General features: G+C 44.1%; 47 protein-coding genes and 2 pseudogenes (1 of these 49 only partly in view). 42 read left to right on the plus strand and 7 right to left on the minus strand.

Annotated features, from left to right (window positions below; translation table 11 throughout):
* The 19 genes from ABID29_RS01415 to ABID29_RS01505 form a co-directional block, all read left to right on the plus strand.
* Positions 1-296, plus strand: partial view of a BMC domain-containing protein gene (locus tag ABID29_RS01415; protein WP_354363881.1) — the 3' portion only. The gene continues 247 nt to the left of window position 1, outside the view; only the last 296 of its 543 coding nucleotides appear in the window; its start codon lies beyond the left edge, outside the window; it ends in the stop codon at positions 294-296.
* Between the two features lie 17 nt (positions 297-313).
* The gene (locus tag ABID29_RS01420) at positions 314-1,795 is read left to right on the plus strand and encodes an acetaldehyde dehydrogenase (acetylating) (protein WP_354363882.1); all 1,482 of its coding nucleotides are present in this window, start codon (positions 314-316) and stop codon (positions 1,793-1,795) included.
* A 44-nt stretch (positions 1,796-1,839) separates the two neighbouring features.
* Positions 1,840-2,115 (plus strand): BMC domain-containing protein, encoded by a 276-nt coding sequence (locus ABID29_RS01425; protein ID WP_354363883.1) that lies wholly within the window; start codon positions 1,840-1,842, stop codon positions 2,113-2,115.
* 57 nt (positions 2,116-2,172) lie between these two features.
* The gene (locus ABID29_RS01430) at positions 2,173-2,442 is read left to right on the plus strand and encodes a BMC domain-containing protein (protein WP_168548984.1); all 270 of its coding nucleotides are present in this window, start codon (positions 2,173-2,175) and stop codon (positions 2,440-2,442) included.
* Positions 2,443-2,528: 86 nt separating this feature from the next.
* On the plus strand, positions 2,529-3,179 hold the full coding sequence (locus tag ABID29_RS01435) for a hypothetical protein (protein ID WP_354363885.1): 651 nt from the start codon (positions 2,529-2,531) through the stop codon (positions 3,177-3,179).
* Positions 3,180-3,193: 14 nt separating this feature from the next.
* Positions 3,194-3,835 carry an ethanolamine utilization phosphate acetyltransferase EutD gene (eutD, locus tag ABID29_RS01440; RefSeq protein ID WP_168548986.1) on the plus strand — a complete coding sequence of 214 codons (642 nt, stop codon included), beginning with the start codon at positions 3,194-3,196 and terminating at the stop codon, positions 3,833-3,835.
* A gap of 16 nt (positions 3,836-3,851) precedes the next feature.
* Positions 3,852-4,481: an ethanolamine utilization protein gene (locus tag ABID29_RS01445; RefSeq protein WP_354363886.1), complete on the plus strand. Its 630-nt coding sequence runs from the start codon at positions 3,852-3,854 to the stop codon at positions 4,479-4,481.
* Positions 4,482-4,502: 21 nt separating this feature from the next.
* Complete coding sequence (locus ABID29_RS01450; protein WP_168548988.1) at positions 4,503-4,778, plus strand: EutN/CcmL family microcompartment protein; 276 nt, start codon at positions 4,503-4,505, stop codon at positions 4,776-4,778.
* A gap of 25 nt (positions 4,779-4,803) precedes the next feature.
* Complete coding sequence (locus tag ABID29_RS01455; RefSeq protein WP_354363888.1) at positions 4,804-5,901, plus strand: ethanolamine utilization protein EutH; 1,098 nt, start codon at positions 4,804-4,806, stop codon at positions 5,899-5,901.
* 19 nt (positions 5,902-5,920) lie between these two features.
* Entirely contained in the window at positions 5,921-6,373 is a 453-nt protein-coding gene (locus tag ABID29_RS01460; protein ID WP_354363889.1) for a cupin domain-containing protein, read from the plus strand.
* A gap of 244 nt (positions 6,374-6,617) precedes the next feature.
* A complete protein-coding gene (pduB, locus tag ABID29_RS01465) occupies positions 6,618-7,319 on the plus strand; it encodes a propanediol utilization microcompartment protein PduB (RefSeq protein WP_168548991.1) in 702 nt (233 codons plus the stop codon).
* Between the two features lie 17 nt (positions 7,320-7,336).
* Entirely contained in the window at positions 7,337-8,998 is a 1,662-nt protein-coding gene (locus tag ABID29_RS01470; RefSeq protein WP_354363891.1) for a propanediol/glycerol family dehydratase large subunit, read from the plus strand.
* Positions 8,999-9,010: 12 nt separating this feature from the next.
* The gene (locus ABID29_RS01475; RefSeq protein WP_354363893.1) at positions 9,011-9,673 is read left to right on the plus strand and encodes a propanediol/glycerol family dehydratase medium subunit; all 663 of its coding nucleotides are present in this window, start codon (positions 9,011-9,013) and stop codon (positions 9,671-9,673) included.
* 30 nt (positions 9,674-9,703) lie between these two features.
* Complete coding sequence (locus ABID29_RS01480; protein ID WP_354363894.1) at positions 9,704-10,210, plus strand: diol dehydratase small subunit; 507 nt, start codon at positions 9,704-9,706, stop codon at positions 10,208-10,210.
* A 27-nt stretch (positions 10,211-10,237) separates the two neighbouring features.
* Positions 10,238-12,091 carry a diol dehydratase reactivase subunit alpha gene (locus tag ABID29_RS01485; protein WP_354363896.1) on the plus strand — a complete coding sequence of 618 codons (1,854 nt, stop codon included), beginning with the start codon at positions 10,238-10,240 and terminating at the stop codon, positions 12,089-12,091.
* A complete protein-coding gene (locus ABID29_RS01490; RefSeq protein ID WP_354363897.1) occupies positions 12,069-12,455 on the plus strand; it encodes a glycerol dehydratase reactivase beta/small subunit family protein in 387 nt (128 codons plus the stop codon). The genes ABID29_RS01485 and ABID29_RS01490 overlap by 23 nt, the downstream gene beginning before the upstream one ends.
* Before the next feature lie 41 nt (positions 12,456-12,496).
* Positions 12,497-13,015 carry a GlcG/HbpS family heme-binding protein gene (locus tag ABID29_RS01495; RefSeq protein ID WP_354363899.1) on the plus strand — a complete coding sequence of 173 codons (519 nt, stop codon included), beginning with the start codon at positions 12,497-12,499 and terminating at the stop codon, positions 13,013-13,015.
* Between the two features lie 16 nt (positions 13,016-13,031).
* Positions 13,032-13,751 (plus strand): MIP/aquaporin family protein, encoded by a 720-nt coding sequence (locus ABID29_RS01500; protein WP_168548998.1) that lies wholly within the window; start codon positions 13,032-13,034, stop codon positions 13,749-13,751.
* 20 nt (positions 13,752-13,771) lie between these two features.
* Complete coding sequence (locus ABID29_RS01505) at positions 13,772-14,947, plus strand: acetate/propionate family kinase (RefSeq protein ID WP_354363901.1); 1,176 nt, start codon at positions 13,772-13,774, stop codon at positions 14,945-14,947.
* Positions 14,948-16,043: 1,096 nt separating this feature from the next.
* On the opposite strand, the gene ABID29_RS01510 is transcribed toward ABID29_RS01505, so the two are convergent.
* From ABID29_RS01510 to dhaS, 3 genes are all read right to left on the minus strand, one after another.
* Positions 16,044-16,871 (minus strand): exodeoxyribonuclease III, encoded by an 828-nt coding sequence (locus ABID29_RS01510; RefSeq protein ID WP_354363903.1) that lies wholly within the window; start codon positions 16,869-16,871, stop codon positions 16,044-16,046.
* Positions 16,872-17,413: 542 nt separating this feature from the next.
* Positions 17,414-18,388 (minus strand): DhaKLM operon coactivator DhaQ, encoded by a 975-nt coding sequence (gene dhaQ, locus ABID29_RS01515; protein WP_354363905.1) that lies wholly within the window; start codon positions 18,386-18,388, stop codon positions 17,414-17,416.
* A complete protein-coding gene (dhaS, locus tag ABID29_RS01520; protein ID WP_354363906.1) occupies positions 18,381-18,953 on the minus strand; it encodes a dihydroxyacetone kinase transcriptional activator DhaS in 573 nt (190 codons plus the stop codon). The genes dhaQ and dhaS overlap by 8 nt, the downstream gene beginning before the upstream one ends.
* A 176-nt stretch (positions 18,954-19,129) precedes the next feature.
* Here dhaS and dhaK point away from each other — a divergent pair, with 176 nt between their 5' ends.
* The 6 genes from dhaK (at position 19,130) to ABID29_RS01550 (ending at position 25,257) form a co-directional block, all read left to right on the plus strand.
* Complete coding sequence (gene dhaK / locus ABID29_RS01525; protein WP_354363908.1) at positions 19,130-20,122, plus strand: dihydroxyacetone kinase subunit DhaK; 993 nt, start codon at positions 19,130-19,132, stop codon at positions 20,120-20,122.
* A 4-nt stretch (positions 20,123-20,126) separates the two neighbouring features.
* Positions 20,127-20,711: a dihydroxyacetone kinase subunit DhaL gene (gene dhaL, locus ABID29_RS01530; protein WP_354363910.1), complete on the plus strand. Its 585-nt coding sequence runs from the start codon at positions 20,127-20,129 to the stop codon at positions 20,709-20,711.
* Positions 20,704-21,078 carry a dihydroxyacetone kinase phosphoryl donor subunit DhaM gene (gene dhaM, locus ABID29_RS01535; protein ID WP_354363911.1) on the plus strand — a complete coding sequence of 125 codons (375 nt, stop codon included), beginning with the start codon at positions 20,704-20,706 and terminating at the stop codon, positions 21,076-21,078. Before dhaL ends, dhaM begins: the two co-directional genes overlap by 8 nt.
* 24 nt (positions 21,079-21,102) lie before the next feature.
* On the plus strand, positions 21,103-22,608 hold the full coding sequence (glpK, locus tag ABID29_RS01540) for a glycerol kinase GlpK (protein ID WP_354363912.1): 1,506 nt from the start codon (positions 21,103-21,105) through the stop codon (positions 22,606-22,608).
* Positions 22,609-22,701: 93 nt separating this feature from the next.
* Positions 22,702-24,522, plus strand: coding sequence for a type 1 glycerol-3-phosphate oxidase (gene glpO / locus ABID29_RS01545; protein WP_354363913.1), 1,821 nt, complete (start codon positions 22,702-22,704; stop codon positions 24,520-24,522).
* Between the two features lie 21 nt (positions 24,523-24,543).
* Positions 24,544-25,257 carry an MIP/aquaporin family protein gene (locus ABID29_RS01550; RefSeq protein WP_246201242.1) on the plus strand — a complete coding sequence of 238 codons (714 nt, stop codon included), beginning with the start codon at positions 24,544-24,546 and terminating at the stop codon, positions 25,255-25,257.
* Between the two features lie 221 nt (positions 25,258-25,478).
* On the opposite strand, the gene ABID29_RS01555 is transcribed toward ABID29_RS01550, so the two are convergent.
* Positions 25,479-26,006: a TetR/AcrR family transcriptional regulator gene (locus ABID29_RS01555; RefSeq protein WP_354363914.1), complete on the minus strand. Its 528-nt coding sequence runs from the start codon at positions 26,004-26,006 to the stop codon at positions 25,479-25,481.
* A 186-nt stretch (positions 26,007-26,192) separates the two neighbouring features.
* Between ABID29_RS01555 and ABID29_RS01560 the strand changes: the two genes are divergently transcribed.
* From ABID29_RS01560 to ABID29_RS01595, 8 genes and pseudogenes are all read left to right on the plus strand, one after another.
* Positions 26,193-29,420, plus strand: a complete 3,228-nt coding sequence (locus ABID29_RS01560; RefSeq protein ID WP_354363915.1) for a mucin-binding protein — start codon at positions 26,193-26,195, stop codon at positions 29,418-29,420.
* Between the two features lie 667 nt (positions 29,421-30,087).
* A pseudogene (locus ABID29_RS01565) lies at positions 30,088-30,347 on the plus strand (IS3 family transposase); the annotation flags it as partial.
* A gap of 400 nt (positions 30,348-30,747) precedes the next feature.
* Positions 30,748-32,742, plus strand: a complete 1,995-nt coding sequence (gene metG / locus ABID29_RS01570) for a methionine--tRNA ligase (RefSeq protein ID WP_435533141.1) — start codon at positions 30,748-30,750, stop codon at positions 32,740-32,742.
* Between the two features lie 5 nt (positions 32,743-32,747).
* Complete coding sequence (locus tag ABID29_RS01575) at positions 32,748-33,320, plus strand: GDSL-type esterase/lipase family protein (RefSeq protein ID WP_354363917.1); 573 nt, start codon at positions 32,748-32,750, stop codon at positions 33,318-33,320.
* Between the two features lie 198 nt (positions 33,321-33,518).
* Positions 33,519-34,214, plus strand: a complete 696-nt coding sequence (locus ABID29_RS01580; RefSeq protein ID WP_354363918.1) for a response regulator transcription factor — start codon at positions 33,519-33,521, stop codon at positions 34,212-34,214.
* Positions 34,214-35,185: a sensor histidine kinase gene (locus tag ABID29_RS01585; RefSeq protein WP_354363919.1), complete on the plus strand. Its 972-nt coding sequence runs from the start codon at positions 34,214-34,216 to the stop codon at positions 35,183-35,185. Before ABID29_RS01580 ends, ABID29_RS01585 begins: the two co-directional genes overlap by 1 nt.
* A gap of 124 nt (positions 35,186-35,309) precedes the next feature.
* Positions 35,310-36,065 (plus strand): ABC transporter ATP-binding protein, encoded by a 756-nt coding sequence (locus tag ABID29_RS01590; protein ID WP_168549014.1) that lies wholly within the window; start codon positions 35,310-35,312, stop codon positions 36,063-36,065.
* 1 nt (position 36,066) lies between these two features.
* Complete coding sequence (locus tag ABID29_RS01595; protein ID WP_354363920.1) at positions 36,067-38,076, plus strand: FtsX-like permease family protein; 2,010 nt, start codon at positions 36,067-36,069, stop codon at positions 38,074-38,076.
* A gap of 305 nt (positions 38,077-38,381) precedes the next feature.
* Here the strand turns inward: ABID29_RS01595 and ABID29_RS01600 are convergent, their stop codons facing one another.
* The gene (locus ABID29_RS01600) at positions 38,382-39,857 is read right to left on the minus strand and encodes a TrkH family potassium uptake protein (protein WP_354363921.1); all 1,476 of its coding nucleotides are present in this window, start codon (positions 39,855-39,857) and stop codon (positions 38,382-38,384) included.
* Position 39,858: 1 nt separating this feature from the next.
* Positions 39,859-41,214 carry a Trk system potassium transporter TrkA gene (trkA, locus tag ABID29_RS01605; RefSeq protein ID WP_354363922.1) on the minus strand — a complete coding sequence of 452 codons (1,356 nt, stop codon included), beginning with the start codon at positions 41,212-41,214 and terminating at the stop codon, positions 39,859-39,861.
* A gap of 273 nt (positions 41,215-41,487) precedes the next feature.
* Here trkA and ABID29_RS01610 point away from each other — a divergent pair, with 273 nt between their 5' ends.
* From ABID29_RS01610 to ABID29_RS01635, 6 genes and pseudogenes are all read left to right on the plus strand, one after another.
* Positions 41,488-42,444: an ROK family glucokinase gene (locus ABID29_RS01610; protein ID WP_354363924.1), complete on the plus strand. Its 957-nt coding sequence runs from the start codon at positions 41,488-41,490 to the stop codon at positions 42,442-42,444.
* Between the two features lie 444 nt (positions 42,445-42,888).
* Positions 42,889-43,809 (plus strand): annotated as a pseudogene (locus tag ABID29_RS01615) (metal ABC transporter solute-binding protein, Zn/Mn family); the annotation flags it as partial.
* On the plus strand, positions 43,804-44,166 hold the full coding sequence (locus tag ABID29_RS01620; protein WP_354363946.1) for a pneumococcal-type histidine triad protein: 363 nt from the start codon (positions 43,804-43,806) through the stop codon (positions 44,164-44,166). The pseudogene ABID29_RS01615 and the gene ABID29_RS01620, both read left to right, overlap by 6 nt.
* A gap of 265 nt (positions 44,167-44,431) precedes the next feature.
* Positions 44,432-45,424 (plus strand): competence protein CoiA, encoded by a 993-nt coding sequence (locus ABID29_RS01625; RefSeq protein WP_354363925.1) that lies wholly within the window; start codon positions 44,432-44,434, stop codon positions 45,422-45,424.
* Positions 45,399-47,201 carry an oligoendopeptidase F gene (pepF, locus tag ABID29_RS01630; protein WP_354363927.1) on the plus strand — a complete coding sequence of 601 codons (1,803 nt, stop codon included), beginning with the start codon at positions 45,399-45,401 and terminating at the stop codon, positions 47,199-47,201. The genes ABID29_RS01625 and pepF overlap by 26 nt, the downstream gene beginning before the upstream one ends.
* A gap of 553 nt (positions 47,202-47,754) precedes the next feature.
* On the plus strand, positions 47,755-48,264 hold the full coding sequence (locus ABID29_RS01635) for a GNAT family N-acetyltransferase (protein WP_354363928.1): 510 nt from the start codon (positions 47,755-47,757) through the stop codon (positions 48,262-48,264).
* A gap of 42 nt (positions 48,265-48,306) precedes the next feature.
* On the opposite strand, the gene ABID29_RS01640 is transcribed toward ABID29_RS01635, so the two are convergent.
* Positions 48,307-48,939 carry an NAD(P)-dependent oxidoreductase gene (locus ABID29_RS01640; RefSeq protein WP_354363929.1) on the minus strand — a complete coding sequence of 211 codons (633 nt, stop codon included), beginning with the start codon at positions 48,937-48,939 and terminating at the stop codon, positions 48,307-48,309.
* 144 nt (positions 48,940-49,083) lie between these two features.
* On the opposite strand from ABID29_RS01640, the gene ABID29_RS01645 reads away from it, so the two are divergent.
* Genes ABID29_RS01645 through ABID29_RS01655 form a run of 3 tightly spaced genes read left to right on the plus strand, consistent with a single transcriptional unit; the run spans position 49,084 to position 50,770 of the window.
* Positions 49,084-49,410 (plus strand): winged helix-turn-helix transcriptional regulator, encoded by a 327-nt coding sequence (locus ABID29_RS01645; protein ID WP_354363931.1) that lies wholly within the window; start codon positions 49,084-49,086, stop codon positions 49,408-49,410.
* Between the two features lies 1 nt (position 49,411).
* Positions 49,412-50,038 (plus strand): HAD-IA family hydrolase, encoded by a 627-nt coding sequence (locus tag ABID29_RS01650; protein WP_354363932.1) that lies wholly within the window; start codon positions 49,412-49,414, stop codon positions 50,036-50,038.
* A gap of 18 nt (positions 50,039-50,056) precedes the next feature.
* Entirely contained in the window at positions 50,057-50,770 is a 714-nt protein-coding gene (locus ABID29_RS01655) for an O-methyltransferase (protein ID WP_354363933.1), read from the plus strand.
* Positions 50,771-50,831 lie beyond the last annotated feature (61 nt).

Below are 50,831 nucleotides of genomic sequence, written 5' to 3' on the forward strand. Positions count from 1 at the left end.
AAACAAAGGTTTTATTCTCTGGGGCTCGTGAAGAAAAGCAAGAATATCATGTGGAAGTTGCGGAAACAGCGGAGAGTCAAGAAATTCCAACTAAAATAGAAAAAAAATCTTCTGAAGAAAGATCACCAAAAGAAGCAACCTCGTTAACTATTAAATATAAAAAAGAAGAACTTGAAAAGATGAAGGTTGTTGATCTAAGGAGTATAGCTTACCGCGAAGAAACAGTTGGTCTCAGTAAAAAAGAAATAAAATTTGCAAACAAGCTTCGTTTAATTGAAGCTCTGACAAATCTATAAGAAAGGAGCCTTTTTAAATGTATTTAGAAGATAAAGATCTTGTATCTATACAAGATGTGCGTCATCTAGTTCGTAAGGCTAAGTTGGCACAAGCAGAGCTAGCAGAAATGAGTCAAGAGCAAATTGACACGATTGTTAAAGTTGTTGCTAAAGCTTGTTACGACGAACGTGAGCGCTTAGCGAAGATGGCTGTTGAAGAAACAGGATTCGGTCGCTGGGAAGATAAGGTCTTGAAAAATGCTCTGGCTTCCAAGGGGATCCTAGAGGAAATCAGAGATATGCGAACTGTTGGTATTCTTCGTGAGGACAGAGAAAAGAAAATTACAGAGGTTGCTGTTCCAGTAGGAGTTGTGGCGGGACTTATTCCGTCGACCAACCCGACCTCAACGGTTATTTACAAAGCTTTGATTTCACTAAAAGCCGGGAATAGTATCGTCTTTTCACCTCATCCAAATGCTTTAAAATGTATCGTCGAAACGGTTGAAATTATCAAAAAAGCTGCTAAAAGTGCTGGTTGTCCAGATGGTGCCATTAGTGTGATTACACGTCCATCCATTCAAGCAACTAATGAACTCATGAAACACCCAGACACAAACCTGATTTTGGCAACGGGTGGTACTGCCATGGTCAAAGCAGCCTACTCATCTGGTACACCTGCTATTGGTGTTGGTCCTGGTAATGGTCCTGCTTTTATTGAGAGAACAGCTGATTTACCCAAAGCTGTGCGTCAAATTTTGGATTCAAAAACTTTTGATAATGGTGTGATTTGCGCGTCAGAACAATCGGTTATTGTTGAAGAAGATATGAAAGCAGCTGTCATCGCTGAATTTAAGAAACAGGGGGCTTACTTTGTTTCACCAGAAGATGCTAAGAAATTGGGTGCTTTCATTATCTTACCAAGCGGTGCTATGAATCCTAAGATGGTTGGTAAAACTCCACAGGTGATTGGTGAGCTGGCAGGCATTTCTGTTCCGGCAGGAGCTCGTGTCCTTATTGCAGAGGAAACAGGAGTTGGTAAGCAACATCCTTATTCAATGGAAAAATTGGCACCTGTTCTCGGTTTTTACACTGTTAAAAATTGGGAAGAAGCATGCAAATTGAGCATGAAGATTCTTCATCATGAGGGTGTAGGTCACACGATGGTGCTTCATACGCAAAACGAAGAAGTTATTCGAGAGTTTGCCCTTAAAAAGCCGGTTTCTCGTCTATTAGTTAATACTCCAGCAGCTCTTGGTGGTGTAGGAGCTACAACGGGACTCTTTCCAGCCTTTACGTTGGGTTGTGGAGCTGTAGGTGGTAGTGCAACATCTGATAATGTTAGTCCACTCAATCTTTTCAATATACGCCGTGTTGCTTATGGAACAGGTGAACTGGCAGATTTGAAAAAGGCTGATTCAGTCGTTGCAGAAAAGGTAGAGAGTCCTATCGCTGAGAATATCGATGAAGAAAAACTTGTCAACCTTTTAGTTCAACGTGTCCTTGACAAGTTGTCTAAATAAATATATTCGTAACATTTTATTATATATATTAGGAGGAATTAAAAATGGCAAATGCAAACGCATTAGGAATGGTAGAAACACGTGGTTTGGTCGGTGCAATTGAAGCAGCTGACGCAATGGTGAAAGCAGCTAACGTCACTTTGATCGGCAAAGAGCAAGTCGGAGGTGGCTTGGTAACCGTTATGGTTCGTGGAGATGTCGGTGCTGTTAAGGCTGCGACTGATGCTGGTGCAGCCGCAGCAGAAAATGTAGGTGAGTTGATTTCTGTGCATGTTATCCCACGTCCGCATGCAGAAGTAGAAGTTGTCTTACCAAAATAAGGAATAGATAACCAGCTATATCGTAAAAACTATATATATAAATTGGAGGAATTTATTATGTCAAACGCATTAGGAATGGTAGAAACACGTGGTTTGGTCGGTGCAATTGAAGCAGCTGATGCAATGGTGAAAGCGGCTAACGTCACTTTGATTGGCAAAGAGCAAGTCGGAGGTGGCTTGGTAACGGTTATGGTTCGTGGAGATGTTGGTGCTGTTAAGGCAGCGACCGATGCTGGTGCAGCCGCAGCAGAAAATGTAGGTGAGTTGATTTCTGTGCATGTTATCCCACGTCCACATGCAGAAGTAGAAGTTGTCTTGCCAAAATAAGGAATAGATAACCGCTTCAGAAGGATTCTATTGCTAAAGAATAGCTAGAATCCTTAAGGCGGTTTGTGCTGGAAGGGAGTGAAGATATGTCAGTTCTTACAGAAGCTAAGATTAGAAAGATGTTCCGTGAAGCGAAGATCGTAGAGCACGGAACATTTGAAGTCGCAACTGATCAAAAACTGACCCCAGCAGCCAAAGGATTTCTGACGGATCACCATGTCAATATTGTATCTGTTTCGTCACCTATTTTAAGTGAGAAGCGTGCAGCAGAGCATAGAGTTTGTGAGGTTAAGACCCTGGAAGACTCTGTTGTTTATTCGCAGCTTTACCGCTTAATGAAGCTCTATCCAATCTTTCTTACATGCCAAAGGGAACTTTATTTTGCCTTTCAGGCAGAAAAATGTGATCAAGTAGGAAGTCTCTTGAAAGTTGTAGAACATATTGTTGAAGGTCGTATTTTAGAGGATATTTCCTTGTATGGAGACCAATTCTTGACACATACAGAGTTGCAAGATATTCGCATAAGCAAGCAACTTAATCAGCAGAGTGTTTTAATAGGCTATCAAGAGCCGGTATGGAAGTTGGTGTTGTATACAGCCTATACAGAAGTAGAATTGCTCCGTAGAGAGTTAGAATATCTAGAAAATGGAGCAAAAGATTGTTTTCTTAGTCAAGTTTGTCAGCTTTTAAAATCAATAGAAGTCCTACTTTGGTTGATTACCAGTGAAGAAAGTTAGGAAGGAGGTACGGAATGTCTCTTGAGCAATTAGTCGATAAAATTGTTGAAAAAGTGAAACAAGAAATGGAAAATTCAGCTAGCTTGAGCGTTGAAGTTGAGGCAAGTGGACGTCATGTCCATCTTAGTCAAAAAGATTTGGAATTCTTATTTGGACCTGGCTATCAATTGACGAAAGTTAAGGATTTATCACAGCCTGGTCAGTATGCTTGTTCAGAGCGCTTAACTGTAGTAGGTCCAAAAGGAATTTTTCGAAATGTAGTGATCCTTGGACCGGTACGTCCTAAGTCACAGGTGGAAGTTTCTTTGACAGACTGTCTTCAGCTGGGGATAAAAGCACCAATTCGTGAGAGCGGCGATATCACCGGGACGCCTGGAGTTATTCTCATCAATGGCAATCGATCTCTGTCTTTAGATGAGGGCTTAATTGTTGCGAAACGTCACATACACATGACCCCTGAGGATGCTGAAAAGGCAGGAGTCATTAACAAGGAGATTGTACAGGTAGCGGTAGAGGGAGAGCGTCCACTTGTCTTCGATGATGTTGTGGTACGTGTACACCCTAACTTTGCGACTTACATGCATATTGACTACGATGAAGCTAATGCCTGTGGATTTACAAAAGGGATGCGTGGTCGGATCCTGAAGAAATCGTAAGGAAAGGCAGGGAAAAATGCACGATATTGATAGACTGGTTCAGTTAATTACAGAACGTTTGCTAGAAAAGGGTACGACATTAGAACAAAAATCGACTCTTTATGTCATTGGCGAAAAAAATTTATTGACTGAATTGAAGCAAGCGGGATATGTTATTGTTGAAGATTATCGGGCTGCTGATAAAATAATCGTAGATAACTTATCATTGGATAGTCTTTTAAGGGTAGCAGCTCTTTGTCCTACGACTAATGAAGAAACAGCACTTTTGACAGGCCTTCTAGAAGGAAAGCCAGTATGGGTGTCTGCAAGTATTCTAAATATAGAACGCTACAAGCAAACCTCAAAGTCAAGTCTGTACCGAGATTTGCTGAAACAAAAAACAACTCTAGAGAAATATGGAGTTTCCTATTATGAAGAAGGAGAATTGGGGGCAAAATTATCTGCTACAGAAATAAAAGCGGAACAGCCTCTACCTGCTCGGTTTGAAAAAACTCCTTTAAAGTCAGTAAGCCGTTTGGTAACCGAATCAAGACTGAGGGAAATGGGATTGGCTGAGGGTGACTGTTTCCAATTAGAAAAAGGAATGATTATTACAGCCTTAGCTCAAGATTATTTGAAACGTCATAAAATTACAGTTGTGAAATAGACTAAAAAAGGAGACAGTACGATGTTTGTTGGGAAAGTAAGAGGTAGCCTTTGGGCCACTCGGAAAGATGAGAAACTAAATGGTTTAAAATTCTTAGTGATAGAACGTCAGCTCAATAAACATCAGGTTGATCCTGTCTTGGTTGTTGCTGCTGACTGTATTGGAGCCGGGGAAGGGGATTTGGTATTGGTTTCCACAGGGAGTTCAGCCCGTGTAAGCCTCTCAAAACCTGATATTCCTGTTGATATGGTTATAACAGCAATTATTGATAAAGTAGATTATCCAGATGAAAATTAATGGAGATGGAGGAAGTTAATGACTCATGAGTATCAATGAAATCATTATCTATATTATGGTTCTCTTCATGTTAATCGGTGCTGTGGATAAGAGCATCGGTGGCAAGTTGGGACTAGGTGAAAAATTTGAAGAAGGTATTATGGCTATGGGAGCCTTAGCCTTATCCATGGCAGGGATTATGGTGGTGGCACCTATTTTGGCCAATATCCTAAAACCAGTAATTGTGCCATTGTATGGCTTGGTTGGTGCAGACCCATCAATCTTTGCTACAACCTTTATTGCCAACGATATGGGTGGAGCACCTTTGGCCTTGAGCTTGGCAGAAAATCCAGAAGTCGGTAATTTTGCTGCTTATGTCTTAGGATCAATGATGGGACCAACCATCGTATTTACCATCCCAGTTGCTTTGGGAATCATTGAAAAAGAGGATCGTCCGCTATTGGCGCGTGGGATTCTTTATGGTTTGGTGACTGTTCCGATTGGTTGCTTGGTTGGCGGTATTTTAGTTCCGGGCCTTTCATTTGGCACCTTATTGGTTAACCTGATTCCAATTGTTATTGTGGCGGGTTTGATTTTCTTAGGGTTGATGCTAGCACCAGATAGTATGATTAAAGGCTTTGAGGTGTTTGGTCAAATCATCGTTGTGGTAGCTACTTTAGGTCTTGCTTTCGGTGCGGCTCAGTTGTTAACAGGTAATGAATTCCTCTTGAGCCTCTATCCAGAAGGTGCAGATTTGCTGATGGAAGCCTTTGGTGTTGTAGGGTCTATTGCAGTGACTCTGGCAGGTGCTTTTGGTCTGGTAGCCGTCTTTACTAAAGTTGCTAACAAACCATTGTCAGCTATTGGTAAGTCTCTTGGCATGAATGAAGTCGGAGCTGCTGGTTTGGTAGCCTCTCTAGCCAACAACATTGCCATGTTCCAAATGTTGAAAGACATGGATAAACGCGGTAAAATCATCAACGTTGCTTTTGCCGTTTCCGCTTCGTTTGTTATCGGAGACCACCTAGGCTTTACAGCGGGTCAGAACCCAGAAATGATTGTGCCGATGATGATTGGTAAGATTGTTGGTGGTGTGACTGCTGTGATTTTGGCCTTCGCCCTCACCAAAAAAGAAGCTGAATGATGCATGAGAGGAGTATGTAATGAGCCATATTGACCGTTCAGAGTTAGAAGCTCTGGTGAAGAAAATTCTCTTAGAGGAATTAGTAACTAAAGATACTGCTAAACGAGTGAGTAAGTCAGGGGTGACCTCAATTGCTCTCCCAACATTGGATGTGCGTGATCAGGATCGTTTGGATACCGGGAATGCAACAGATAAGGTCTATACAAGAGATTTGTTATCGTTAGAAGAAAGTCCTCGCCTTGGTTTAGGGCTGATGACCATGGAGGACACGACCTTCCCTTGGCATTTGGATTACGATGAGGTAGATTACGTGATTGATGGTCGCCTAGACATTGTTGTTGGTGATGAAGTGATGTCAGCTGGTCCAGGTGAGATACTTTTTATTCCTAAAGGCAGTGACATTAAGTTTTCTGTTAAGGGGAAAGCACGTTTTATCTATGTTACTTATCCAGCTGATTGGCAGAATCAGTAAGCCATCATCGTTTGCCATTTACAATAAATAAAAAAGCTATTCATAACTTATCGGAGTTATGAATACTTTTTAGAATACATTGTGAATAATGTAACATTTTTCCGAGAAAGAGATTTATGATTTTCATTATTTTATAACTGCTATTTAACCTCTCTAATTTATATAGAATTTATCTTTGGAGATACGAAAGCAAAATATTCATAAGTTATTGGTTTTTTAATATATAGGTAAAGGAGAATCTCTTATGTCTAAACATGCAAATATTACAGAATTTATCGGTTCCAATCTAACTGGAGAGACAATTGGTTTGGTCATTGCTAATGTCGACCAACAATTACTCGACGCCATGCAGTTAGAAAAAAGGTACCGTTCTCTGGGGGTTTTAGGAGCTCGTACGGGTGCAGGTCCACACATTATGGCAGCGGATGAAGCAGTAAAAGCTACGAATACAGAAATTGTTAAAATCGAATTGCCCCGTGATACTAAAGGTGGTGCAGGTCATGGTAGTTTGATTATTTTTGGGAGTGATGATGTATCTGATGTTAGACGGGCTGTCGAAGTAGCTTTGAAAGAAATTGATCGTACTTTTGGAGATGTTTATGCGAATGAAGCGGGTCATATTGAATTGCAATATACCGCACGCTCTAGTTATGCTTGTGAAGCAGCCTTTGGTGCTCCCATTGGGAGAGCTTTTGGTGTAATCGTAGGTGCTCCGGCAGCGATTGGTGTTGTTATGGCTGATACTGCAGTAAAAGCGGCAACTGTTGATGTAGTATCATATTCTTCACCCAATAATGGAACGAGTTTCTCGAATGAGGTTATTTTGACTGTTAGTGGGGATTCTGGTGCGGTCAGGCAGGCAGTCATTTCTGCGCGTGAGGTAGGTAAACAGCTCTTAGCAACCTTGGGTGATGAACCAATCAGTACCCAACCTTCTTATATCTAACCAGGGGGAATGAAGACATGAGATCCAAACGTTTTGAAGTATTAAGTAAACGTCCAATTAACCAAGATGGTTTTGTGAAAGAGTGGGTAGAAGAAGGCTTGATGGCTATGGAAAGTCCAAATGATCCAAAACCAAGTATTAAGATTCAACATGGTGAGGTAGTAGAACTTGATGGGAAATCGAAAGAAGAATTTGACCTGATTGACCAGTTTATAGCGAACTATGGGATTGACTTGAGTCACGCTGAAGAAGTTATGGCCATGGATTCCAAAGAAATTGCTAATATGATTTTAACGCCTTCTGTTCCCCGTAGTGAAATCGTTAAGCTGACAAAAGCTATGACACCGGCTAAAATTGTGGAAATCGTTAGCCATATGAATGTTGTAGAAATTATGATGGCGGTCCAAAAAATGCGTACACGTAAACAAACGGCGACGCAGTCTCACGTCACAAACGTTAATGATAATCCTGTACAAATTGCTGCAGATGCGGCTGAGGGTGCTCTTCGTGGATTTGCTGAGCAAGAAACAACCGTAGCGGTTGCTCGTTACGCTCCATTCAACGCCTTAGGCATCATGATCGGTTCACAAGTCGGTCGTCCGGGGGTGTTAACTCAATGTGCCTTGGAAGAAGCAACAGAACTGGATTTGGGTATGCGTGGATTCACAGCTTATGCTGAAACCATCTCTGTTTATGGAACAGAAGATGTTTTCACAGATGGTGATGATACACCATGGTCTAAAGCTTTCTTGGCTTCAGCTTATGCTTCTCGTGGCCTAAAAATGCGATTTACATCAGGGACAGGTGCAGAAGTGCAAATGGGCCAAGCAGAAGGGAAATCCATGTTGTATCTAGAAGCCCGTTGCTTGTATATTACAAAAGCGGCAGGTGTACAGGGAACACAAAATGGTTCAGTATCTTGTATCGGCATCCCTGCTGCAGTTCCTAGTGGGATTCGTGCGGTTATCGCTGAAAATTTAATCGCTACTATGCTTGACTTGGAATGTGCTTCCTCTAATGATCAGACCTTCACACACTCTGATTTGCGTCGCTCAGTACGTACTTTAATGCAACTTGCTCCTGGTACAGACTTCATCAACTCTGGTTATTCTTCTACTCCAAATTATGATAATATGTTTGCTGGTTCAAATTGGGATGCGGAAGACTACGATGATTACAATATTCTTCAACGTGACTTGCGTGTGGATGGTGGTCTTCGTCCAGTGCGTGAAGAAGATGTCATTCAAGTTCGACGTAAGGCTGCTCGTGTCATGCAAGCTCTCTTCAAAGGTCTTGGTCTGCCAACAATTACAGATGAAGAAGTGGAGGCAGCAACATATGCTCATGGTTCAAAAGATATGCCTGAACGTGATAAGGTAGAGGATATCAAAGCTGCTGTCCACCTTTTGGAGCGTGGTGTAGAAGGTGTTGATCTGATTAAAGCCTTGGCAAATAATGGATTCCCAGATGTAGCGACCGAATTGCTCAATCTCTTCAAGCAACGTGTAGCTGGTGACTTCCTGCAAACTTCGGCTATCTTTGACCGCAACTGGAATGTTATCTCCGCTGTCAACTCCCCAAATGACTATACTGGTGTTGGAACTGGTAACCGCTTGGTTGGCCAAGAGTGGGAAAAAGTGAAAGATATTCCAAATGCGATTGATCCACGTGACATTTAGGAGGAAATAGGTATGACAACCATTGATGAAACATTGCTACGCTCACTGATTAAAGAAGCGTTGCAAGAAATGCAAGAAGAATCTGATTACTCAACATCCAAATCTGTCCAATCAACTCCATCCCTCCCTGATGAAAAAGCTATTGTTCGATCAAAAGGTATTGCCAAATCAAGCCGATCAGTTGATGAAGTTGTTATCGCTGTCGGTCCTGCCTTTGGTGTACAACAGGTCAAAACCATGGTGGATATTCCTCATAAGGAGGTGCTTCGACAGGTCGTTGCCGGTATTGAAGAAGAAGGACTTAAAGCGCGTGTGGTCAAAGTATTCCGGTCGTCAGACGTTGCCTTTGTTGCAGTAGAAGGCGACCACTTGTCAGGATCCGGCATTGCGATTGGGATCCAATCTAAAGGGACTGCCGTGATTCACCAGCGTGATTTGCCACCATTGAGCAATTTGGAACTATTCCCTCAAGCACCGCTTTTGACAGCTGAAACCTATCGCTTAATTGGAAAAAATGCGGCTAAATATGCTAAAGGTGAGACACCAAACCCAGTACCAACCCTAAATGACCAAATGGCGCGTCCAAAATACCAGGCTTATTCAGCCCTATTGCATATAAAGGAAACTAAGTTGGTAGAAAGAGGACGTCCTGCAGAAGAGTTGGAGTTGCTCTAGGCATCAGATAAATAGTAAAGGAGGCATATCATGAACGACTCTGTTGAATTATTAGTCAAGAAAATTTTAGAGGAGATGGTAGCAGAGAAACCAATGGCATTTACTCCGACATCACCTACCTCATCTGTTGGTGTAGAAGACTATCCAATTGCCCAAAAACATCCAGACTGGATTGTGGTTGGGGATAATAAAAAATTTGAGGACATTACTCTTGAAAACGTCTTGAACGGTTCTATTACCTCAAAAGACTTGCGAATTAAGCCGGAGATTCTCTTGAAACAGGGTGAAATCGCCAAAGCAGCTGGTCGTGAAGCTATTGAGTACAACTTCTCTCGTGCAGCAGAATTAACCAAAGTACCAGATGAGCGTGTGTTGGAAATATACAATGCCCTTCGTCCCTATCGCTCGTCAAAACAGGAACTATTTGACATTGCCAAAGAGTTAGACGAACGTTACCAAGCGAAAATCTGTGCGAGCTTTATCCGTGAAGCTGCAGAACATTACGAGCGACGTAAAAAACTTAAAGGCGATAACTAATTGCATAAGAAATCGGAGGAAAGAAGTATGGTATATGTAGTAGGCGTGGATATCGGCAACTCTTCAACAGAATCGGCCTTGGCCTGCATTGATACAAACGGTAACGTGACCTTTCTTTCCCATGCCTTGGCAGATACCACTGGTATCAAGGGGACTAAGGAAAATGTTCATGGCATTTATGAATCCTTGCGTCTTCTCTTTGAGCATGCGCCCATCTCTTTGAAAGATGTTTCCATGATTCGCATCAATGAGGCGACACCTGTTATTGGGGATGTGGCGATGGAAACCATCACAGAGACCATCATTACTGAATCAACTATGGTTGGTCACAACCCTCGGACTCCAGGAGGGCTTGGAATGGGGATTGGCTATACAGTTGATATCCTGAAGCTTATTGAAGAACCCCTTGATCGTGACTATGTAGTTGTGGTGTCTAAGCGAATTGATTTTGATGCGATAGCTCAGTTGATTAATGCCTACGTAGCACGTGGTTACAATATTAAAGCTGCTATTTTACAGGCAGATGACGGAGTATTAGTCCATAATCGTCTAGAACATAAGATTCCAATTGTTGATGAGGTTGCTTATATTGACAAGGTACCTATAGGGATGCGGGCTGCTGTAGAAGTTGCTTCTACAGGTAAGGTGATTTCTCAGCTATCTAACCCATATGGCATTGCAACCGTCTTTGAATTAGACGCCCAAGATACTAAGCATGTTGTCCCAATTGCCCGTGCTTTGATCGGAAACCGATCAGCTATCGTGATAAAAACACCTGAAGGAGATGTTCAAGCACGGAAAATTCCCGCAGGTAGTATCAAGATAATGGGAACTTACCAGACACAGACAGTAGATGTTGCGACAGGAGCTACTACTATTATGGAGCATGTCTCTATGGTAGATGGCATTGAAGATGTCACGGGTGAAGCAGGTACCAATGTGGGTGGCATGCTGGAAAAAGTCCGCCAAATCATGGCTCAACTGACTGAAAAAAGAGTTGAGGATATTAAAATCCAAGACATCCTAGCGGTTGATACCTTTGCTCCTGTGACGGTAAAAGGTGGTTTGGCGGGTGAATATTCTATGGAACAAGCAGTCGGCATTGCCTCCATGGTCAACTCGGACCGTTTGCAGATGTCGCTTATTGCGGATGAGGTGGAAAAAGAGCTAGGAATTCCTGTAGAAATAGGAGGGGCAGAAGCCCATTCTGCTATTCTAGGTGCCTTAACGACACCTGGAACATCCAGACCATTGGCTATTTTAGATCTGGGGGCTGGGTCAACGGATGCTTCTATTATGAGTGCCGATGGTGAGATTAAAGCTGTCCATTTAGCAGGTGCGGGCGATATGGTGACGATGTTAATCAATTCAGAATTAGGGTTAGAAAACCGTCACTTGGCAGAAGATATAAAAAAATACCCATTGGCCAAGGTGGAAAGTCTATTCCATATTCGACATGAAGATGGAACGGTTGAATTTTTTGATAAGCCACTCAGTAGCGACTTGTTTGCCCGTGTCATCATTGTTAAAGATAGAGGCGAGTATACGCCGCTAGAGCAGGAGGTTTCTATTGAAAAAGTTAAACTCGTTCGACAGTCAGCCAAAGAACGTGTTTTTGTCATTAATGCTATTCGAGCTCTCAGGAGTGTTAGTCCAACCAGAGACATTCGTGATATTCCATTTGTTGTGATTGTTGGAGGTTCTGCCTTGGACTTTGAAGTGCCGCAGCTAATTACAGATGCTTTATCGCAAAGTTACATTGTCGCAGGTCGAGGAAATATCAGGGGGATAGTTGGTCCGCGCAATGCAGTGGCAACTGGTTTAATTTTGTCTTATTGCAAAGAAAGATGGGGAAAGTATGATGAGTGCCCAAGTGTGTAAACCTGTCATTATCATCTATGGTACAGGAAAAGTATCAGAAGCTTTGCTGGAGCAGATTCAGTTTGGGATAGAAGAAGAAGGGATCCCCTATTTTTATGAAGAACATCCAGAGAGGACTGGGAAGAATCTTGTATCATTAGCATATGCAGCTGCTCAATCTTCTGCTTTATCTGTGGGGATTGCTTTGGATGAGATGGCAATAGTAGTCCACTACCGAAACCTACGAGAGGAACAATTTGTTTATCAATTAAAGAATTTGAAAGAACAAGAGGCATCAGTCCTTCGAATACTAGGTGGAAATGCGGCAAAATTAGTCAAAGGCATCCCCCTAATTGGACATCTTGCTTTTGAAGTTTCTTTTTAAGAGACAAAGAATAAGGACACTAGAAAGAAGGTGATCTTGATTTGGAACGATGGGAGAAAAACTTAGAAGACTACTGTTCAACTCCTGCTTTTGTTCAAGAGGTCGTGGATAGATGTTGCCAGCTTCTGAAGGGGAAAACGGATGTGCAACCGCTCAATATCCACAGTGAGGCTTGGGAGATAGTTTCTCGGGCAAATGAGAAAGCTCAAGAATTAGGTATTTCTATAGTGGTTTCCGTTGTAGATGCAGCAGGTCATGTGGTCATGACCTACCGTATGGAAAATGCTTTGCTAGTTAGTTCAGAGATGTCCTATAAGAAAGCTTATACAGCAGTAGGGATGCGGATGGCATCAAAGGACTTGGCTCCCCTAACCCAGCCTGGTCAATGGCTCTACCAACTAGAAATCATGTCCGACAACAAAATTGTGAGCCTACCAGGTGGGATTCCTATTTTTGAAGGAGAGCGTTTAGCAGGAGGTATTGGCGTTAGTGGCGGTAATGCCCGAGAAGATCAATTAATTGCGGAGTATGCTGTACAGCATCTGCAGGCTGGAAAATAAGGAGAAATAAAACAATATGCAATACTATATTGGTGAATTTTTAGGCACTATGGTGCTGATTGCTTTAGGGGCTGGTTTTGGCTCCTCCATCAGTTTGAACCATTCCTTATCCAAAAACTTATCTCCTAACTTTTTAACCATCACGATTGCTTGGGGATTTGCGGTGATGTTTGGAGTATCTGTTGCGGGTTTCTTTGAGACAGGAGGTCATTTAAATCCTGCTGTCACGCTTGCTTTTGCGTTAGGTGGTTTGTTTGACTGGAGTATGGTAGCAGGGTACATTATTGCACAGCTTTTGGGAGCTTTTGTAGGCTCTGCTATTGTTGTTGTTCATTATTATCCTCACTTTATGGCAACTAAACCAGAAGAAGGGAATACAGTTGGCATCTTTGCGACTACTCCAGCTATTTCAACGCCATTTTTCAACCTTATTAGCGAAATCATTGCAACTTTTTTCTTTATCTTCATTCTTCTTTTGATGAATACAGGCAGCTTTGTCGCAGGGGTGGCTCCAATTTCTGTAGCCTTCTTGGTCATGGCAATCGGACTGTCGTTTGGTTCAACAACTGGTTATGCGATCAATCCAGCACGTGACTTTGGTCCACGTTTGGCTTATGCTATCTTGCCTATTCCAAACAAGGGAGAGGCACATTGGGACTATGCTTGGATTCCAATCCTTGCACCTATTATTGGTGCAACTTTGGCTGTTTTTGTCTTCCAGTGTTTGGTTAGCTAGAGTGAATAGAAGGAGAATGTATGTCCCAGATTTTTGCCATAAATGCAGGAAGTTCCTCTTTGAAATTTCAATTACTAGCTATGCCAGAAGAAAGGGTTATAGCTAAAGGAAATTTTGAGCGAATTGGTGAGGAAGATACCCTGTTTAGTCTCACGGTAGAAGGCCAAACGGTGAAAGAGTCCCTACCAGGAATAACCCACAAACAAGCTGTTTCTTACCTGTTGGATATCTTACACCAGAAAGAGGTTCTGGGTTCTCTAGAGAATATTGCTGGTGTGGGTCATAGAGTAGCACACGGAGGTGTTCATTTTAAACAATCTGCCTTGGTCACACCTGAAGTTTTACGTATTATTGAAGAGTTGTCTTTATTAGCTCCTAGCCATAATCCTATCAATTTGCAGGTCATCAAAGCTTTTCAAGAATTTTTACCGAGTGTGCCAAATGTAGCTGTATTTGATACAGCATTCCACCAAACGTTAGCTCCTGAGCATTATCTCTATCCCTTACCTAAGCGTTATTATGAACAGTATGGCATACGCAAGTATGGTTTCCATGGAACCAGCCATAAATATATTGCATACAAAGCAGAGGAAGTATTAGCGCAAGAAAATTTACGAATTATTTCCTGCCATTTGGGAAATGGGGCGAGCATCTGTGCTATTCGTAATAAAGAGTCAGTTAATACTTCTATGGGCTTTACACCTTTGGCAGGGGTGATGATGGGTTCGCGTAGCGGTGATATTGATCCAGCTATTATTCCATTTTTAATGGAACAAGAAGGAATGAGTTCAAAAGCTATCATAGATATGTTGAATAAAGAATCTGGTTTGTTAGCTGTTTCGGAACTGAGTAATGACTTGCGGGAGATTCAGTTTGCCTATGCACGTAGATCTAGCAAGGCAGCCTTAGCGATCAATATGTTTGTCAATCGAATTGCCTACACTATAGCCCAGTACCATCTAGATTTGGGTGGTGTGGATGCGATTGTTTTTACAGCTGGCATTGGAGAAAATTCTGCGATTATTCGTCAGAAAATTACTGAAAAATTAGTAGCTTTGGGAGTTCATCTAAACAAGGAAGCCAATGAAACCTCCCAAATCTGTATTCATGCACTAAATTCCAGTATCAAGCTTTTAGTTCTACCAACCAATGAAGAGTTGATGATTGCATTGGAAACCCTCGAACTAATTTCATAGTATTTGACTGGAAATAGCTCAGGGGAAACGAATCTTTGTTAGAAAGCTATTAACACTTGGTGTATGCTAATCGCTATCAAGCAAACAATGGCATATAAAAAAATTAAGTAACGGCCTTGTTCCTCATTTTAAGAGGAGCAGGGTCTTGTGTTTTACTTGAAATCGTTCATTTGTAGGTATCCAATGACTGACTCTTCAAAACTTTTTGATTATCAAGTCATCCTTTAGGTGGCAAAATAAATGCGCAATAAGGCTTAATCATGCATTTACTACCTTTATATCAAGAGAGTAGTGAATGGTGCTATTATCTGGGTATTCTCGAGACGTATACTGTGAAACTGGATCATTATGGATAAACAGTGGAAAATATGAATTCGCATAATAGAGCTGTTATCACGATACGTAATGGCACTGAAATAGGGATCCATACAGAATAAAGATCATATCATTTGAGGACCATTTCTTATTAAGTGCTAGAGTTGTAAACTCAGGATTGATACTATTTGCAAAACAGATCTCGGTGCACTAAACACGTGGACGGCGAACGATAGAAAAAGGACCAGAATTCGCTTCTTCTAGTCACTTTTCCCGAGTTAACGATTGACAAAAGTGAATTCTAAAATCGGCTTCAGATTGCCTTATAATGCGAGTTACACCATTTGGGTGAAAAGTTATGGGCTGTCCCTGTTCTCATTAAAAATCAACACTTGACATCTTAGTCTTCTTTTAGGCAGACAAAAAACTCCCTTACTAGATTGATTGAGAAAATAGTCACTAAATCTAGTAAGGGAGTATGTTATTATGCTCAGTTGTCAGAGTTTTTGATAGGAGGCTGGGACAAAAGTCCTAACCTCTCAAATGGTTTTTAATTTTCAAGCAAGGCGCAGTGGTTGAGTGGGCTCTAATTCCCTGATTTTATCAGCTTTTACAGCCCTACTCAACTGTGCGGAGGTGGGACCACAAAATCGAATTCTTACGAATTACCGATTTTTGTCCCACTCTCGGAGATATTTGTTTGGTGTGTGAGTTTTACTGGGACAGATGTCCGAGTCTGGGTTAGTAGCTTTTTTAAAAACTTTATTGCATTTGTAGCCCATTAAAGATCAATTTCCATGACAATAGGGGTATGATCTTGACGCGCGCCAGAATCGAGCATTTCAGAGCGAGTGACCTTGTCAGCGATGCGGTTGCTAGTCAACCAGTAATCAATTCTCCAGCCAGTATTGTTGATTTTGCTAGTCCGGCTACGTTGAGCCCACCAGGTGTAAGCGCCGGTGATGTTACCGTGCAGGTGGCGGAAGGTATCTGTGAAGCCACGCGCCAGCAAATTGGTAAATCCTTGGCGTTCCTCATCAGTAAAGCCAGGAGATTGTCGGTTGCTGGCTGGATTGGCCAGGTCAATCTCATGGTGGGCGACATTATAATCACCGGTAGCTAGGACTGGTTTACTGTAGTCCAATTCGCTTAGGTAATCAGCATACTTTTTATCCCAGATTTGACGGTCAGCTAGGCGACGTAGCCCGTCGCCAGCATTGGGGGTATAAACTTGCGTAACAAAGAAATTGTCAAACTCTAAGGTAATGATACGACCTTCGGAATCCATGGTCGTTGGTGAACCGATCTCTGGGAAACTGATAATGGGGGTCAGGTCCTTGCGGTAGAGGAACATAGTTCCAGCATAGCCTTTTCGGGCTGGCTCGCAGGATGAGCGCCAGACGATAGCATAGCCTGGGAAGTAGGTTTCAAGGACTTCCAGATGTTTTTTAGTAGGTCCTTTATCAGACAGTTTCGTTTCTTGAATAGCAATGATATCAGCGTTTTCAACAGCTAAGGTGTTGAGGACCGCACGAGATAACAAAGCACGGGGACTATCAGACGTAAGGGCAGCGTTGAGGGAATCAATATTCCATGAAATGAGTTTCATAAGGGATCCTTTTCTAAATATTAATGAGAGATCAATGTGAGAATGAAAGAGAATCTGCTAAGACGAGATTGCAATGGATACAGCCTTGACCTAGTGTCTGCTAAGCCACCCTTCTAACCAGTAAAGGGACCTGTTGGTACCTGTTTTAAGAAAAGGCAAATAAGCAGCTTGTTCAGAACTTTCCTAAACTTTGCAAGGTGCATTTTTTGCAAAGTCTAGGGTTGCTGAGTGAACCGTTAGTAAAGCACATAACCAGTGATCGGCATAACGTCAGGGGACAGTAAACTTGAAATTAGCCTTTACTTTAGCCGGCTAAAGTAAAAGTTGCTTAGTTGATGAATCATTCTATTTCATTATACCAAAAAGTCCTCAGAAGTGAGGACTTAGTGTTTGGGTTTCAGTAAGCCGTACGCCCTAAAATTAGCAACTGAAAAAAATATGAGATAGAGGTACTATCTAGGAAGGGACGCTCAAATAACTAGGCAGATTGGTATTGATTCTACAAGGGATTTTCAGAAAGATCAATCGCATTCTAGACTGGCTTATTGCCAAGCAGGAGCAGTTGTTTCAGCGCTTAACCACTCAATCCATCTATGATCTCTGATATCACAAAGAGAGAGAGAAATGCCTTCCATGTCGAGATTGGTCATAAACCGACCAGAATGGACAAACTCAATCTTTAATCCCTCAATATCCAACAAATCTAGGACTTGCTCCTGGAATTGTTGGATGACATCTGGAGGAGTTTGCCCTAGATTATTAATCAAGAGCGCAAAGCCTTGTCCCTCTTTCCAGCGGAAAAAGAGTCTGAGCTTGTTGATGAGTTCGATGGCTAATTTTTCACTTGAAATGAAGGGGACAGTTCGATACCCCGCCTCCCCATGTATTCCCACTCCGTAAGAAATGAATCCCTCCTGTAAGTGAAAAAGCGGTTTTTGACTAAGGAGACAATGAGGTGCTCTTGTGGCAACGCCTAAAGTCGCAATGGAAGGGGCAAGCTTTAATGCGAGCTGTTCTAAATGCTCTAGACTGGCGCCTTCTTGAGCCGCTTGCCCTAAAATTTTATGGAGGAAAAGGGTACCAGCTACCCCGCGATGTCTGATGGAAAATCTTTCTTCGACAGAGATGTCATCATGGGAAATGATATACCGAATATCTCTGCCTTCCTGCCGACAGACCTCAATAGCCTTTTGAAAGACTTTTATATCAGCTAAAAAATTCTTAATAATGACAAAGACTCCCTGGCCCTTATCAAGGAATCGGATAGCTGCGATGATTTCTTGTGGAGTTGGAGGGATAAAAAGATCTCCGGCTATGGCACCAGCTAACATGCCCTGCCCAATATAGCCAAAATGGGCAGGTTCATGGCCACTTCCTCCGCCCGAAAGGAGAGGCACGAGTTTATCATCGTGCTCGGAATCATAAAGAAAGCGCGATTGTCCCAGGCGCTTGATATGGGGAGCCTCTGTCAAAAGGTCATGAATATGTTTTTCAATATAATGCAGGTGTTTATCCATGGGCAGCTCTCCTGAGGTCTGAATGGTAGTCTAAAAAAGAAAGAAGGAGATCTTCAGTGTGTTGGGCTAATTGAAAGAAATCTGAGCCCTCGTCATTAAGGTTGGATTTAATGGTTTGAGCTAGGGCAGCCGCATGGTAGTGAAAAAAGAAATTTTTTTCAGCTTGCGGAAGCTGAAAGGCATGCTCCTGACTGTGTTCTGCAACAATCTTGACCACGAGCTGGAGACAATAATCTTGAAAATAGCTCAAAAAATCATTTTGCGTCTGTACGGCAAACAGCGCCTTGTAAAAGGTTCGGTTTTGATCAAAGAAGTAAAAAATCTCATGCAAGAGTCCGATACCAGAGATGTAGTTTAGATTGTCAATGATTTGTTCTTGTAACTCGGTTTTGAAGATCCATTCTAAGAGTTCGTATTTATCCAAGAAATGGCTATAAAAAGTCTGGCGTCTCATCTGAGCTTCTTGCATAATGTCTGTGACAGATACCTTTTCAAAATCCTTGTCTTTTAGGACGCTTTTAAAGGCCTTAGCGATTCTTTTTTTGGTGATAATAGAGGATGTCATTTGATCTCCTATCAATTGATCTATTTCAGTTTATCACGCTTTGGTGATCATACGAAGGGACAGATTTTAGAAATTGTCCCTTTTCATTTGAAGCGCTTTCTTTTATACTAATTATATCAAAGCAAGCGGTTTTTAGCTGATTTAAAAACCAGAAAATTTAAAAAGGAGTTTTTCTCATGAAGAAAATTATCAACCAGCCAACAGCCGTTGTCGATGAAATGCTGGAAGGCCTCTGCTATGTCCACAGTGATTTGGTGGAACGCTTAGAAGGCTTTGAAGTCATCAAACGCAAGGCAGAAAAAACAGGCAAGGTCGGCCTGATTTCTGGCGGTGGTTCAGGACATGAGCCGTCTCACGCAGGCTTTGTCGGCGAAGGCATGCTATCTGCCGCTGTCTGTGGTGCCGTCTTTACGTCGCCAACCCCAGACCAAGTTCTTGAAGCCATCAAGGCAGCAGATGAAGGGGCAGGGGTCTTCATGGTGATCAAGAACTATTCTGGCGACATCATGAATTTTGAAATGGCGCAAGAATTGGCAGAGATGGAAGGCATTGACGTCGCTAGCGTGATTGTCGATGATGACATCGCCGTAGAAGATAGCCTTTACACCCAAGGCAAACGTGGTGTGGCAGGAACTATTTTGGTTCATAAAATCTTGGGACATGCCGCACGAGCAGGCAAAACGCTAGCAGAAATCAAGGAACTAGCAGATGAATTGGTCCAAAACATTCACACTATCGGTGTAGCGCTTAGTGGTGCCACTGTCCCAGAAGTTGGCAAACCTGGTTTTATCTTGGAAGAAGATGAAATTGAGTACGGCGTTGGGATTCACGGCGAACCTGGCTACCGCAAGGAAACATTGCATTCTTCTAAGGTCTTGGCAGAAGAATTGGTCGGCAAGTTATTAGAGTCATTCGAGGCCAAATCAGGAGAGCGTTATGGTCTCTTGATTAACGGCCTTGGTGCAACACCGTTGATGGAGCAGTATGTTTTTGCCAACGATGTTGCAGGTCTCTTGGCTGACAAGGGCATTGAGGTGACCTACAAAAAACTAGGCAACTACATGACTGCGATCGACATGGCAGGCCTATCCTTGACCTTGATTAAATTAGAAAACGACACTTGGCTGGAAGCCCTCAATAGTCCAGTCACAACAGCAGCGTGGGGGTAAAATTATGAAAACAGAAACCAGTATCAAATGGATGACCCTCTTCAATGAGAAAATCCAAGCCAACAAAGATTACCTGAGCGAGCTGGATACCCCTATCGGTGACGGCGACCACGGTGGCAATATGGCACGAGGCCTAGCTGCTGTCACGGAAGAGCTTGGCAAACAGTCACCAGAAACCGCAGCAGATGTCTTCAAAATTGTCTCCATGCAACTGCTCAGCAAGGTCGGCGGTGCTTCAGGGCCGCTCTACGGCTCTGCCTTTATGGGCATCATGAAGGGCCAACAAGCAGGCGATTCACTGGCAGATAGTTTGGCGGCTGGTCTTGAGATGATCCAAAAACGTGGCAAGGCAGAGGTAGGTGAAAAGACCATGGTCGACATCTGGAGCAAGGTTGTTGACAGCCTGCGAGCAGGTGAATTGACAGAAGAAGTGATTGACCAGACGGTTGAGGCCAGTAAGAGCCTCCAAGCCACCAAGGGAAGAGCTTCTTATGTCGGTGAACGTTCGGTGGGGCATATTGACCCAGGTACCTATTCCTCTGGCTTGCTCTTCAAATCCTTGATAGAAGCAGGTGGCTTGGATGAGTAAGGTTGGCATTATTCTCGTTTCTCACTCCAAACAGCTGGCTCAGGGGATTGCGGACTTGATTGCCGAAGTGGCCAAAGACATTGACTTGACCTATGTTGGTGGAACACCAGAAGGGAAAATCGGCACCAGTTTTGACCAGGTCCAAGAAATAGTTGATAGCAATCCTTGCCACACCTTGCTGGCCTTCTTTGACCTAGGCAGTGCTCGGATGAATCTGGAAATGGTTGCGGATTTTTCAGACAAAGACATCCGCATCCAGCAGGTGCCAGTGGTTGAGGGTGCCTATATCGCTTCGGCTCTCTTGCAGGCAGGGGCTGATTTGGACACGATTTTGGCCCAGTTAAACGAACTGACCATCAATAAATAACAAATTTATAAAAGGAGAAGACCTATGTCTCAAGATAAATACATCATGGCCATTGACCAGGGCACGACCAGCTCGCGTGCCATTATCTTTAACAAAAAAGGTGAAAAAGTTGCCTCCAGCCAGAAGGAATTTACCCAGATTTTCCCACAAGCTGGCTGGGTAGAGCACAATGCCAATGAAATTTGGAACTCTGTCCAATCGGTTATAGCAGGTTCCTTCATCGAAAGTGGGATCAAGCCTAACCAGATCGAGGCAATCGGGATCACCAACCAGCGCGAGACAACTGTGGTTTGGGATAAGGAAACTGGTCTTCCAATTTACAATGCCATCGTCTGGCAATCTCGTCAGACGGCCTATCTAGCTGACCAACTCAAAAAAGATGGTTATGAAGAACTCTTTCACAAGAAAACCGGTCTTGTGATTGACGCTTATTTCTCAGCGACCAAGGTCCGTTGGATCCTCGACCATGTGGATGGGGCTCAAGAGCGTGCAGAAAAAGGCGAGCTCCTCTTTGGGACCATTGATACCTGGCTGGTCTGGAAATTAACGGACGGCAAGTCTCACGTCACAGATTACTCCAATGCTGCCAGAACCATGCTCTACAACATCGAGGAGCTCAAGTGGGACGATGAAATTTTAGAAATCCTTAATATTCCCAAAGCCATGTTGCCAGAGGTGAAATCCAACTCTGAGATTTACGGCCATACAGCGTCCTTCCACTTCTACGGTGGTGAAGTACCGATCTCAGGAATGGCCGGTGACCAGCAGGCAGCCCTCTTTGGTCAGTTGGCCTTTGAACCAGGCATGGTTAAAAACACCTATGGGACAGGTTCCTTCATCGTGATGAATACAGGTGAAGACCTCCAAATCTCCAAGAACAAGCTCTTAACCACTATCGGATATGGGATTAACGGCAAGGTCTATTATGCTTTAGAAGGTTCGGTCTTTGTGGCTGGTTCAGCTATTCAGTGGCTCCGCGATGGCCTCAAGATGGTTCAGGCTTCTCCTGAGTCAGAGGATTTGGCCCGTGCCTCTAAGAACGATGATGAGATTTACGTGGTCCCTGCCTTTACAGGTCTTGGCGCACCTTATTGGGATTCAGAAGCTCGTGGTTCGGTCTTTGGCTTGACCCGTGGTAGCAGCAAGGAAGACTTCGTCAAGGCGACCCTGCAATCGATCGCCTATCAGGTCCGCGATGTCATTGATGCGATGAAAGATGACTCTAGCATTGACATTCCTGTCTTGAAAGTAGACGGCGGCGCAGCCATGAACGGTTACCTCATGCAGTTCCAGTCTGATATCTTGGGCATTGACATTGCCCGTGCCAAGAATCTAGAAACCACAGCTCTCGGTGCAGCCTTCCTAGCAGGTCTTGCGGTTGGCTACTGGAAGGACTTGGAAGAACTCAAGACCCTCAATGAGACAGGTGAGCGTTTTACCCCTAGTATGAACGAGTCTCGTAAGGAAAAACTCTACAAGGGTTGGAAAAAAGCGGTCAAAGCAACCCAAGTCTTTGCTGAGGCAGAATAAGACCAAGCCAATCGCACAAGCGACTTGTAGCCATGTGGAGGGGAACAGCCCCTCCCTCTACAAGTGAAAGAACACCATGGAAAGGAAAAACAGATGGTATTTTCCAAACAAACAAGACAAGATAATTTGAAAACCTTGCAAGAGACCACCCTAGATCTATTGGTTATCGGTGGTGGGATCACAGGTGCTGGGGTGGCCTTGCAGGCTGCCGCCAGTGGCCTGTCAACAGGCTTGATTGAGATGCAGGATTTCGCAGAAGGCACATCCAGCCGTTCAACTAAGTTGGTTCACGGTGGTTTGCGCTACCTTAAGCAATTTGACGTAGAAGTGGTAGCAGATACAGTTTCTGAACGGGCAGTTGTCCAACGCATCGCCCCCCACATTCCAAAACCAGACCCCATGCTCCTACCTGTTTATGATGAAGCTGGATCAACCTTTAGCCTTTTCCGCCTCAAGGTGGCCATGGACCTCTATGATCTCTTGGCCAATGTGAGCAACACTCCTTATGCTAATAAGATGCTTTCGGTGGAAGAAGTACTGGCCAAGGCACCTGGCCTGAAACAAGATGGGCTAATCGGTGGCGGCTACTACCTCGACTTCCGTAACAACGACGCTCGTTTAGTTATTGAAAACATCAAGAAAGCCCATGAAGATGGTGCATTGATTGCCAATCATGTCAAGGCAGAAGGCTTCCTCTACGATGACGAGGGCAAGGTGGTGGGCATCAAGGCTCGTGACCTCTTGACTGATGAGAGCTTGGACATCAAAGCCCGCTTGGTCATCAACACGACGGGGCCTTGGAGCGATGCGGTGCGCAATCTGGGCAATGGCCCAGCTGTACAGCAGTTGCGGCCAACCAAGGGGGTTCACTTGGTGGTGGACAACAGTCGTCTCAAAGTCAACCAACCGACCTATTTTGATACTGGTCTGGGAGATGGGCGGATGATTTTCGTTCTTCCTCGTGAAAACAAAACCTACTTCGGTACGACAGATACCGACTACAAGGGGGATTTAGCCAACCCGCAAGTGACCCGAGAAGATGTGGATTACTTGCTTGGCATTGTCAATAACCGTTTCCCAGAAGCCAACTTGACCCTTGAGGACATTGAGAGTGGCTGGGCAGGTTTGCGGCCGCTTCTATCTGGCAACTCAGCCTCTGACTACAACGGTGGCAATAGTGGTAAGATGAGCGATGAGAGCTTTGAGAACTTAATCGGAGCAGTCAAGGGCTATCTGGCGGATGAGCAGACCCGTGAAGATGTGGAAACAGCCGTTCAACACCTAGAAGGCAGTCTGTCTGAGAAGACTCTAGACCCGTCTGCGGTATCTCGTGGATCGAGCTTGGAACGAGATGACAATGGGCTCATCACCCTTGCTGGTGGTAAGATTACCGACTACCGCAAGATGGCGCAAGGTGCCTTGGAGTTGATCATCAAAATCTTGGCAGACGAGCACGGTCGCCACTTCAAGCTGATCAATTCGAAAATTTACCCTGTCTCAGGTGGCGAACTCAATGCCAACAACCTAGAGGCGGAAATCGAAAAACTGGCTCAGGAAGGCTTGACTGCTGGGCTGACGCATGAAGAAGCCCTCTACCTGACCAATCTCTACGGATCTAACGCACCAACCGTCTTTGCCCTGGCAAAAGAGGTTAAGAAAGCTGCAGGTTTGAGTCTAGCCGATACCCTATCGCTTCACTATGCCATGCGGTACGAATTAGCGCTTAGCCCAGTCGACTTCTTCTTGCGTCGGACCAACTACATGCTCTTTAAACGTGAGCAGGTCGATGCCCTTATCCAGCCTGTCTTGGATGAAATGGCGTCTTACTACGGCTGGACACCAGACGAAAAAGCGGCACAAGAAGAGCACCTGCAAGCAACCTTAGCCAATAATGACTTGGCACACTTGAAGTAACAAATAGAAAAGAGAAAAACGATGTTAATGAATGAATTAATTGGTGAATTTCTAGGAACAGCTATGCTGGTTCTTCTCGGTAATGGCGTTGTGGCAGGTGTTGTGCTCAACAAGACCAAGAACAACAATGCGGGCTGGATTGTGATCACGATTGGCTGGGCAATGGCTGTAACGATGTCAGTCTTTACTTTCGGTAAATTAACACCGGGTGCCCATTTTAACCCTGCGGTGACCATTGCTATGGCAGTAGCAGGGAATACGCCTTGGAGCTCTGTTATCCCATATATTATTGCGCAGTTCTTAGGAGCCTTCCTCGGTCAATTGATCGTTTGGCAAATGTACAAGCCACATTATGATGCGACCGAAGACACTGGTGCTGTTCTAGGCACCTTTGCCACCGGCCCAGCACTTTATGACAAGGCGTCTAACTACATCTCTGAAATTGTCGGCACGTTTGTTCTGGTATTTACCATCCTTAGTTTTGGCCTGCAAGAATTGGCTGCGGGCTTGACTCCACTTTTAGTAGGTGGTTTAGTGCTAGCTATCGGTCTATCCCTTGGTGGCACAACAGGTTATGCCATCAACCCTGCGCGTGACCTTGGACCTCGTATCGTCCATCACTTCCTACCGCTCAAGCACAAGGGCGACTCTGACTGGGGCTATGCTTTGGTACCAGTCCTTGGTCCAATCATCGGTGCAGTTCTAGCAGCTGTTCTCCATGGCTTGATTTTCTAATAATCTTCTAAACTAATATATAAAAAACGGCTAACATTCCTCTCCACTGTCTTTAGGGAGGAAGTTAACCGTTTTTGTTTTAGGATTTAAAAAGAGAATACTCTGTGGCTTGACGCCAAAAACTATCGTTATTCTTGACTGTGCTGATCAGAAAAACACTCTTTGTTCTGTAATAATTTCGTCAGGTAAGCTTATTAGTTTTAAACTAAAATAGCTATAGATTAAATATTGACAGTTTGGTAGAGGATATCCGCTAAAATCTGAGGGGATTCTTCATAGCCACTACGTATCCAAGTTAAGATGGTTCTCAAAATGGTATGGACATAATATTCAAGTGCATATTTAGCCGGAACCCGATAGGCTTTTTCTAACTGAGCACTGAGGTTTTTAATCTCAGAATACTTCAGCATATTTAGTATGTAGTTTTCAACAATTTTATCAAAGCCTTCAAACTTCGTTGCTAAAGGGTAATAAATATTCTTTCGATCTCTTAGCAAGATAAGGAGTTGGGTAATGGTTGGCTTTTGATAAAGCAAGTCATCATTTAATATGATAGTTAGTTGATCAAAGGCATAGTTTAAAGTGGCTGTGACAAGATCCTCTTTACTGCTAAAGTAATTATAGAAGGTTGATTTGCTGACATCAGCAGCTTTGATAATCGTTTGTGCTCCGATTTCCTCAATGGGGGTTGTTAAAAGCAGCTGACAGAAGGCTGTCATGATCCGTAATTCAGTTTTTTTATGTTTCATATTTGTCCTCATATATATATATATATATATATTATTTTCTTAAGAAATTCAAGAAATTGGTCTGGAAATATTTTTCAAAAAAATAATTCTAAATCATTAAAAAAATGGACGGAACAAAAGAAATTTTCCATGGTTGATTTTAAAAATAGTGTAAAATTGTAAGGATGAATATAAAAAGAGGTTATTATGGAAAAACGTGATATTTTTAAACGTCGAAAGAATAAGGCATATAAAAATCTAGTTTCTTTTGGGAAATATGGGGTTGTTTTAGGGACAGCATTTTTGGCCTTCAGCCAAGCAGAGGTCACCTTAGCAACAGAACTTAGTGGTGTTTCCGATAATCAAGATGTAAAAACGCCTGAATCAGAAGATTCGGGACTTGTGCCAGGTGCTGAAAACTTGGATCAAGTTCAACCAGCCGGAGCACCTGCTGAGGCAGTGTCACCTGCAGGCATCACTGCTGAGGAAGCTGCGGCCCAACCAGCACTTATCCAACCAACAACGGTTGATGTGAAGTTTGATGGTGCTGACCGTGCCAAAAACAATATTGCAGAAGGCTCTGAGTTGAATGACGGTCAAATTGTTACGGTTAAAGTTAACATGGATCTTCCAGACTCAGACATCAAGGCTGGTGACTACCTTGACATCAAATTGCCAAACCATCTGCAGACTGTACCTAACCCTCAAACCATTGCCATCAATGATGCTACTGGAACGAAGGTTGCTGACTTGATTTTGCAAAACAACCGCGATAACAGCGGAACATTTACGGGGACAACGGGTAAAGTGGTCTTTACAGATGGTTTCAAGGAAACTGTTGACAAGAAGATTGCCTTTGACTTCAACGTATCAAACACAAGTTTCTGGGGTCATCAAGAGACTAAAGATCTTGCTGTGACCATTAACTCTACAGGCTACAATGGTCCGTCTGTATCGCTTTACCGTTCATTAGTTGTAGACTTTGGTACCTCGACCCGTCTCTGGCAGTTAGATACTCCATACAAGCTCTACCACCAGTCAGAGGTTGCTATCGTTAATCGCGAGGAACCAACTTATACAACTGTTGTCTATAAACTTGCCGAGGATACATTGGACTATGCGCGTTACGATGTAGCGACCATTCGTGAGAAGGGGTATGACCTCCTGTTGGGAACAGCTCGTAATAATCGTCGCAATGTAAATACTAAAAATAATGATCTTGGCATCACTGCGGAAGTGGATGACGAAGGAACAACAGTAACACTCAGAATCCCTAACATGCCAGCAGGCTTTGGTCTTAACGGAGGCTCTATTCCAGTTGACTTGAGCGCCAAAGCCATCGCTGAGCAGCACGTTCAATGGTACAACAGTACCATGGATGTCTACGTCGATCCAGTAGGTTCTGAACCAGACCTAACTAGGACACCAAATCGTGTAGCAAAAGGGAAGAACACCTATCAGTTCACAGGGGCATCAGCTAGCTCTGCCAATACCAATGTGGTAATTGTTAATCATGTTGACGAAAAAGGCACACCGTTGGCACCTCGTGAGACACAAACAGGTCTCCGTATTGGCACACCTTACACTACAAACCCTTTAACCCTTCCAAACTATGAATTGGTTGCAAAACCAGTTAACAGCACAGGAACAGTTACCAAAGATGCAACTGGCGCACCAATCACTGTTACTTATGTTTACAGACCAACTCAGACGGTATCAGAGGAAACTAAGACTGTTACTCGTACCATCAAGTACGTTGATGACAAGGGTAATGAAGTGGCACCATCAGTTGAACAAACTGTGATTTACACCCGTACAGTGACAACCAACGACGTGACTGGTGATAAAACATACGGTGACTGGACAGCCAACCAAGACTTACCAGCAGTGACTAGCCCAGAGGTAGCAAACTACACACCAGATAAAGCTGTTGTGCCAGTCTTGCCAACCACTCCAGAGTCGTCAGATGTTGAAGAAACAGTGATCTACACACCAACAACTTCTGAATCAACTGAAACCAAGACTGTTACTCGTACCATCAAGTACGTTGATGACAAGGGTAATGAAGTGGCGCCATCAGTTGAACAAACCGTGACTTACACCCGTACAGTGACAACCAACGACGTGACTGGTGAGCAAACATACGGTGACTGGACAGCCAACCAAGACTTACCAGCAGTGACTAGCCCAGAGGTAGCAAACTACACACCAGATAAAGCTGTTGTGCCAGTCTTGCCAACCACTCCAGAGTCGTCAGATGTTGAAGAAACAGTGATCTACACACCAACAACTTCTGAATCAACTGAAACCAAGACTGTTACTCGTACCATCAAGTACGTTGATGACAAGGGTAATGAAGTGGCACCATCAGTTGAACAAACTGTGACTTACACCCGTACAGTGACAACCAACGACGTGACTGGTGAGCAAACATATGGTGACTGGACAGCCAACCAAGACTTGCCAGCAGTGACTAGCCCAGAGGTAGCAAACTACACACCAGATAAAGCTGTTGTGCCAGTCTTGCCAACCACTCCAGAGTCGTCAGATGTTGAAGAAACAGTGATCTACACACCAACAACTTCTGAATCAACTGAAACCAAGACTGTTACTCGTACCATCAAGTACGTTGATGACAAGGGTAATGAAGTGGCACCATCAGTTGAACAAACTGTGACTTACACCCGTACAGTGATAACCAACGACGTGACTGGTGAGCAGACCTATGGTGATTGGACAGCTAACCAAGACTTGCCAGCAGTAACCAGTCCAGAAGTTCCTAAACATACCACTGACACCAAAGAAGTGCCAGCTCTTCCAACGACCCCAGAGTCATCAAATGTAGAGGTGACAGTAGTCTACAACCCTACGTTCACTACGTCAACTGAGACTAAGACCGTGACTCGTACGATTACCTATGTCTATGAGAATGGTGATAAGGCTGCTGAAACAGTGACTCAAACCGTTACCTTCACACGCGAGGTGACAACCAATGATGTGACCGGTGAGAAGACTTATGGTGACTGGACACCTGAGCAAGACTTGGAGCAAGTGAAGAGTCCAGAAATTACTGGTTATACCCCAGATAAAGAAACAGTTGATAAAGTGACTGTCTCTGCTGATTCTGAGGATATTGCAGTTGTTGTTGTCTACAAGGCTAAGCCTATTGTTACGCCAGAAACACCTGCTCCGAAGCCTAACACTCCTTCAACGACACCAAAGCCATCTCCTGTTAAACCAGCAGATAAGTCAGTGGAACCAGCTCCGGTTAATCCAATTATGCCAACATCAAAAACTGACGCTCCAAAAGCAACAAAAGCACCAGTTGCGAGCTTGCCTAAGACAGGAGACTCAGCAAATGCGTCCGTAATGTTTGGTTTTGGCCTTCTGAGCCTAATTGGTTTAACTGGATTAAAGCGCAAAAAAGAAGACTAATGAACCATATTGGCTAACAGCCTTCAATTTAAGAAGACTTTTCTGGAAGGATCTAGTAGCTCCTCGCTAGTAGATTCCAAAGGGAGTCTTCTTTTTTGCAAATGGAGCATACGTCTAAAAAGTTTACAGAGGGGCATCCCCAATAGTAAAGTGTATTAAAACGTTCCAAAGTCCCAAGTGGTTCTGTAAATTTTGAGTAGTTGTTAGCTGAAGCCATAAAAACCATTGGTAGAACTGTTTTTAACTCATGCTAGGCAAATGACTAAAGCGTGGCTTTTAGGAAGCATATCTTCTTGAAAAGTGACGTTTTAGTTAGAGGTATTGGAATCGATAAAACATAAGAACCGATAATTCGTGAAAATATAATCTGTTTGAAATTCTTAAAAAAGAGATATAAGAAGATGAACCACACCCCAAAAGTTAGAAACAAAATCTAACGATTGGGGTGCTTTTCTTATATGAAATTGAACGCTAACGATAAAGTTGAAATCTATCACTTAAAACAATCAGGTTGGACTTGGCAACAACGCAGCAAAAGATTTTAATGTGACTAAGGTTCATCTCCAATACTTGGTCCGACTGATTGACAAACATGGATTAGACTGTGTTCAAAAAGGTAAAAATAACTACTATTCACCAGAATTGAAAGAGCAAATCATCAACGAAGTCCTATCATCATTTTTTGGAATCTAAGGGCATTCGTCCTTCCATGTCTCGCAAAGGCAATAGCACTGACAATGGGATGATGGAATTCTTCTTTGGCAGCCTTAAATCCGCGATGTATTATGGCTATAAAAAGACCTTCAAATCACTAGAACAGCTTGAGCGAGCCATCACAGACTATATTTTTACTTCAACAATAAACGCATTAAGACAAAACTAAAAGCACTTAGACCTGTTCAATACAGAACTCAAACCTTTCAGTAATATTTCTTGTCCAACTTTTGGGGGTCAGTACAAGAAAGGTATATCTTTTTTTAAAGTATGGGAGGTCTAGGTATTCAGAGCAAGCACATGTAAAAAGCCTTTTGTTGAAAAACTTTTGAAACTGTTAAAACCTCAATTTTTTAGATATTTCGAAAGAGTTTACTCAAACATATTTGTCTTATCTTCTTGGCAATAGCGCTTGAAAAAATGGCTTTCTTTAATCACTGTTCTTGAACCCTAACTGTTCAGGATAATTTTCTGTCTTTCAGAATTTGATTAGGAATTTTTTCTTCATACGTACGGTGTGATTAGCATTAACATTAACTAGAGTAGGATTCATTTTTATGGTATAATGGGGTGTTATCAAATAGAGGTTTCATTCGCCTCGAAGGAGAAAAAAATGACCGAAAAGAATTTCTACATTACCACACCGATTTATTACCCATCTGGTAAGCTTCATATCGGCTCTGCCTACACAACCATAGCCTGTGATGTACAAGCTCGCTACAAGCGTCTGATGGGCTATGATGTCTTTTATCTGACCGGTCTTGATGAGCACGGTCAAAAGATTGAAGCCAAGGCAGCAGAAGCAGGTCTTGACCCACAAACCTATGTGGACGGGATGGCAGAAGGGGTTGAGAAGCTTTGGGATTTGCTGGATATTTCTCATGATGTCTTTTACCGCACGACCAATCCAGAACACGAAAAGGCTGTTCAACGGATTTTTGAAAAACTCCTGGTACAAGACGATATCTACCTTGGGGAATACTCGGGTTGGTACTCGGTTTCTGACGAGGAATTTTTTACAGAAAGCCAGTTGACCGAAGTCTTTCGTGACGAAACCGGTAAAGTGACAGGCGGGATTGCCCCATCTGGTCACGAGGTAGAATGGGTGTCAGAAGAGTCTTATTTCTTCCGTATGGGCAAATATGCTGATCGCCTCTTGGCCTTTTACAAGGAAAATCCTGACTTCATCACGCCAAATAGTCGGATGAACGAGATGATCAAAAACTTCATCGAGCCAGGTCTGGAAGACTTGGCGGTGTCACGGACCAGCTTTACCTGGGGCATTAAAGTTCCAAATAATCCGAAACACGTGGTCTATGTCTGGCTGGATGCCCTCTTTAACTACATGACAGCTCTTGGTTTAGAAAATGATTTGGAAAACCGTTTGGAAAGGTTCTGGCCTGCTGACATTCACATGGTTGGTAAGGATATCTTGCGTTTCCACAGTATTTACTGGCCAATCTTCCTCATGGCACTTGACTTGCCGTTGCCAAAGCGCTTGGTCGCTCATGGCTGGTACGTTATGCAAGATGGCAAGATGTCTAAGTCAAAAGGTAACGTGGTTTACCCAGAAATGCTGGTGGAGCGCTACGGTTTAGACCCGCTACGCTATTACCTCATGCGTAGCCTGCCAGTCGGTTCTGACGGAACCTTTACGCCAGAAGACTACGTTGGTCGGATCAACTATGAGTTGGCCAATGACCTTGGAAACCTCCTCAACCGGACAGTTGCGATGATCAACAAGTACTTTGACGGAAAAGTACCAAGCCTGTCTGCTGGTCAGACGGAATTTGACGCCGACTTAGAAGCTACGGCGACACAAGCTATCTCAGACTACCACAAGTACATGGACTTGGTCGACTACCCACGTGCTCTTGAGGCTGTTTGGAGCTTGATTGCCCGCACCAACAAATATATTGATGAGACCGCTCCTTGGGTGCTGGCAAAAGATGCAGACCAAAAAGGCAACCTTGGCTCTGTCATGGCGCATTTAGCGGAAAGCTTGCGCGTAGTTGCTCATTTAATCGCTCCATTCATGATGGAAACGGCAACCAGCATCGTTAGTCAATTGGGCCTCGGTGAGGTTGCAGCAATGGAAGATTTGACTTTCGGTCAGTTCCCAGAAAATGTGACGGTGGTGGCGAAAGGTACCCCAATCTTCCCACGTCTTGATATGGACGAGGAAATTGCCTACATCAAGGACCAAATGGCTGCTGGTAAACCTGCAACCGAAAAAGAATGGGTGCCAGAAGAGGTTGAATTGGCCCTCAACAAGCCTGAAATCAAGTTTGAAGACTTTGACCAAACGGAAATCCGTGTGGCAGAAGTCATCGACTGTCAAAAAGTTGAGGGGTCTGATAAATTACTTCAATTCCGACTGGATGCAGGAGATGCCGAACACCGTCAAATCTTGTCTGGCATTGCCAACTTTTATCCAAATCCAGAAGCATTGATCGGTCTCAAAGTCCAGATTGTAGCCAATCTCAAACCTCGTAAAATGATGAAAAAATACGTCAGCCAAGGCATGATTCTCTCTGCAGAACATGATGGCAACTTAACCCTCTTAACTGTTGACCCATCTGTGCCAAACGGCAGTGTGATTGGGTAGGAAACATGAGACTTTTGCTTTTAGGGGATAGTTTGTTTGCCCGTTGTGAGGGCAAACAAGTTCCCCATATAGAATATTCTCTCCATCAGCTAGCTACTGATCTGAGCATCGAGAACTGGGCGGTGTCAGGGGATAACTCCTTTGATTTGTTGGCGCACTTGGCTGAGCGGGAGTTGCCAGATTGTGATCGAGTAGTGGTTTTTATTGGGGCCAATGATTTAGCTCAGCACAAGCAAGTGTTTTTGGGAGAGTATCAGGCTAACCTGAGCCAGATTGTTCAAGAGCTGAAAAAGCAGTTCTCTTCGGAGCAGATTCTTCTCTTGACGCCTGCTCCAGTTGACGAGCGTAAACAAGTCTATCGAACCAACCGCTTAGTCGCTCTCTATGGGGAAGTGGTCAAAAAGATTGCTTGTCAAGAAGGGGTCGACTTGCTAGATACAGTCGCTCTTTTTGATGGGCAGGCATTGCCAGTTTCGGACTTACTCAAGGGCCAGCTGGATGATGGGGTGCACTTTGGTAGCCTAGCTTATGGCCTCTTGGCAGAAGGGATATTAGCAAGGTTTCTTGAACGAGCATAGACCCTGTAATGTTCGTGTCTTCCTCAAGTGACCGGTTATAGTTCCTCATTCAAGGCCATTTTTTCGGATATTCAATAGGCTTAAAAAAAGAGTAGACTTAACTGCTCCAGTCAAGCGTTCTGCTAGTGGATACAGGTTCTCAATTTTCAGCAGGTTGCCTTAGAGGTGACCTGTTTTCTCAAGACAGAAAGGTATGGTATGCATAAAATTTTATTGGTAGAAGATGATCCGACGATCAGTAACTTGGTCAAAAAAAACTTAGAGCAGTGGGGCTTTGAGGTAATAGATATAGCTGATTTCACCCAAGTTTTACAGGTTTTTACTCAGACGGAGCCTCATTTAGTTCTATTAGATTTGACCCTACCTTTCTTCAATGGCTATTACTGGTGTCAGGAAATCCGCAAGCTATCAAAAGTTCCGATTGTCTTTTTATCCTCGCATGATCAGGCGATGGACATTGTCATGGCTATCAATATGGGGGCGGATGACTATGTGACCAAACCCTTTGAAATGACTGTGCTTTTGGCTAAAATTCAAGGGATTTTGCGACGGTCTTATGAGTTTGCCGGAGAAGGTGATGCTAGTTTACTGGATTATCAAGGGGTCGTGTTGGACTTAAAAACCGCTCAGCTTCGCTACCAAGGACAGGCTTTTGACCTGACGAAAAATGAATTTCAGGTGATCCAGGTCTTGTGGCGCCACGGGCAAGAGGTTGTCAGTCGTGAGGAGTTGATGCAGGCTCTTTGGCATAGCGATGTCTTTATTGATGATAATACATTAACGGTTAATATGACCCGGCTGCGCAAGAAATTGAGAGATATTGGTTTGGGTGATCTGATCGTGACTAAGAAAGGATTGGGCTATTGTCTGGCCAAACTGGAGGAAAGAGAGTGATGCAGCGATTTTTAAACGCTTATTTACGGTCGCGTTTCTTATGGATAGGGAGTGCTGTGTCAGTAGTTTTCTGTCTATTCCTCTTTTCAAAGATCTTTGAAGCTGTACAAGACCTCCTTATCTATCAATTGAGCCTTATTGTCCTAATGATTTCCGTGGTAGTTAGCATGGATATAGCGAGGGAATGGCGTAAATTTCGAGACAGTCAAGAGAATCGGTTACTGGATGAAGCCTTTTTAAGTCCAAGTGAAAGGGTCCTTCAAAGCCAATTGAAGGCTAAACAAGAAGAACTAAAGATGATGCAACTTCGGACAAGAAAAAATCAAGAAGAGACGATGGACTATTTTACCCTATGGGCACATCAGATTAAAATTCCTCTGACAGCAAGCAACCTTCTCTTGAAAGAATTAAAGAAAGAGCCGAACGTCAAACAATTAGAGCAGGAATTGTTCCGCCTAGGACAATACGCAGATATGGCTATGGCCTACTTGCGGTTGGAGAGTTTCCATGAGGACTTGGTGTTGGAGAAGGAGGATGTCCATGTCTTGGTTCGAGAGGTCTTGAAAAAATTTACACTCTTTTTCATTCGCAACTCCCTTCGTTTGGAATTTGCTGATTTTGAATACTGGGTCGTGACTGATCGCAAATGGCTCATGGTGGTACTTGAGCAGGTCTTATCCAATGCTATCAAATACACACGATCCGGCATCATTTCGATCTATATGAAAGGGGATACTCTCGTCATTGCAGATACGGGTATAGGGATTCAAGTCAGTGATGTGCAGCGTGTCTTTGAACGCGGTTTTTCAGGATTTAACGGCCGTGTGAACCAACAGTCATCCGGCCTAGGGCTTTATCTCTCTAAAACCATTATGGAAAAATTAGGACACCAGATTGAGTTGACTTCTCAAGTTGGTCAAGGAACGCAAGTAAAATTGCATTTTCCACAAAAAAGTCTGGCTCAAGATTGATACCTTACAAAATTGTAAGAATAGATGGACAAAATGAAAGGTAAAGTTAAGGTAAGAACTCCGAAGATAAGGTAGACTAGTATCAGAACTATGGGAAATCCCCAAATGAGAAAAGGAGAATCTTATGCCACTTTTAGATGTACAGCATATTCAAAAAATCTACAAAACACGGTTTTCCAGTAACCAAGTAGAGGCCCTAAAAGACATTCATTTCACGGTTGACGAGGGCGAATACGTCGCCATCATGGGGGAATCTGGCTCAGGGAAATCGACCCTGCTCAACATCCTAGCCATGTTGGATACACCAACTGCAGGACAAGTCTTGCTCAATGGAATGGACACCCAGTCCATTAAAGCAAAAGAGGCTTCCGCTTTTCGGCGGGAAAAGTTGGGATTTGTGTTCCAAGACTTTAACTTATTAGATACTCTTTCAGTCAAGGATAATGTTCTTTTGCCCTTGGTTTTGTCGCGTCGGCCGATTGGAGAGATGACCAAGCGGCTTCTAGAAGTTCTCAATATGCTTGGGATTGCTAGCCTTAAGGACAAAATGCCTTACGAATTATCTGGTGGCCAAAAGCAGCGGGTAGCTGTAGCGCGTGCTATTATTAGTAAACCTGAAATCCTTCTGGCGGATGAGCCGACTGGAGCTCTAGATTCCAAATCCTCAGCCACCCTCTTGGATGTTTTTGAGACCATCAACCAGACGGGTCAAACCATCCTCATGGTGACCCATTCAACCAGTGCAGCCAGCCGGGCTAACCGAGTTCTCTTTATCAAGGATGGTAGGCTTTACAATCAGATTTTCCGTGGTGACAAGACGGAACGCCAAATGTTCCAGCAGATTTCAGATACCTTAACCGTTATGGCAGGAGGTGAGTAGCATGTTTGGATTGATTCGCCAACTGGCTGTCAGCAACCTTCTCAAAAATCGCTCCCTCTATTACCCTTTTGTGCTTGCGACCAGCTTAACCATTGCCATTTTTTACATCTTTGTGTCCTTGACGTTTAACCCTGGCCTCCAAGAAGTTTATGGCGGTGCTCAAGTGATTATGATATTAGGCCTGGGCTCCTTTATTGTCGCAGTAGCCTCTCTTGCCATCATCCTTTATGCTAATAGCTTTGTCATGAAAAATCGCACCAAAGAATTGGGGCTTTATGAGATTCTAGGGCTGAACAAAGGCCATCTGGTTCAGATGGTGGGAATCGAGCTCCTCTTGTTTGGTCTGATCAGTACGGGACTTGGTCTGGGCCTGGGACTTCTTCTGGACCAGCTGATTTATGCTATTCTCCTAAAAATGATGGATTGGCCTGTCGTTTTAGCATCAACCTTCCAGTGGTCGAGTGTGCTTGCGACTATGATATTGTTTGCTGGGATTTTCTTTCTCACTTTTCTTCTCAATGGGGTTAAGCTGATTCGCCTCAAGGCTTTGGAATTAAATAAAGAAAGTAAAAAAGGGGAGAAAAAAGGACGTTTTCTGGGCATACAGACCCTTCTGGGACTTGGTCTTTTAGGTGGGGGCTACTATCTGGCCAATATCGTCAAGGATCCGGTGACAGCAATCAGCCTGTTCTTTATTGCGGTCCTTCTTGTCATGGCCGCGACTTATCTGCTCTTTAATGCAGGGATCACCGTCTTTCTTCGTTTTTTGAAAAAGCGAGCAGGCTATTACTACCAACCCAAGAACTTTATTTCGACTTCCAACCTGATCTTTCGGATGAAGAAAAATGCGGCTGGGCTTGCCACTATTGCCATCTTGTCCACCATGGTCTTGGTAACCATGGCCGGAGGGAGCAGCATCTACATCGGAACCAATAGCTTCGTTGAAAAGAGCAATCCGCATGCTATTTCCCTCAAGATGGACAAGCAGCCACAGGATCCAACAGCGCTAAGCGATTTGTCCCGTCTCTTGGATGACTTTAAGGAGAAGGAGCAGATTCCTGCGACCAAGCAAGTGGCCTATCGCTATATGATGGGGGCTATCGCAAAGATGGAGGGGAATACGGTCATTCCCTACAACGCTGAAACACGCGGTCTGCCAGAAGGGGCTATCTTTATGGTGGGGACTGGCGATTACCAGGCTATGACAGGGGAGCGGGTCGAGCTGAAAGATGGAGAGGCCATGCTCCGAGTGGAAGGGCATCAGATAGATAAGAACCAGCCCTTTGTCTTGAATGGTCAGGCTTTTCAGATCGTCGAAGGAGAAGTTGAAAACTTTATCAAGGGCAATGTCTCAGATAATCTAGCCGGGATTTTCAGCAAGAATGTCTATATGGTTGTCGCAGATGCTGAAGAGGTCCTCAAGCAATTGCCTAGCTATGACCCAACTAGCGATCAGCTGACCAGTCTGACCCAGTATTATTACGTCGGATTGGATACCAGCCTGTCAAGGGATCAGCAATTGGCCCTCGAAGAACCGCTCAATGCTTTGCTCAAGGAAAAGTTCCAGGATCAGACAGCAGTCTACAGTTCTTTTCGGGCACGCAACCAAAAGGAAATCACGACCCTCTTTGGTTCTCTCTTCTTTATTGGGATGCTCTTGACTGTCATCTTTATGCTGGGTACGGTCCTTGTCATCTACTACAAGCAGGTGTCAGAAGGCTACGAGGATCGGGAAAACTTTGTTATCTTGCAAAAGGTTGGTTTGGATGAAGACCAGACCCGTCAAACGATCCGTAAGCAAGTGCTGGTTGTCTTCTTATTGCCACTGGTTTGTGCCTTTGTCCATCTGGCTGCGGCCTTTACCATGCTGGACAAGATCCTGCACCTCTTTGTTCCCATGTCTACCCTGCACATCCTGCAAGTCACGCTCGGAGTCTGTTTAGTCTTTCTCCTTGTTTACCTGATGGTGTTTGCTATTACCTCACGCAGTTATCGGAAAATTGTGAGTTAGTAGGTGCGATTCTTGTAAGAAGGAGTTCTGGCCATTTGTGTAGGCTATTTGGTCTGCGGTTGAGCAATACTACCTTTATCAGCCTCTCGCTTTGTCAGGTGATACTCAAAGGTAACCTAGCAAACGAAGCTGATGATGGAACTGGAGTTCATCGAAGCGAATTGACAAGGACTTTCTTTGATTGGCAAAGAAGATGAGAATGGACTCTTAGCAGTAGGCTTATCCTAGGATCACTTGTTAACTCTGTAATACTCAAAAACGTCTAAACAGTCAATGTTTAGGCGTTTTTGAGTATTACATGCCTTCTAGCGCATCCAGAAGCGTAATTTTGAGAAGGTTTTAAGAGTGCTAGGTGCAAAGAGAATGAGCATGGGATAGATTTCCAGACGGCCAGCCAGCATGGAGAAGGTGAGGACCAATGTGTTCCAATCCGAGTAGGCAGAGAAATTAGACATTGGGCCTACCGCTCCCAAACCAGGTCCGATATTGTTAAAGGTGGCTGCAACAGCAGTGAAGGCGGTCGTCAGGTCTTTAGATTCAAATGAGACACTGAAGAGGATCAGACCAAAGACTAAAATATAGACCAGGAGGTAGTGGGCGAGGTTAATCTGGCGCTCTTTCTCGATGATTTTTTTATTGAAGAGGGGCGTCACGACGCGTCTGGGCTGGCCAACCCGTCGTAATTCTGACAAGGCCATCTTAATGTAGATCAGCACCCGCGAGACTTTGAGACCACCAGCGGTCGATCCAGCACTTCCCCCAATAAACATCAGGCTGATAAGGATCAGGTGACTGATGATATTCCAATCATTAAAATCTGCTGTTGAATAACCAGTCGTTGTAATGATGGAGGAGACATTGAAGAAGGCGACACGGAGACCATCCCAAATATTCTGGTAATGGGGGAGGATATTGAGGAGAATACCGATCGTCGCTACTAGAATGATGCCGAGGTAGGTCTTAAATTCTTCGTCTTTGAGTGCCTCAAATCCTGATCCAATCAAGATAAAGTAATAGATGTTAAAATTGATTCCAAAGAGCATCATGCCAAAGCCGATAAGCCACTCCACCAGTTGAGGGTTGCTGTAGATGGCAAAGCCAGCATTGTTGATTCCAAATCCTCCTGTTCCAGCAGTTCCAAAGGATAGGAGCAAGCTGTCAAAGAGAGGCACGCCTGCCAGGCAGAGGATGAGGATCATGACTGCTGTCATGGAAATATAGATGGCATAGAGGATGCGTGCGGTCTGGGTCAATTTGGATACGATTTTACCAAAGACAGGACCAGGGACTTCAGCTCGCATGAGCTGAACAGTGTCCGAACCAGCATTTGGCAGAATGGCCAGTGTAAAAACCAAAATCCCCATTCCACCGATCAGATGGGTAAAACTCCTCCAGAAGAGAGAAGACTTTTCCAAAACGGAAAGATCAGAGAGAATGCTTGAACCAGTTGTTGTAAAACCGCTGGAAATTTCAAAAAAAGCGTCAAAAGGATTGGGGATTTCACCGCTCAGAACCAAGGGCAAGGCCCCAAATAAGGACAGAAAAATCCAAGCCAAGGCGACCGTGAAAATGCCTTCGCGGGCGGTTAATTTGAATTGCGCAGGTTTTTTAAAACATAGGAGAAAGCCTACAAGATAGAGCCCTAACACAACGCTGCCGTAAGCGAACTTTTGTCTAGGGCTCTCGCCATAGACAAAACTAACGAGCAAGGGCAGGGACAAGAGCCCAGCCTCGATTTGCATGAGTTTACCGATAAAATAACGAATAAGGGACTGTCGCATACTAGGCCTCCAAAATATCGTTAATATCGGTCAAATGATTGTGGGTCGTTACCAGAATCACACGGTCGTGTGGTTGGAGGCTATCCTGACCGGCAGGAAAGATCAGTTCCTCGTTGCGGATGATACTGACGATAAAAAGATCCTTACGGAGTTTGAGTTCCTGCAACGGAATAAAACAAACTTTGGATTCTTTTTTGACCCTAAATTGAAGGGCTTCGACCTGGTTATCTGCTAGGCGATAAAGTGCTTCGACGTTTGAGCCTTGAAGGTTGGTCCGAGAGCGAATGAAACGGATGATATCGTTAGCAATCAACTGTTTTGGGGTAATAATGGACTTGATTTTAATATCGCCCAAGATTTTGAGAATCTTGGTTCGGCTCATTTTAGTGATGACCTTTTTGATACCAGAATGCTTAGCGTAGACTGAGGTAATCAAATTTTCCTCATCAACACCAGTCAATGAGACAAAGGCATCATACTGAGTAAGGCCTTCCTCCTCCAGGAGGGTAGGATCCGTTCCGTCTCCCCAGACAACGGTCGTCTGAGGCCATTCGACACTGAGGACTTCACAACGGTCTTCATCTTGCTCAATAACCTTGGTATCAATCCGGCTCTTTGAAAGGAGCTTGAGCAAGTAGTGGGCAATCCGTCCACCTCCGACAACCATGACACTCTTGATCTGACCATCACCATCTAAGAGGCATTGGCGGAATTTGAGCATATCATTTACAAAACCTGTCACATGGACTCGATCACCGACTTGGAGGCGACTATCTGCTTTAGGAATCATGACCTCGTCTCCACGGTGGATGATACACACCCGCAAACTCCCAAATTTGCTCTTATAGTCATATAAGGGAATACCGACGAGTGACGAACGATCTGAAATTTCAAACTCAACCAGGTTGATTCGACCTCCCATAAAGGTTTCAACGCTGAGCGACGACGGGTACTTGATGATGGCTGCGATATCTCGGGCTGCTGAAAAATCAGGATTGATAAGGAGGTCAATTCCAAGGCTATCTCTGACGAAATCAAACTGGGTAGCATACTCAGGGTTACGGACGCGGGCCACGGTATATTTGGCACCAATCTTGCGGGCCATAATAGCTGAAATGATATTGATTTCATCTGTCTCACTGGTGGCAATAAAGACATCCGCATCTTTAACACCAGCTTCAACCTGAATGTCATAGGCCGCAGCATTACCTACAAGACCTGTTATGTCGTAGTGATCCAGCAAATGTTCTAAAACATCAGGATTTTTTTCAATTAAAACCAAATCGTGATATTGATTAGCAAGTTCCTCGCAAAGCAACTCTCCGACCTTGCCGCCTCCGGCAACAATAATTTTCACAGTGTTTCCTCCATATGAATCATAGAACTAGAAGTTATGATTCAAAAAGACTTTCCAAATAGAATAGAGCTATTATAGCATAAGCCGTGGGAGAATACCACTAAATCTAATAGTATATGAGGCCAGCTACTCATTTGAAAATTTTACAGAATTTCTGCACTAATCAAATTCTCAGGAACCAATCAAAAATTCTAAATTAATTTTGAAATCCTTTTCATTTTGGAAAAAATGAGGTATAATAAAGGAGAATTTTCAGGAAATAAGGAGAAAACCATGTCTAAAAAAATTATTGGCATTGATCTTGGCGGAACATCTGTCAAGCTGGCCATTCTGACACAGGAAGGCGAAATCCAGGAAAAATGGTCGATTAAGACCAATATCCTAGATGAAGGAAGTCATATTGTTCCAGATATTATCGACTCTATTCAGAGCAAGTTAGACAGCCACGGCTTGACCAAGGATGATTTTCTAGGAATTGGGATGGGTTCACCTGGTGTCGTTAATAGCCAGAAAGGAACGGTTATCGGAGCATATAACCTCAACTGGAAAACCCTGCAACCGATTCGTCAGCAGATTGAAGGTGCGCTTGGCATTCCGTTCTTTATTGACAACGATGCCAACGTTGCTGCGCTTGGTGAGCGCTGGGTTGGTGCTGGCGAAAACAATCCTGACGTCGTCTTTATGACGCTGGGAACAGGTGTCGGTGGCGGCGTTATTGCTGGTGGCAATCTGATTCATGGCATTGCAGGAGCTGGTGGTGAGCTGGGCCATATCACCGTTGATTTTGACCAGCCGTTCGAGTGTACCTGTGGCAAGAAGGGATGCCTGGAAACTGTTGCTTCTGCAACAGGCATTGTCAATCTAGCCCGTCGTTTTGCCGCTAACTATGCTGGAGATTCCAAGCTCAAGGCGCTCGTGGACGATGCCCAGGATGTGACCGCCAAGGATGTCTTTGATCTGGCGAAGGAAGGCGATGCACTTGCCTTGATGGTCTATAAGCAGTTTGCCCACTATCTGGGCACGGCCTGTGCTAATATTGCCAGCGTCCTCAACCCAGCCTACATCGTTATCGGTGGTGGTGTGTCTGCCGCAGGCGACTTCTTGCTGGATGGTGTGCGCAAGGTCTTCGAGGAAAACAGCTTCCCACAAATTCGTACCTCAACGACCCTCTCTCTAGCCACTCTTGGCAATGATGCGGGCGTGATCGGAGCAGCTTCTCTGGTGCTCTAAGAAACAGTTGAAGAAAGATAGAACTTCCTTATCCTCTGGTGATGAGGGGTGCTATTCTGCCTCAGGCATAGTGAGACTCTTTGAAAATCAAAGATAGCCTTTATCAACTTGCTTCGAGAAACTCCAGTTCTATCATCAGCTTCGTTTCCTAGACTAGACTGCTTTTCTTCGAGTATTAAGGCGCCAAACCCATGAAGAAACGACGATTTCAGAAAGCTTTTTCAGCGAAGTAGTGAATTTTTAGATGACAGGTGTCGTAAAATTTCTGAGAGATGAAGAGACTAGTGCCGATTATCGAAATGTTTTTAAGAAACGTTAAAAAATGCATGTAGCTAGAAAAGGGTTGCATGCATTTTCTTCATGCCTACGCGTGCCTAGTCAAAGAAGGGTCTTGACAAGAATTTGTTAACTGGTAAAATATTACTTAGGAAAGAGGAGCTTACAATGAAACCTACTAAGTTTTTTTTATTTTTAAGTCTATGCTTAACTAGTTTATTACTTGTAGCCTGTCAGGGGCAAGAGGCTTCACCCAAGAATGGCGGCTTGAAAATTATGACCAGTTTTTACCCTGTCTATGCTCTGACCCAATATATCTCAGGCGAACTCAATGAGGTTCAAATCTTGCAATCTCAGTCAGGCATCCATGGCTTTGAACCCTCAGCAGCAGATGTTGCAAAGATTTATGAGTCGGATGTTTTCATCTATCATTCCCATACCTTGGAAAATTGGGCTGGCGCCTTAGAACCTAATTTGAAAGGTTCTGATGTAGCTGTGATAGAAGCGACAGCAGGGATGAGCTTGGACCGTGTCAAGGGCTTGGAAGACCTAAAGCCCAAATCGGGTCAAGATGAGTCCAGCCTCTACGACCCCCATACCTGGACAGACCCGATCAAGGCGGCTGAAGAAGCCCAGGTGATTGCGGACCAGTTGTCAAAAATTGATCCTAAAAACAAGAAGACCTATCAGGCTAATGCGCAGGCCTTCGCGGAGCAAGCCCACAAATTAGTTGATCGTTACGAAAAAGAGTTTGCCAAGGCACCGTCAAATTATTTCGTAACTTCTCACACGGCCTTTTCTTACCTGGCCAAGCGGTTTGGTCTGGAACAGCTGGGCATTGCAGGGATTTCAACGGAGCAGGAGCCGACATCCAGACAGTTGGCGGAGATCGAAGAATTCGTCAGGGAACATCAAGTAGGAACGATTTTTGTAGAACAGGGCGTTTCTCCAAAATTAGCAGAGACCGTGGCTCAGGCGACGGGAGCTGAGTTAGCCACCTTGAGCCCACTGGAAATCGACCCTCAAAATGGTCTGTTCTACCTTGAAAACTTAGAAGAAAATCTCAAAATTTTGCTAGATTCTTTGAAGAAGGCCCCTTCTAGAGCCTCCAAAACATCGTCGGATCAAGCTGCTGGTCACCAAGGAAAGGAATCTAAGACCATGGCTGAGATTGACCAGGAGGAAGGGATTTCGGCAGAGCAGGTTGTGATCAGTATCACAGAGGATGGCTATGTGACCTCTCACGGGGACCATTATCATTTTTATAATGGTAAGGTACCATTTGATGCCTTGATCAGTCAGGACTTGATTTGGACGGATCCAGCTTATCAGTTGAACAAAGAGGATATTGTCCATGAAGTCGAAGACGGCTACATTATCAAACGACAAGATGCCTATTACCTTTACCTCAGAGAAGGAAGTCAGAAAGTGCGTATTCGTCAATAAGAAATTTTCATAGGAAAAGTTAGAATATAAGCGGACTAGGGGCTGGGCTCCTAGTTTTCATTTGGGTCAAGACAACAATCTGAATCAACCGGCTAGAGTTAGGAGAAGAGAATGCTTTCGCTTCAAAATTGATCTTTCGACATTGCAATGGATGTTAGAGACCTTAATGGGTTTCAGTCAAACGTTATCACAGACTATCCTCATTTGATGGTCTGAACATGGAAAAAAAGAAACTGATTACGAATAAAGAATTGGAGGACTTTTCATGTTAGTAGCATTTGATAAACATCAGAATTTGGTGAATACAGTCACCGAGACCATTTCAAAAAGGCAGGGACCCTTTACCTGCCCAGGCTGTCGCTCTCCATTGCGACTGAAAAAAGGGCGGGTGATGCGGCCTCATTTTGCCCATGTCAGCCTAGAGGCGTGTGACTTTCTGGCAGAGGCTGAATCTGTCGAGCATCTTAGCCTGAAAGGCGATCTTTACCGCTGGGCGAGCCAGGCAGGCGACAGGGAAGTCTGGTTAGAAAAGCATCTGCCGACCATCGGTCAGGTGGCAGATCTTTTATTGGAGGGCAATGTCGCTTTGGAAGTTCAGTGTAGTTCGCTATCAGCTGATCGCTTGCGGGAACGGACGAGGGCCTATCAAGAAGCGGGCTACCATGTGATCTGGCTTTTGGGGGAGAAATTGTGGTTGAGAGATACCATCAGGCCCCTGCAAAAAGATTTTCTCTACTTTAGCCAGAACCGTGGCTTTCATCTGTGGGAGTTGGACTTAGAAAAGCAGGTTCTGCGTCTGAAGTATCTGATTCATGAGGACCTTCACGGGCAAATTCAGTGTCAGGAGGAATCCTTTGCCTTTGGCGAAGGAGGCTTGCTAGATGTTTTGCGCCAGCCCTTTGTCCAGCAGCCAGTAGCTTCTTTCAAGGGGCTTATGGATGAAGAAATTGTCTCCTATGTGGCCAAGCAATTGCATTTTTGCACGCCTAAATGGATGGCCAAGCAGGCTCTTGCCTACCAAAAAGGAGGGAATCTCCTGACGCAGACCAAGGATGATTTTTACCCCCAGATTGGGCTCATCCCTTTCACAGACTTTGCCCAGATTGGTGAAAATCTCTTGCCCTACTATCAGCAGTTTCACGCCTATTATAAAAAACAGGAGGACAAGTCGGTTCAGTTCCTGTATTCTCCTGCCTTTTATGGTAAAATAGGAGCCATGGAGGATTTACAAAATGGTAAAACAAAGAAACGAAATTGACGAAAAGTACCAATGGGATTTGACCACAGTTTTTAAGACGGATAGCGATTGGGAGCAAGAGTTGAAGTCTTTGGAAATAGCGATCGAAGAAGCCCAAACTTTGGAAGGACGTTTGACACAGTCAGCGGCTGACTTGCTTGCGGTGACAGAGACCCAGCTAGCCTTGTCTCGTCGTTTGGAGAAACTCTACAGTTATGCGCACATGAGAAATGACCAAGATACACGAGAAGCCAAGTACCAAGAATTCAATGCAAAGGCGCTGAGCGTTTATGCGAAATTCAGCCAAGTTTTTGCCTTCTACGAGCCAGAGCTCTTAACTTTATCGGCAGAGACCTATGAGCAGTTTGTGGCAGAGGAGCCCGGTTTAGCTCTCTATGCGCATTACTTTGAGAAACTATTCCAAAATAAGCCACATATCCTATCTAAGGAAGAAGAAACGATCATCGCAGCGACCAGTGAGATTTTATCTTCAGGTTCAGAGACCTTCTCTATCTTGAACAATGCTGACTTGGAATTTCCGATGGTCAAGGATGATAAGGGGCAAGAGGTCCAGTTGACTCATGGCAATTACATCACCTTTGTCGAGTCTAAGGATCGGGACGTCAGAAAAGGTGCCTACGAGGCTATGTATGCTACCTACAAGCAGTTCCAGCACGTTTTCGCTAAGACCTTGCAGACAACGGTTAAAACCCATAACTTAACTGCTAATTTGCGTCATTTCCAATCAGCGCGTGAAGCAGCCTTGTCACGCAACTTTGTGCCAGAATCTGTCTATGACAGCCTCGTATCAGCGGTTAATAAGCACTTGCCACTGTTGCATCGGTATGTGAAATTGCGTCAAGAGGTCTTGGGACTTGATGAGCTTAAAATGTATGACATGTATGCGTCTTTGGCCGAGACAGAGCTTTCTTATACTTATGAAGAAGCTTTAGTTAAGTCTGAAGAAGCCTTGGCTATTTTGGGAGACGATTATCTTAGCTGTGTGAAAAAAGCCTTTGCTGAGCGTTGGATTGATGTTCATGAAAATGCTGGCAAACGTTCAGGAGCCTATTCTGGTGGTTGCTATGATTCCAATGCCTTTATGTTGCTCAACTGGCAGGATAATTTGAATAATCTTTTTACCTTGGTGCATGAAACAGGTCATTCGATGCACTCTAGTTATACACGCGAGAACCAGCCTTACGTTTACGGAGATTATTCTATCTTCTTGGCTGAGATAGCGTCAACCACTAATGAGAATCTCCTGACCGAGCATTTGCTCAACGAAGTAGACGATGATGCGACGCGGTTTGCCATCTTGAACCACTACTTGGATGGTTTCCGAGCAACCATTTTCCGTCAAACTCAGTTTGCAGAGTTTGAACAGGCTATCCATCAGGCAGACCAGGCTGGGGAAGTCTTGACCAGTGAATTTCTCAATACCCTTTATGCGGAAATCAATGAGAAATATTATGGTCTTTCTAAAGAAGACAATCCAGAAATCCAATATGAGTGGGCACGGATTCCACATTTCTACTACGACTACTATGTCTTCCAATACTCAACTGGTTTTGCGGCAGCGACTGCCTTGGCAGATAAAATCATCAATGGTAGCCCAGAAGATAAGGAAAATTACATCGCTTACTTGAGTGCAGGACGCTCTGATTATCCGTTAGAAATTATGAAAAAAGCTGGTGTTGACATGAGCCAAGAAGATTACCTTAATGATGCCTTTAAGGTCTTTGAACGCCGATTGGATGAATTGGAAGCCCTCATTAAAAAAGGCGCGCATAAATAAGCTAGGCTTGGTAAGAGTAAGTTTAGATCGAAACGTTGTCACTATTTGAAATATCTTTCTGTGACAATCTTTCGATCTTTTCTTAAAGAGGTGTTTACGCTTGAGAGGAGGAGCAATGCTCTCTTTTTGCGTTAAGCAAAATAGCTGACGCTTCACCTCAAAGGTCAACAGACCCTCATGTTTTTCAAACACTAAAGCGGTAAGAGTTTTTGCTGGAGAACTTTTCCAATCAAACGTTTCAGCTAAACCGTTAACAATTAGTCTAGAACCACCTGAATGGACAGCTACTCTTTCAGACAGAGCTATTGCTGGCGTAGCAGTGGCAGTTTCAGTGAAAGAGCTGTCCTAGACAACTGCTTGGAAGAGCAATGTGAAAGCAAGCCCCGTTTATCTGTTATCGGCTACCATTGGAGCTACAATCAAAGGGGAATTCAGAAGAGTTGGCTTATGAGGTCAGTCTAAATGAGAAGGATGCTAATGGTTTAAGGATTGTTTAGTTGACGAAGCTTCTCCATAGGTTTTATAAGTCTTTTAGAAAGTAGGGGTGAGCACGATGGAAATAAGATCTTTGTCTTTAACTGATGAAGTGGCCTTCAAAGAGTTTAATTGTTTGTTGGTTGCAGAAAAAGAGGCGGGAAATGCCTTTGTTGAAACTAAACGAGTGGAAGATTTTAAGGCTTTTTATGAAAAGTCTAAGCGCTTTGAAACCCAGACAAATCATCCTGACTGGTCAACGTCAACCAATTATTACGCCTTTATTGGTGATGAGATAGCTGGACGAATCGGTTGTCGTTGGGAGTTAGATAAGGGGGACTTAGCGACTGTGGGTGGGCATATTGGCTATGTTACCTCACCCAAATTTCGGCAGCAGGGGGTTATGCGAACCCTGCTCCGCTATGCCCTTGACCGCTACGAGGAAAGAGGAATTAACCGTGTCTTTATCACTGCTTTGGCGGACAATCTGCCCAGTCGCAAGACGATTGAGAGTGTCGGCGGTGTGTTGCAGGACATTATCACTCTTAAGGACGGAAAAACCTTAGCCCGCTATTGGGTGACCAGATAAGAAAACCCCACTCTCAACTATCTATCGAGAGTGGGGTTGATTTTAGCGCTCAGATACAGCTGTAAACCGTTGGCGGATGAAACGGGCGTTTTCCAGCTCATCAACCATGGCTAAGGCATAGTCGGCATAGCTGATGTAGCTCTCGCCAGCAGCGTTGAGAATGAGTTCTTCGCCACCAAGCTGATATTGACCAGTTGCTCTGCCAGTGTCATCAAAATCTCCTGCTGGGCTAAAGAAGGTCCAAGCAAGGCCAGAGAATGTTCGTAAGACAGCGAGAGCGTCAGTCATAGCCTTAGCTAAGGGGTAGAATTCCGCTGGGAAATCGGGGGTGTCGAGCAGTTGAAGAGTGTGTTTATCATCTACATAGAGGCTACCTGCACCGCCGACGATAATCAGGCGTGTAGTGCTAGTGGATAAGAGTTGTCCTAGATGACGAATATCTTCCGAAAAAAGTGGAAACGTTTCCGGGGTCCAATAACCAACGGCGGAAACGACAGCGTCAAATGGAGCTAAATCATCTATTGTCAACTGGTGAATAGATTTTTCAATCACAGAGAGGAGGTCCGTTTTTTGAGCATCGCGGACGATGGCTGTGACCTCATGACCGCGCTTGAGGGCTTCTTGAGCAATGCGTTTGCCAGCTTTGCCGTTGGCACCGATAATGGCAATTTTCATAGTGTTTACCTACCTTTTTTAACAAAATTGTGTTATAATCGATTACACCACTATTTTAACAAGTTAGTAGAAAATAGCAAGTAGGTTTTTTATAGATAGTTGGTATCTTTTGGGATAGAAATGGATGATATCAAGGAGAAAAAGATGGAATTATTTGGCAAGTGTCCCTTTGTAACCACGCAAAAACTCATTTCAGGGAAATGGGCGATTTTGATTTTGCATCATTTGGATGGACAGACCAAGCGATTTGGTCAACTCCAACGAGATCTGGGAGAAATTACCCAATCCACCCTGACCAAGCAATTACGCTATCTAGAAGACGAGGGCTTGATTACACGAACGGTTTATCCAGAAGTCCCGCCTCGGGTTGAGTATCGCTTAACAGCGATTGGGCAGGAATTTCACGCTGTTTTGGAGCAAATTGAGGTCTGGGGTGGGAAGTATATTAGAACACACAAAGAGGGAAATTAGAATGACAAAAACCGCGTTTATTTGGGATTTTGACGGCACTCTAGCAGATTCCTATCCAGCCATTATGACCGTGCTAAAACAACTCTATGCGCAGCATGGTTGGGCTTTTGATGAGACGGAGGTTGGGGAGTTTATCCTTCAGACCTCCGTTAAACACTTGTTGGAGACCCAAGCAAAGAAGGCTGATTTAGAAGGTGATGATCTCCAACTGATGGCTAGTTTTATGGCAGGGCAGGAGCAGTTAGATGACCAGATTATCCTGATGCCAGGTGCTCTAGAAGTTCTGGCTCAGACAGCCTCGGCTGGCGTTCGTCACTTTATCTATACTCACAAGGGAGCGACAACTGACGCAGTCCTCGAACGTCTGGGCATTGCTGATTATTTCACTGAGGTGATTAACAGCACCCACGGTTTTGCCAGAAAACCAGAGCCGGATGCTCTTTTCTATCTTTTGGACAAGTATGGTCTGGACAAAAACCAGACCTACTATATCGGTGACCGCTCTCTGGACAGGGAAGCTGCCGAGCGAGCAGGGATTCACTCTATTAACCTGACCCAGCCAGACAGTCCAACCAATACCAACATTGAACATTTATTGGATATTTTAGCACTACCGATTTTCAAGTAAATATGGTACAATCGTCTTATGGTAAAAACATATAATGAACACTCCAATCACAACATGAGACGCCCCGTGGTCAAGCCTGAAATTGTTGATTTTATGCGAAACCAGCAGGCGCCAGTTACTGGTCATCTGGCAGAGCTTGAGGCTTTTGCCAAGGCACACAATGTCCCTGTGATTCCTCATGAGACGGTGGCTTATTTCCGCTTTCTCTTGCAGACCTTGCAACCCAAGCAGATTTTAGAAGTCGGAACGGCTATCGGTTTTTCAGCCCTGCTTATGGCTGATAATGCCCCGTCTGCCCAAATCACGACCATCGACCGCAATCCTGAGATGATTGAGCTGGCCAAGGCTAACTTTGCCAAGTATGATCATCGCCAGCAAATTACTCTCTTGGAGGGCGATGCGGTGGATCTTTTGGGTGGACTGACGGAAACTTATGACCTTGCTTTTATGGATTCTGCTAAATCCAAGTACATCGTTTTTCTGCCTGAAATCCTCAAGCGATTAAGGGTCGGCGGTGTCGTCGTCATTGACGACGTCTTCCAAGGTGGTGATGTGGCTCTGCCATTTGATCAAATCCACCGTGGACAACGGGCTATCTACAAGGGACTTCACAAGCTCTTTGAAGCGACCCTGAATCACCCTGACCTGACAGCTAGCCTGCTTCCACTGGGAGATGGTCTTCTGATTCTTAGAAAAAAGCCAAATTTCAAGTCCAAGTTAGCCAGTTGTTAAAACTTCTCTAGGCGTCTTGTAGTTTAGTAGTCGTTTGGGGTAATGATTGATCCATCTCTCA

Origin of the sequence: Streptococcus rupicaprae (assembly GCF_040545225.1) — a bacterium.
Taxonomy (GTDB): Bacteria; Bacillota; Bacilli; order Lactobacillales; family Streptococcaceae; genus Streptococcus; species Streptococcus rupicaprae.

What these genes read in the sequence shown, in the direction of transcription:
- ABID29_RS01435 (WP_354363885.1), top strand. Translation starts at nt 2,529, where the DNA reads ATGTCAGTTCTTACAGAAGCTAAGATTAGAAAGATGTTCCGTGAAGCG.
- ABID29_RS01470 (WP_354363891.1), top strand. Translation starts at nt 7,337, where the DNA reads ATGAGATCCAAACGTTTTGAAGTATTAAGTAAACGTCCAATTAACCAA.
- ABID29_RS01655 (WP_354363933.1), top strand. Translation starts at nt 50,057, where the DNA reads ATGGTAAAAACATATAATGAACACTCCAATCACAACATGAGACGCCCC.
- ABID29_RS01595 (WP_354363920.1), top strand. Translation starts at nt 36,067, where the DNA reads ATGTTTGGATTGATTCGCCAACTGGCTGTCAGCAACCTTCTCAAAAAT.
- dhaS (WP_354363906.1), bottom strand. Translation starts at nt 18,953, where the DNA reads ATGACATCCTCTATTATCACCAAAAAAAGAATCGCTAAGGCCTTTAAA.
- ABID29_RS01485 (WP_354363896.1), top strand. Translation starts at nt 10,238, where the DNA reads ATGGTATATGTAGTAGGCGTGGATATCGGCAACTCTTCAACAGAATCG.
- ABID29_RS01600 (WP_354363921.1), bottom strand. Translation starts at nt 39,857, where the DNA reads ATGCGACAGTCCCTTATTCGTTATTTTATCGGTAAACTCATGCAAATC.
- ABID29_RS01590 (WP_168549014.1), top strand. Translation starts at nt 35,310, where the DNA reads ATGCCACTTTTAGATGTACAGCATATTCAAAAAATCTACAAAACACGG.
- ABID29_RS01455 (WP_354363888.1), top strand. Translation starts at nt 4,804, where the DNA reads ATGAGTATCAATGAAATCATTATCTATATTATGGTTCTCTTCATGTTA.
- ABID29_RS01625 (WP_354363925.1), top strand. Translation starts at nt 44,432, where the DNA reads ATGTTAGTAGCATTTGATAAACATCAGAATTTGGTGAATACAGTCACC.
- ABID29_RS01650 (WP_354363932.1), top strand. Translation starts at nt 49,412, where the DNA reads ATGACAAAAACCGCGTTTATTTGGGATTTTGACGGCACTCTAGCAGAT.
- ABID29_RS01550 (WP_246201242.1), top strand. Translation starts at nt 24,544, where the DNA reads ATGTTAATGAATGAATTAATTGGTGAATTTCTAGGAACAGCTATGCTG.
- eutD (WP_168548986.1), top strand. Translation starts at nt 3,194, where the DNA reads ATGTCTCTTGAGCAATTAGTCGATAAAATTGTTGAAAAAGTGAAACAA.
- ABID29_RS01575 (WP_354363917.1), top strand. Translation starts at nt 32,748, where the DNA reads ATGAGACTTTTGCTTTTAGGGGATAGTTTGTTTGCCCGTTGTGAGGGC.
- ABID29_RS01475 (WP_354363893.1), top strand. Translation starts at nt 9,011, where the DNA reads ATGACAACCATTGATGAAACATTGCTACGCTCACTGATTAAAGAAGCG.
- ABID29_RS01460 (WP_354363889.1), top strand. Translation starts at nt 5,921, where the DNA reads ATGAGCCATATTGACCGTTCAGAGTTAGAAGCTCTGGTGAAGAAAATT.
- ABID29_RS01585 (WP_354363919.1), top strand. Translation starts at nt 34,214, where the DNA reads ATGCAGCGATTTTTAAACGCTTATTTACGGTCGCGTTTCTTATGGATA.
- ABID29_RS01555 (WP_354363914.1), bottom strand. Translation starts at nt 26,006, where the DNA reads ATGAAACATAAAAAAACTGAATTACGGATCATGACAGCCTTCTGTCAG.
- ABID29_RS01445 (WP_354363886.1), top strand. Translation starts at nt 3,852, where the DNA reads ATGCACGATATTGATAGACTGGTTCAGTTAATTACAGAACGTTTGCTA.
- ABID29_RS01425 (WP_354363883.1), top strand. Translation starts at nt 1,840, where the DNA reads ATGGCAAATGCAAACGCATTAGGAATGGTAGAAACACGTGGTTTGGTC.
- pepF (WP_354363927.1), top strand. Translation starts at nt 45,399, where the DNA reads ATGGTAAAACAAAGAAACGAAATTGACGAAAAGTACCAATGGGATTTG.
- ABID29_RS01610 (WP_354363924.1), top strand. Translation starts at nt 41,488, where the DNA reads ATGTCTAAAAAAATTATTGGCATTGATCTTGGCGGAACATCTGTCAAG.
- ABID29_RS01500 (WP_168548998.1), top strand. Translation starts at nt 13,032, where the DNA reads ATGCAATACTATATTGGTGAATTTTTAGGCACTATGGTGCTGATTGCT.
- ABID29_RS01490 (WP_354363897.1), top strand. Translation starts at nt 12,069, where the DNA reads ATGATGAGTGCCCAAGTGTGTAAACCTGTCATTATCATCTATGGTACA.
- ABID29_RS01430 (WP_168548984.1), top strand. Translation starts at nt 2,173, where the DNA reads ATGTCAAACGCATTAGGAATGGTAGAAACACGTGGTTTGGTCGGTGCA.
- ABID29_RS01640 (WP_354363929.1), bottom strand. Translation starts at nt 48,939, where the DNA reads ATGAAAATTGCCATTATCGGTGCCAACGGCAAAGCTGGCAAACGCATT.
- dhaK (WP_354363908.1), top strand. Translation starts at nt 19,130, where the DNA reads ATGAAGAAAATTATCAACCAGCCAACAGCCGTTGTCGATGAAATGCTG.
- ABID29_RS01480 (WP_354363894.1), top strand. Translation starts at nt 9,704, where the DNA reads ATGAACGACTCTGTTGAATTATTAGTCAAGAAAATTTTAGAGGAGATG.
- ABID29_RS01635 (WP_354363928.1), top strand. Translation starts at nt 47,755, where the DNA reads ATGGAAATAAGATCTTTGTCTTTAACTGATGAAGTGGCCTTCAAAGAG.
- glpK (WP_354363912.1), top strand. Translation starts at nt 21,103, where the DNA reads ATGTCTCAAGATAAATACATCATGGCCATTGACCAGGGCACGACCAGC.
- ABID29_RS01645 (WP_354363931.1), top strand. Translation starts at nt 49,084, where the DNA reads ATGGAATTATTTGGCAAGTGTCCCTTTGTAACCACGCAAAAACTCATT.
- pduB (WP_168548991.1), top strand. Translation starts at nt 6,618, where the DNA reads ATGTCTAAACATGCAAATATTACAGAATTTATCGGTTCCAATCTAACT.
- metG (WP_435533141.1), top strand. Translation starts at nt 30,748, where the DNA reads ATGACCGAAAAGAATTTCTACATTACCACACCGATTTATTACCCATCT.
- ABID29_RS01560 (WP_354363915.1), top strand. Translation starts at nt 26,193, where the DNA reads ATGGAAAAACGTGATATTTTTAAACGTCGAAAGAATAAGGCATATAAA.
- ABID29_RS01450 (WP_168548988.1), top strand. Translation starts at nt 4,503, where the DNA reads ATGTTTGTTGGGAAAGTAAGAGGTAGCCTTTGGGCCACTCGGAAAGAT.
- dhaM (WP_354363911.1), top strand. Translation starts at nt 20,704, where the DNA reads ATGAGTAAGGTTGGCATTATTCTCGTTTCTCACTCCAAACAGCTGGCT.
- glpO (WP_354363913.1), top strand. Translation starts at nt 22,702, where the DNA reads ATGGTATTTTCCAAACAAACAAGACAAGATAATTTGAAAACCTTGCAA.
- ABID29_RS01510 (WP_354363903.1), bottom strand. Translation starts at nt 16,871, where the DNA reads ATGAAACTCATTTCATGGAATATTGATTCCCTCAACGCTGCCCTTACG.
- ABID29_RS01580 (WP_354363918.1), top strand. Translation starts at nt 33,519, where the DNA reads ATGCATAAAATTTTATTGGTAGAAGATGATCCGACGATCAGTAACTTG.
- dhaL (WP_354363910.1), top strand. Translation starts at nt 20,127, where the DNA reads ATGAAAACAGAAACCAGTATCAAATGGATGACCCTCTTCAATGAGAAA.
- ABID29_RS01505 (WP_354363901.1), top strand. Translation starts at nt 13,772, where the DNA reads ATGTCCCAGATTTTTGCCATAAATGCAGGAAGTTCCTCTTTGAAATTT.
- ABID29_RS01420 (WP_354363882.1), top strand. Translation starts at nt 314, where the DNA reads ATGTATTTAGAAGATAAAGATCTTGTATCTATACAAGATGTGCGTCAT.
- dhaQ (WP_354363905.1), bottom strand. Translation starts at nt 18,388, where the DNA reads ATGGATAAACACCTGCATTATATTGAAAAACATATTCATGACCTTTTG.